49 protein-coding genes are annotated in these 44464 nt (G+C 64.1%); 34 read left to right on the plus strand and 15 right to left on the minus strand.

Annotated features, from left to right (window positions below):
• The first annotated feature begins 179 nt into the window (after nucleotides 1–179).
• Both ACUIAH_RS08475 and ACUIAH_RS08480 read left to right on the plus strand, forming a co-directional pair.
• A complete protein-coding gene (locus ACUIAH_RS08475; protein ID WP_445341596.1) occupies nucleotides 180–791 on the plus strand; it encodes a hypothetical protein in 612 nt (203 codons plus the stop codon).
• Nucleotides 788–2011 (plus strand): hypothetical protein, encoded by a 1224-nt coding sequence (locus ACUIAH_RS08480; protein ID WP_445341597.1) that lies wholly within the window; start codon nucleotides 788–790, stop codon nucleotides 2009–2011. Before ACUIAH_RS08475 ends, ACUIAH_RS08480 begins: the two co-directional genes overlap by 4 nt.
• Nucleotides 2012–2407: 396 nt before the next feature.
• Here the strand turns inward: ACUIAH_RS08480 and ACUIAH_RS08485 are convergent, their stop codons facing one another.
• The 3 genes from ACUIAH_RS08485 to ACUIAH_RS08495 form a co-directional block, all read right to left on the minus strand.
• On the minus strand, nucleotides 2408–6349 hold the full coding sequence (locus ACUIAH_RS08485) for an LPXTG cell wall anchor domain-containing protein (protein ID WP_445341598.1): 3942 nt from the start codon (nucleotides 6347–6349) through the stop codon (nucleotides 2408–2410).
• Nucleotides 6346–6720, minus strand: a complete 375-nt coding sequence (locus ACUIAH_RS08490; RefSeq protein WP_445341600.1) for a hypothetical protein — start codon at nucleotides 6718–6720, stop codon at nucleotides 6346–6348. Before ACUIAH_RS08490 ends, ACUIAH_RS08485 begins: the two co-directional genes overlap by 4 nt.
• 116 nt (nucleotides 6721–6836) lie before the next feature.
• Nucleotides 6837–7892: a hypothetical protein gene (locus ACUIAH_RS08495; RefSeq protein WP_445341601.1), complete on the minus strand. Its 1056-nt coding sequence runs from the start codon at nucleotides 7890–7892 to the stop codon at nucleotides 6837–6839.
• A gap of 430 nt (nucleotides 7893–8322) precedes the next feature.
• Here ACUIAH_RS08495 and ACUIAH_RS08500 point away from each other — a divergent pair, with 430 nt between their 5' ends.
• From ACUIAH_RS08500 to ACUIAH_RS08525, 6 genes are all read left to right on the plus strand, one after another.
• Complete coding sequence (locus ACUIAH_RS08500) at nucleotides 8323–8688, plus strand: hypothetical protein (protein WP_445341602.1); 366 nt, start codon at nucleotides 8323–8325, stop codon at nucleotides 8686–8688.
• 132 nt (nucleotides 8689–8820) lie between these two features.
• Nucleotides 8821–9753 carry a replication protein RepA gene (locus ACUIAH_RS08505; protein ID WP_445341603.1) on the plus strand — a complete coding sequence of 311 codons (933 nt, stop codon included), beginning with the start codon at nucleotides 8821–8823 and terminating at the stop codon, nucleotides 9751–9753.
• Nucleotides 9754–10383: 630 nt separating this feature from the next.
• Complete coding sequence (locus ACUIAH_RS08510; protein ID WP_445341604.1) at nucleotides 10384–10992, plus strand: ParA family protein; 609 nt, start codon at nucleotides 10384–10386, stop codon at nucleotides 10990–10992.
• A gap of 85 nt (nucleotides 10993–11077) precedes the next feature.
• A complete protein-coding gene (locus ACUIAH_RS08515) occupies nucleotides 11078–11293 on the plus strand; it encodes a hypothetical protein (protein ID WP_445341605.1) in 216 nt (71 codons plus the stop codon).
• Between the two features lie 409 nt (nucleotides 11294–11702).
• Nucleotides 11703–11972 carry a hypothetical protein gene (locus ACUIAH_RS08520; RefSeq protein ID WP_445341606.1) on the plus strand — a complete coding sequence of 90 codons (270 nt, stop codon included), beginning with the start codon at nucleotides 11703–11705 and terminating at the stop codon, nucleotides 11970–11972.
• 92 nt (nucleotides 11973–12064) lie between these two features.
• Nucleotides 12065–12394: a hypothetical protein gene (locus ACUIAH_RS08525; RefSeq protein ID WP_445341607.1), complete on the plus strand. Its 330-nt coding sequence runs from the start codon at nucleotides 12065–12067 to the stop codon at nucleotides 12392–12394.
• Nucleotides 12395–12571: 177 nt separating this feature from the next.
• Here ACUIAH_RS08525 and ACUIAH_RS08530 read toward each other — a convergent pair whose 3' ends face one another.
• The gene (locus tag ACUIAH_RS08530; protein WP_445341608.1) at nucleotides 12572–12850 is read right to left on the minus strand and encodes a hypothetical protein; all 279 of its coding nucleotides are present in this window, start codon (nucleotides 12848–12850) and stop codon (nucleotides 12572–12574) included.
• 194 nt (nucleotides 12851–13044) lie between these two features.
• Between ACUIAH_RS08530 and ACUIAH_RS08535 the strand changes: the two genes are divergently transcribed.
• The 3 genes from ACUIAH_RS08535 (at nucleotide 13045) to ACUIAH_RS08545 (ending at nucleotide 15010) form a co-directional block, all read left to right on the plus strand.
• The gene (locus tag ACUIAH_RS08535; protein ID WP_445341609.1) at nucleotides 13045–13281 is read left to right on the plus strand and encodes a hypothetical protein; all 237 of its coding nucleotides are present in this window, start codon (nucleotides 13045–13047) and stop codon (nucleotides 13279–13281) included.
• Between the two features lie 308 nt (nucleotides 13282–13589).
• On the plus strand, nucleotides 13590–14429 hold the full coding sequence (locus tag ACUIAH_RS08540; protein WP_445341610.1) for a hypothetical protein: 840 nt from the start codon (nucleotides 13590–13592) through the stop codon (nucleotides 14427–14429).
• Complete coding sequence (locus tag ACUIAH_RS08545) at nucleotides 14423–15010, plus strand: recombinase family protein (protein WP_445341611.1); 588 nt, start codon at nucleotides 14423–14425, stop codon at nucleotides 15008–15010. The genes ACUIAH_RS08540 and ACUIAH_RS08545 overlap by 7 nt, the downstream gene beginning before the upstream one ends.
• A gap of 50 nt (nucleotides 15011–15060) precedes the next feature.
• Here ACUIAH_RS08545 and ACUIAH_RS08550 read toward each other — a convergent pair whose 3' ends face one another.
• Entirely contained in the window at nucleotides 15061–15600 is a 540-nt protein-coding gene (locus ACUIAH_RS08550) for a hypothetical protein (RefSeq protein WP_445341612.1), read from the minus strand.
• 134 nt (nucleotides 15601–15734) lie between these two features.
• Between ACUIAH_RS08550 and ACUIAH_RS08555 the strand changes: the two genes are divergently transcribed.
• The 6 genes from ACUIAH_RS08555 to ACUIAH_RS08580 all read left to right on the plus strand — a co-directional run bounded on the left by ACUIAH_RS08555 (nucleotide 15735) and on the right by ACUIAH_RS08580 (nucleotide 20921).
• Complete coding sequence (locus ACUIAH_RS08555; RefSeq protein ID WP_445341613.1) at nucleotides 15735–16154, plus strand: hypothetical protein; 420 nt, start codon at nucleotides 15735–15737, stop codon at nucleotides 16152–16154.
• Nucleotides 16151–18466 (plus strand): type I-E CRISPR-associated protein Cse1/CasA, encoded by a 2316-nt coding sequence (locus tag ACUIAH_RS08560; protein WP_445341614.1) that lies wholly within the window; start codon nucleotides 16151–16153, stop codon nucleotides 18464–18466. The genes ACUIAH_RS08555 and ACUIAH_RS08560 overlap by 4 nt, the downstream gene beginning before the upstream one ends.
• Nucleotides 18463–19293: a hypothetical protein gene (locus ACUIAH_RS08565; RefSeq protein WP_445341615.1), complete on the plus strand. Its 831-nt coding sequence runs from the start codon at nucleotides 18463–18465 to the stop codon at nucleotides 19291–19293. Before ACUIAH_RS08560 ends, ACUIAH_RS08565 begins: the two co-directional genes overlap by 4 nt.
• A gap of 136 nt (nucleotides 19294–19429) precedes the next feature.
• The gene (locus tag ACUIAH_RS08570) at nucleotides 19430–19813 is read left to right on the plus strand and encodes a hypothetical protein (RefSeq protein ID WP_445341616.1); all 384 of its coding nucleotides are present in this window, start codon (nucleotides 19430–19432) and stop codon (nucleotides 19811–19813) included.
• 5 nt (nucleotides 19814–19818) lie between these two features.
• On the plus strand, nucleotides 19819–20412 hold the full coding sequence (locus tag ACUIAH_RS08575) for a hypothetical protein (RefSeq protein WP_445341617.1): 594 nt from the start codon (nucleotides 19819–19821) through the stop codon (nucleotides 20410–20412).
• Entirely contained in the window at nucleotides 20409–20921 is a 513-nt protein-coding gene (locus tag ACUIAH_RS08580; protein ID WP_445341618.1) for a helix-turn-helix domain-containing protein, read from the plus strand. Before ACUIAH_RS08575 ends, ACUIAH_RS08580 begins: the two co-directional genes overlap by 4 nt.
• Nucleotides 20922–20936: 15 nt before the next feature.
• Here the strand turns inward: ACUIAH_RS08580 and ACUIAH_RS08585 are convergent, their stop codons facing one another.
• Nucleotides 20937–21233 (minus strand): hypothetical protein, encoded by a 297-nt coding sequence (locus ACUIAH_RS08585; RefSeq protein ID WP_445341619.1) that lies wholly within the window; start codon nucleotides 21231–21233, stop codon nucleotides 20937–20939.
• 488 nt (nucleotides 21234–21721) lie between these two features.
• On the opposite strand from ACUIAH_RS08585, the gene ACUIAH_RS08590 reads away from it, so the two are divergent.
• Together ACUIAH_RS08590 and ACUIAH_RS08595 are read left to right on the plus strand one after the other, a co-directional pair.
• Entirely contained in the window at nucleotides 21722–21997 is a 276-nt protein-coding gene (locus tag ACUIAH_RS08590; RefSeq protein ID WP_445341620.1) for a hypothetical protein, read from the plus strand.
• Between the two features lie 51 nt (nucleotides 21998–22048).
• A complete protein-coding gene (locus tag ACUIAH_RS08595) occupies nucleotides 22049–22417 on the plus strand; it encodes a ribbon-helix-helix protein, CopG family (RefSeq protein WP_445341621.1) in 369 nt (122 codons plus the stop codon).
• A 70-nt stretch (nucleotides 22418–22487) separates the two neighbouring features.
• Here the strand turns inward: ACUIAH_RS08595 and ACUIAH_RS08600 are convergent, their stop codons facing one another.
• Complete coding sequence (locus tag ACUIAH_RS08600; RefSeq protein WP_445341622.1) at nucleotides 22488–22931, minus strand: hypothetical protein; 444 nt, start codon at nucleotides 22929–22931, stop codon at nucleotides 22488–22490.
• Nucleotides 22932–23319: 388 nt separating this feature from the next.
• Between ACUIAH_RS08600 and ACUIAH_RS08605 the strand changes: the two genes are divergently transcribed.
• From ACUIAH_RS08605 to ACUIAH_RS08645, 9 genes are all read left to right on the plus strand, one after another.
• On the plus strand, nucleotides 23320–24774 hold the full coding sequence (locus tag ACUIAH_RS08605) for a ParB/RepB/Spo0J family partition protein (protein ID WP_445341623.1): 1455 nt from the start codon (nucleotides 23320–23322) through the stop codon (nucleotides 24772–24774).
• 463 nt (nucleotides 24775–25237) lie between these two features.
• Nucleotides 25238–26179, plus strand: a complete 942-nt coding sequence (locus tag ACUIAH_RS08610) for a hypothetical protein (protein WP_445341624.1) — start codon at nucleotides 25238–25240, stop codon at nucleotides 26177–26179.
• Between the two features lie 2 nt (nucleotides 26180–26181).
• Nucleotides 26182–26757: a class II glutamine amidotransferase gene (locus tag ACUIAH_RS08615; RefSeq protein WP_445341625.1), complete on the plus strand. Its 576-nt coding sequence runs from the start codon at nucleotides 26182–26184 to the stop codon at nucleotides 26755–26757.
• A 423-nt stretch (nucleotides 26758–27180) separates the two neighbouring features.
• Complete coding sequence (locus tag ACUIAH_RS08620) at nucleotides 27181–27705, plus strand: hypothetical protein (RefSeq protein WP_445341626.1); 525 nt, start codon at nucleotides 27181–27183, stop codon at nucleotides 27703–27705.
• A 64-nt stretch (nucleotides 27706–27769) separates the two neighbouring features.
• A complete protein-coding gene (locus ACUIAH_RS08625) occupies nucleotides 27770–28117 on the plus strand; it encodes a hypothetical protein (protein WP_445341627.1) in 348 nt (115 codons plus the stop codon).
• Between the two features lie 456 nt (nucleotides 28118–28573).
• On the plus strand, nucleotides 28574–29161 hold the full coding sequence (locus ACUIAH_RS08630; RefSeq protein WP_445341628.1) for a single-stranded DNA-binding protein: 588 nt from the start codon (nucleotides 28574–28576) through the stop codon (nucleotides 29159–29161).
• Nucleotides 29162–29271: 110 nt separating this feature from the next.
• Nucleotides 29272–29487 carry a helix-turn-helix transcriptional regulator gene (locus ACUIAH_RS08635; protein WP_313842335.1) on the plus strand — a complete coding sequence of 72 codons (216 nt, stop codon included), beginning with the start codon at nucleotides 29272–29274 and terminating at the stop codon, nucleotides 29485–29487.
• A 67-nt stretch (nucleotides 29488–29554) separates the two neighbouring features.
• Nucleotides 29555–29728, plus strand: coding sequence for a hypothetical protein (locus ACUIAH_RS08640; protein WP_445341629.1), 174 nt, complete (start codon nucleotides 29555–29557; stop codon nucleotides 29726–29728).
• A 15-nt stretch (nucleotides 29729–29743) separates the two neighbouring features.
• Entirely contained in the window at nucleotides 29744–30082 is a 339-nt protein-coding gene (locus tag ACUIAH_RS08645; protein WP_445341630.1) for a hypothetical protein, read from the plus strand.
• Nucleotides 30083–30221: 139 nt separating this feature from the next.
• Here the strand turns inward: ACUIAH_RS08645 and ACUIAH_RS08650 are convergent, their stop codons facing one another.
• Nucleotides 30222–30518, minus strand: coding sequence for a hypothetical protein (locus ACUIAH_RS08650; RefSeq protein WP_445341631.1), 297 nt, complete (start codon nucleotides 30516–30518; stop codon nucleotides 30222–30224).
• A gap of 246 nt (nucleotides 30519–30764) precedes the next feature.
• Here ACUIAH_RS08650 and mobC point away from each other — a divergent pair, with 246 nt between their 5' ends.
• The 4 genes from mobC (at nucleotide 30765) to ACUIAH_RS08670 (ending at nucleotide 35104) form a co-directional block, all read left to right on the plus strand.
• Nucleotides 30765–31181 (plus strand): plasmid mobilization relaxosome protein MobC, encoded by a 417-nt coding sequence (mobC, locus tag ACUIAH_RS08655; protein ID WP_445341632.1) that lies wholly within the window; start codon nucleotides 30765–30767, stop codon nucleotides 31179–31181.
• Nucleotides 31178–32836, plus strand: coding sequence for a relaxase/mobilization nuclease domain-containing protein (locus ACUIAH_RS08660; protein WP_445341633.1), 1659 nt, complete (start codon nucleotides 31178–31180; stop codon nucleotides 32834–32836). The genes mobC and ACUIAH_RS08660 overlap by 4 nt, the downstream gene beginning before the upstream one ends.
• A gap of 176 nt (nucleotides 32837–33012) precedes the next feature.
• Nucleotides 33013–34257: a hypothetical protein gene (locus ACUIAH_RS08665; protein WP_445341634.1), complete on the plus strand. Its 1245-nt coding sequence runs from the start codon at nucleotides 33013–33015 to the stop codon at nucleotides 34255–34257.
• A gap of 10 nt (nucleotides 34258–34267) precedes the next feature.
• Nucleotides 34268–35104, plus strand: coding sequence for a hypothetical protein (locus ACUIAH_RS08670; RefSeq protein ID WP_445341635.1), 837 nt, complete (start codon nucleotides 34268–34270; stop codon nucleotides 35102–35104).
• A 73-nt stretch (nucleotides 35105–35177) separates the two neighbouring features.
• Here ACUIAH_RS08670 and ACUIAH_RS08675 read toward each other — a convergent pair whose 3' ends face one another.
• From ACUIAH_RS08675 to ACUIAH_RS08705, 7 genes are all read right to left on the minus strand, one after another.
• A complete protein-coding gene (locus ACUIAH_RS08675; protein WP_445341636.1) occupies nucleotides 35178–35657 on the minus strand; it encodes a DUF4913 domain-containing protein in 480 nt (159 codons plus the stop codon).
• A complete protein-coding gene (locus tag ACUIAH_RS08680) occupies nucleotides 35650–37377 on the minus strand; it encodes a type IV secretory system conjugative DNA transfer family protein (RefSeq protein ID WP_445341637.1) in 1728 nt (575 codons plus the stop codon). The genes ACUIAH_RS08675 and ACUIAH_RS08680 overlap by 8 nt, the downstream gene beginning before the upstream one ends.
• The gene (locus ACUIAH_RS08685; protein ID WP_445341638.1) at nucleotides 37361–38842 is read right to left on the minus strand and encodes an ATPase; all 1482 of its coding nucleotides are present in this window, start codon (nucleotides 38840–38842) and stop codon (nucleotides 37361–37363) included. Before ACUIAH_RS08685 ends, ACUIAH_RS08680 begins: the two co-directional genes overlap by 17 nt.
• An 8-nt stretch (nucleotides 38843–38850) precedes the next feature.
• Nucleotides 38851–40383, minus strand: a complete 1533-nt coding sequence (locus tag ACUIAH_RS08690) for an SCO6880 family protein (protein WP_445341639.1) — start codon at nucleotides 40381–40383, stop codon at nucleotides 38851–38853.
• 18 nt (nucleotides 40384–40401) lie between these two features.
• The gene (locus tag ACUIAH_RS08695; protein WP_445341640.1) at nucleotides 40402–41985 is read right to left on the minus strand and encodes a hypothetical protein; all 1584 of its coding nucleotides are present in this window, start codon (nucleotides 41983–41985) and stop codon (nucleotides 40402–40404) included.
• Nucleotide 41986: 1 nt separating this feature from the next.
• Nucleotides 41987–42631: a hypothetical protein gene (locus ACUIAH_RS08700; RefSeq protein ID WP_445341641.1), complete on the minus strand. Its 645-nt coding sequence runs from the start codon at nucleotides 42629–42631 to the stop codon at nucleotides 41987–41989.
• A gap of 68 nt (nucleotides 42632–42699) precedes the next feature.
• Nucleotides 42700–43044 (minus strand): hypothetical protein, encoded by a 345-nt coding sequence (locus tag ACUIAH_RS08705; RefSeq protein WP_445341642.1) that lies wholly within the window; start codon nucleotides 43042–43044, stop codon nucleotides 42700–42702.
• A gap of 314 nt (nucleotides 43045–43358) precedes the next feature.
• Here ACUIAH_RS08705 and ACUIAH_RS08710 point away from each other — a divergent pair, with 314 nt between their 5' ends.
• Both ACUIAH_RS08710 and ACUIAH_RS08715 read left to right on the plus strand, forming a co-directional pair.
• Nucleotides 43359–43571 carry a helix-turn-helix domain-containing protein gene (locus tag ACUIAH_RS08710; protein WP_313842320.1) on the plus strand — a complete coding sequence of 71 codons (213 nt, stop codon included), beginning with the start codon at nucleotides 43359–43361 and terminating at the stop codon, nucleotides 43569–43571.
• 22 nt (nucleotides 43572–43593) lie between these two features.
• A partial coding sequence (locus tag ACUIAH_RS08715; protein ID WP_445341643.1) for a lytic transglycosylase domain-containing protein occupies nucleotides 43594–44464 on the plus strand: 871 nt, incomplete at its 3' end.

A 44464-nucleotide genomic window follows, 5' to 3' on the forward strand; every position in this document is an offset into this window, starting at 1 on the left:
GCTCCGACGGGTACTGCGGGCATGTGGCCATCGTCGAACAGATCAACCAGGACGGCAGCATCATGATTTCCGAATCAGGAGCAAGCCTGCCCGCCCCCATCGTGACAACCTATTCGGCAGCCCAGCTCCAGGCCAACGCCGCCGGCATAACCTACATCTACTGACGAAAGACGAACACCATGCAATCACGCAAGCTAATCGCCATAGCAGCGCTGACGGTCATGCTCACAGGCTGCGGGTCCGGCAGGCCGGCAACCCCGCCGGCCCGGACATCGGAAGCCCCCACCGCCCCCACAACGCGACCGGCGCCCCAGGGACAGCCCTGGGCAGATAAAGTCCCCTGGCTGTCAACACTGCCCGACCCCGCCAAAGTCGACAAAACCGACGCGATGGCCGTGGCCAAGGCCTACACCGTCACCAAATACACATGGGACAGCACCATCGACCGCACGGAGGACTATGCGCTCAAACGCGCAGGAATCTACGGATCAGCCGCCTTCAAGCAGTCCCTCGAACCCATAGACCCCGACCAGGCCAAAGGGCAGGCGCTCATAGCCAACGAGAAACCCTACAAAACCTGGACAAGCGCCAGCATCACCTTCACCGGGCGAGAAGGCAAACCCGACCAGCCCGGAACCGACATCATCACGCTCAACTGGCGCATGGCGCTGCACCGCAGAATCGGCAGGGACCGGACGCCGGTCACCGGCACCGACGACATGAAACTCATACAAGGGCCAGGAGGCGAATGGCAGGTGGAAGGATCCATCACCAGGGAGCCGGAGTCATGAGAAAGAACACGGAAGAACGCTTCATCCCGGCCGAAGTGACCATGTCCGGCCGACAGGCCACCCTGGCCATCGACGGAAACCGTCTGAGCATATCAGCAGGAGAAACCCCGGAGGAAAGCCAGGAGGCCATAAGAAAAAGGCTGGTCCTGACCGCCAAGCTCAGGCGCACGACCATCAAGGCCACCATCACGGATCCCGACGGGGGCCGGGCCATCCTCGTATACCCCGACGGAGCAATCGAAGACGCCGAGGAACAGGACGACGGCCGGGAAAACAGCCCGGCGTCCCTGCCCCCGGAAATGCAGGCCGAACCGGACGGCAAGAGGAACACGGACACCGGCCGGACCATCCGGAAAGCCGGTGCCGCGCTGCTCACGGTCGCCATCCTGGCCGGCGCGGGCATAGGCATTCACCGCATGATCGAAAGAGGGCAGGAAACCGCCAGAACGCAGGCCTACCAGACCTGCATGCAAGCCAGAAAAGACACTGCACAAACGTTCGGCCGGACCCTGAGAACGGAATACGCATCAGCACTGGGCGTGACCGCCGAACAGGTCAAAGACCCGTCCACCGTCCGGGCCCTGCACCGTCTCATGGAGTCCATAGACGGCAGGACCCCGCTGAAAAACTGCAACCCCCAGGACACGGAAGCCGGACTCGGCCAGGCTACAGCCAGCATGCGCCGATCCATAGGCGACCGGGAAAAGCTCTATGCGTCTGTGGCGAAGTCGGCCAAGGCGGTTTTGGCTTCCCGGGATGCGAAGGTCCTGGATGATGCGAAGGCGGCTTTGGACGGGAAGAAGGGCGAAGCGTCGAAGCTGCTGGCCGATTCTGACGGGAAGGTGGCCGACAACGCCACCCGTGACGGCCTGCAGAAGGCCATCGACCAGGCCGGCCGGGTCAGGTCCGGCAAGGCGAAGGCCTACCAGGATGCGGCGGACGCCCTGCAGGCGGCCATCGATCAGGTGAACGCCTCCGTGCAGGCCAAGAGCCAGGCCGACCAGCAGGCCGCAGCACAAGCAGCACAAGCCCAGCAGGCCCAAGCGGCCCAGCAGCCGGCGCAACGGCAAGGCACCGCCCAACGCCAGCCAAACGCCGGCCAGCCACACGTCTCCGGCAGGCCGGCCTCGCCGCCGACCAGCCGCCCGGCAGCCCCGCAGGGCGGATGGAGCGTGCCCCCGGCCACCAGCGACGACAACTCGCTGCCCGACCACCTGTAATAACGCCATGACACCCACAAAGTAATAAGCCGGGGCGGTAAGGGGAAACCGCCCCGGCTTTGCCGCCACGATGAACCGTGACGCTGAAACGGCTGAGGAATCAAGAAGGGGGAACAATCGGTTCCTCTGCCGCACATCCCGCCGCGTCTGCCAGAACACCGACGGGAAGAATCATTGCCGATCCTTTGCAGGACCGGAGTATTGACGATGCAGCCGGCGGCGGGAAGGCAGCCCGCCCGCCACTGCATCCGAATCATCCCATGTCAGGGACGACCACCCAGCCAGGCCGAGAAAACAGAGGCAACCAAAGAGGCAGACGGCCGCCAAAGAAGCCCGGCAGGGAAGCATTGCAAGGAAGGGGCCGCACCCCTTTGCATGGGTGCGGCTCATATACCGTCAGCGGGGCTGCTCGTCACGCGGGTCGTCAGGCTCCGGCGCTCCGGCCTGGGCCATGACCTGCTCGCTGAACGCCAGGGCAGCCTCATGGTTCTCCGCATGCCGGCGGCGCATCCACCGCCCGCCCTGGAAGGACACGAAGCCCCCCAGGATCAGAAGCCCGGCAGCCAGAAGCACCACGGCGACCTGGGAGCCGGTCACAGGCAGGGCCGGTCTGATGCCGTTCCAGTCGTCCGTGTTGGACTCCACCGTGGTGTCCCCGCACAGGGCCACCCCGTCGACCATGACCGCATCCTTGGGCGTCTCCCGGCCGGGCTTGGCGTCGGGATCCTTCGGGTCGAAGGGCTTGTCGTCGCCGGGGACCACGCAGGGCGCCAGCGGCCGGCCGGTGACCTTGGCCCGGTTGGTGTGGTGCTCCGTGACGCCCTTGAGGGTGCCATGCACATCCACATGCTTGCCGGGCTTGAGCTGGTAGTCGGCCCAGCCGTCCGGGTACTTCCAGTCCACGACCTGGCCGTCGCCGGCCACGGTCCTGTCCTCCAGCTTCAGGTCCCGGCCCAGGAACACGTAGCCCCGGCCCGTGCCCGGATCGGTGCCCGAATCGTTGTAGATGCGCACCGTGATATCGGTGTCGCCCTCCACCGTCAGGGCCTCCTTGGGGTCGTTGCGATCCCCCTGGGGCAGGCCGCTCCTGGTGTCGAACTTGACGATCCTCAGCCTGGGGGTCATGTCCGGGGTGCGGGTCCACACCACGTTCGAGGGGTTCACCTTGTCGTTGTAGTACTCGGTGAAACGGTTCTCGTGGCGCTTGGTGACAGCCAGACGCTTGCACTGGATGTAGGCGCGCCAGCCGGCCTCACGGTCGCCGGACGCGGACACCAGCGCCAGGTAGGCGGGCGTGGCCTGGATGGTCACCTTGCCCGACCGGTCCTGCTCCAGGGTGAACAGCTTGCCCAGCTTCGAGGAATCGAACCCGGAGCCGGCGATCCGGTCGCCCTTGCCGGCCAGCACCTTCCCGTCCTTGTACAGGTCGCGGGTGGCGTACACGGCCCACTGGCCCGTGTACTGGTCGATCTTCGGGTCCAGCTGGTCCTCGATCAACCACCGGTCGGCCTGGGCGTATGCCCGGTTGGCCGGCAGAATGCTGCTGTCAAGCTGGTAGAGGAAGAGCCGGTCCTTGTACACGCTCTTGCCGTTCGTGCTCTCCCCGTTGACCTTGACCACCACATCCTTGCTCGGGTTGAGCGGCTTGAGCGGGTTGCTCACCTGGTTGGTGTCCTTGCGCAGGTCGTTGATGATCTGCGTGGCCTTGTTCTTCACCACGTAGCCGTCCTTGACCTTGATCACCTTGTAGGGCAGCACCAGATCATAGGAGCGGCCCAGCAGGCCCTGGTCGATGGCGGGCTCGCGCAGCGGGTCGTGGCCCTTGGCGGCGGCGTAGGCGGCCAGGTCGGCAGGCTGCGGGTCGCCCTTGAGGGTCTCCCCGGTCGCCGGCACCCTGGTGTCCACGGTCCTGGCGAACGCGTAGACCACGCCGTCCCTGACCTGAATGTTGAACGCCTTGGTGTAGTCCTTGCCGTCCGACCCCTGCACCTCGATCCGCGAGGGGTCGATGGACAGGTACTCGTCGTCGAAATCGTCCACCAGGCCCAGCCGCCACACGGCGTACGCCTGGTTGGTCTGCCTGGCGTCCAGGGTGACCCGGTAGTAGCCGGTGTCGCCCAGCAGGAGGGTCTTCCCGTCGATGCTGACGCTCTGGTCCTTCGAGCTGACGTCCTTCTTGAGGGGGTTGAAGTCCGGCGGGGTGTTGAACACCTCATTGCTGGGGGTCAGGCTGTTGTTCAGGGTCAGCATCCACTGGTTGTTCACCTTGTGCCCGGCAGGGGCCTTCCCGTCGACGGTGCCCTCGAACCGCAGCTGGATGCGCGGGTTCCGGGCCGCCCGCCACTGGCCGATCAGGTCGGCGTCGGTGAAGACGACCTGCACCAGGTGATGCCCGTCGTCCCACTTCGTGGTGTACCGGCTCTTGGGGATCACCCGGCCCGTGTTCAGATCCATCAGCTCCAGGGTCTGCTTGTCCACGTTCAGCCACTGGTCATAGGTGTCGGTGAAAATCACCCGCTCCCCCTGGTAGGCCAGCAGGTCAGGCAGCTGGGGCTGGGTGGTCAGCTGGTATTCGACCTTCTGGCCGGGGTAGACGACCTTGCCGTCCACGCTGTCCTGGTCGCCGCCCTGGCTGGCCTCGGACACCACGTCCTTCTTCACCGGCGGCACGTACCCGCAGATCTTCGGCTCGTTGGTGGCCACCTTATGGGTGTTGACCTGCTCGTAGGCGCTGTTGGTCAGGTCCGCGCCGGCCGCACCGGGCTCCTTGCAGAAGGTCAGCTCGTCGCCGGGCTTCTTGCCGAAGTCCTTGCGCACCTGGGCCGCACCCTTGCCACGGACGAAGCTGATCGACCCGGGAACAAGCATCGTCACCTGCAGGGGGTCCGCCATGCCCTTCAGACCACGCAGATAAGCCGGCTTGGCCTTGGCCACGGCATGCGTGCCTTTCATGGTGATGTCGAACTGGCCGGTCACATCCTTGCCACGGTTGGCGATGTCGCTGACCGAGGAAGCACGGTCAGTGCCGGCCTTGGCCTGGTAGACGCGGATCTTCGACACGTCGTCCGCCTTGAAGATGTAGGACGCGCGTGACCAGTCGTCCCCGATCTCGAACCGGGCGGGCGCCTCAATCAGATCGGCCGCCACCGTGGCGTTCACCACTGACGCCACCTTGTCGCCATCAAGGAACTTCGCGTTATCCGCGCCGGACGTGTTCGTGCGGGACGGGTCGATGACCGCCGCCCACTTGCCCGTCGCCTGGTCCTGCTTGATCCAGGACTTGTCAGGCTGGGGGCGCCACGTCGGGAACTCCTTGGCCCCCGTGTCCACGGCCGGCCGCTTGTTCCAACCCACCGTCGCATGATCACGAATCTTGCTGAAATCAGGCTTCGACACCCGCACGTCAAACGAAAGCTGATACTGGTGCTCCAGCGGCATCTCCCCCTTGTCGGGGTTCCGGTCCGCCGTCAGCAGGCCTGTGGCCTGATCCCAGACAACTTTGAACTCTCCGGCCACATCCCGGCCGTCGGTCAGATCCCGCAGCTTGATGTTCTCAACCGAATACGAGACACCATACGGTTCAATACGCTCACGGAAATGCAGCTCATAGCCGCCACGGCCCGTGCCGGTCGTGATCGTCGTGCGATTGACCATCCGGTCGGCCGAAGTGCCCTTCTGGATCTTCTTCACCGGAGCGGGCGGGGGGACTGACGAGACGCTGAACACCTCACGCGGGTCACGGTCCGGGGTATCCACCGCCCCATCCATGCGACCCTGCTTCGACACCTGCACATCGAACCAATACTGGCCCTCCTGCCAATGAGCCAGCCCGAAATCGGCCGGGGTGAACCCGACCCGCGTATCGCCCTGGTTGGGCAGGGTGACGTTCTTCACCGCCTGCTTCGCGCCCACATACCCGTCAGGCTGGCCATCATAATGCATGACCACCGTTGCATTCACGTTCTCCCGGATCGGGGAGCCCGAAGCATCCGTGTGGATCACATCCTGGACCTCATTGGTCGCACCAACCACCATGGCCGCCGGCGACTGCTGATCCGTGGACACCTGGAGACGATAATTCGCAGGCTTCGGCTCATACTGATTCAGAGCAATAACCACCATGCTCGTCGAATCACGAGTGTACTGATCAACAAGCGAATTAATCGTCGTATCGGGCTGATCCTCGAAAGGTAAATCAGTGTTATACGGTACGCCACGGTTGCTGTATATGCCCTTGGCAGGGCCTTCAGCCCATGCTTGCAGCCAGTCGTTTTTCAGATGGTGGGCTTCGCCGCTGAACTGCTTGTTGTGTCCGGTCATGACGCCCACGCCGGTCACGCGGCATTGGGCCTGGCCGTACTGGTCGGGGTGCGCCTCGTGGCCTCGGTCAAAGCCTTCTGCGCGTGGCCCACGCCGCCGGGCAGCATGGACACCCCCATCGTCGAAAAAGCACCGTAGATGCTGTTGAAATCGGTCGAGGAACCGAATGCGCCGTCATTGGCATCCTTATAGGCCCAACTCACTTGCGTGGCCATGACTCCGCCGCCGCCGCCGTCCGAACTGCCGGCGCCGCCGCCGGCGAACGCCGGAGGGAGGCCGATCATCAGCGTGGCTCCAGCGGCGGCTATGGCCACCGCCTTGCCCGCCCATCCGGATCCCAGGCGCAGGAGCCGGCGCGCCCAGCGTCCGATCTTTCCTGGTGTCATCATTTATGTTTCCCTTCCACTATCATGAAGGGGACGGCCAATATGGCCGCCCACAAGTAAGCCAGCGGGATAGGAGACCTACCAAGCAACCGGTCCCGCTGGCAAATTCTTTTAATTATTCAGCCGATGCCACATACGCCAGCTGAATTACAGGCTTCCCCATACGGCTTTTGAGTTTGCAGCCACTGGTTCCAATCAAAGCCTCCACTGCTGCTGTTGCCGCCTTGTGGTGCGGATGGTGCTGCCGGCGCGGGTGCTGGCGCGTAGCCGCCGCCTCCTCTGTTGACGGACGGCCGATAGGTGGGCGTGTAGCCGCCTCGGCTGTTGTTGGAGGATGCGGCCTGCTGGGCCGCCTGAGCCTGCTGGGCGGCCTGGGCTTGTGCTGCTTGTGCTGCGGCCTGCTGGTCGGCCTGGCTCTTGGCCTGCACGGAGGCGTTCACCTGATCGATGGCCGCCTGCAGGGCGTCCACCGCATCCTGGTAGGCCTTCGCCTTGCCGGACCTGACCCGGCCGGCCTGGTCGATGGCCTTCTGCAGGCCGTCACGGGTGGCGTTGTCGGCCACCTTCCCGTCAGAATCGGCCAGCAGCTTCGACGCTTCGCCCTTCTTCCCGTCCAGAGCAGTCTTCGCATCATCCAGGACCTTCGCATCCCGGGAAGCCAAAACCGCCTTGGCCGACTTCGCCACAACAGCGAATCTGCCGTCGATCCTCCTGGCCTTGCCGGCCTCCGCATTCAGATCAGCAGTGGACATGGAAGCCTTGCACTGCACGGTCTGCCGTTTGAAGCCCTCAGCGTCCTTCACGCTGCGAGCCATGGCCAGCACGGTCTTCGCATCCTTGACCTGGTCCGCCTTGATGCCGGCCGCCTCGCGGTATCGCGCCATACGGCCCGAACCGGTCTTCGCCTGCACGGCCTTCACCGCCCGGCTGCAGGAGTCCAGCGCCGCATCATGCCGGCGGGACTCAAACACGCGCCAGCCCACAAGGCCAGCCACAGCCACGACAACCACCACGACAGCGGCAATCACCGGAACCAGCCACTTCGGACGCTGCTTCCCGTCCGAAGGGTCTCCCCCATCCTCCGGCACAATTGCCGGCGGGAGCGAATCCTCGTCCTCCACGGGATCGGACACGCTCTGCAGGTCCATGGTCCCCTCGTTATCATGGTCCTCCATGAAATTTCCCTCTTCTCTATACCCCTATCGAACATTTGGAGGCGGTGGTAGATTAAACAGGTGTGCAGTGCCACCTTTCTTACCTTTGGTTATGCGGCTAGTCCTGGGAAGCATCCTTGGCGAATGATGCTTCCCGTCTGGACTTGCTGCGCTGCACACCCCTCCCGGTTATGCCGGGAGGGTTTCCTCTACCACCATCTGAATGACTCTGGATAACTACTGCAATCGGCTTTCCTCCTTACACAACGCAACCGGCCATTGAAGCGCTGATACCCGAAAGTGTATCATTTTTTCGACTCCATTTTGTACTATAATGCAAAATTATATGTTATTTTGCATTATAATAAGAACCAGGTTGAGGGCGACCCTGCGTAGAATTGTCTGGATGAAACCGAACGCAAAACAGGCCTGGGGTCATTCCGATAAGCTCATGGTGCAGACCATCCGTAAGTGGATAGACGAGACTGGCAATCGGATCACCACGGACGATATAGCGGCGGTTATCGACTCTTCGTACAGCAGGACGCATAATGTGCTCCACATGCGCAACAGTCCATTCACGCTGAGCCAGTTCATCAGAATCTGCGGCCTGTTCGGCAAGAACCCATCAACGGAGACCTTCAAGATCATCAAACAGTCGAAAGAGGCCGACGGTATGGAGGCAGCCATGTCCGACGAGGAATACGATGCGTTGGGCACATTCATGGATGAAATGACCACAGCGGCAGAAACCTATATGAACACCATCAAGTCAATTAACGCCAGCTCTCCCCGCAAGCCACAAAGCCGTGATTAGCGGAAGCCTCAGACTCCACCTTTTTTGACAAAAGCCGCCACTGCATAGGTATACTGAATTCGGTAAGAAAAATCCCCGCCTGCCGGAAACAGAACGGGGAACAAAAATACGCATTAGAGAGTATACCTCCTCATGGAAGAATTCGCCAATCAGAATCCGCAGCCCATAGACGGGCCGCAATGGAAACAGCTCAACGCCCAGAGCCGGATGTACATCATGCCCGACTTCTGCCGGTTCTCACTCCCCTACCGGGAGCCGAAGACGGCCGAGCCCTGGATACGGGTCAACGGCACACTCACCTACCAGGTCACCCCGCAGCAATACGCATTGGACGGGAAACTGCTCACGCTGTGGCCATACGGCAAATACGCCCGCCTGCTGCTGATCTACATCACCACCCAAGTCAAACGCAATCCGGACAACCCTACCAGGACCATCTACCTGCCCGACAACCTGGGCGACCTCATGAAGCAACTGCACATCATGCGCAGTCCCACCGGGGGCGATTACAAGGCGTTCAGACGCCAGCTCGATGCCGTCAGCGCCATGCAAATCAAAATCACCGAGGACCTGAGCACCAGGGACCGGTTCGCACGCCACACGGAATCGCTGACCATCTCGAAGGAAAGCTACATCTCCTGGAGCAGGAAACCCGGCGACGAATCGCACGCCAACGGCTACCTCCAGCTGACCGGCGAAACCTGGGAGCAGATGCGGCACGGCATCCCCCTGGACGACGACATGCTCGAAGTCCTGGTCCAGATGAACCCGGCAAGCCGCGGCCAGATCATCGACATCTACATGTGGCTGTCCAGGCGCCTGTACGCGCTCAACCACTCAAACGCCATGCAGACGGGCATCATCACCTGGGACAGCCTCAGCAGGCAGTTCGGCAGCACCTACAAGAACCGCAAGGAATTCACCAGATACTTCAAGAACAGCCTCAAGAAAATCTCCCAGCCATGGCCTGGAGGCCTGCACTACAAGGTCGTCAAAGGCGAAGGCATCATCCTGCAAAGATCCAATCTCAGCGTCAAACCCAAGCCACGCAAGACCGGCAACTGATCAGACCAGGGCCGGGACCCAAGGCCCATCGCCTACAGCCGCGACAGGCAGCCGCCGCCATCCTCCAGCCAAAGGAGCCTGGAGGATGCGAACCACCCAAAATGCATCGAAGTTATCCACATTCACCGATACAAAAGCCCTCCGGCAACGTAGTTGTTCTACACCAGACCAACGTAGTTGTTCTACACCGGCAACGTAGTTGTTCTACACCGGCAACGTAGTTGTTCTACACCGGCAACGTAGTTGTTCTACACCACAAAACCTGAAAACCCTTGCGGCAGTAGGGCTGAGCAAAACACCTAGTAGCTATAGTGGCTATAGACTCTAGATAACTCCTATATCGCAAATGCAGCATCAAAGTTATCCACAATCCAGAAGGCACGGCCACTGCACCATCTACAGCGCACCACCCCTTTGCTCATGCACAACGAAGATCATCAACGGGGATGCCAGAGGATCCATGAGAAGGGGAAGCGAGCAACCGGTCGGCATATTCCTCTCGGTGCGCTACGTTTTAGAAACGACCATACAAGTAATGCCGGAGACACATGCCTACTGCATAGTTGCATAACTACATAATGCTGTATATAATTAATTATGTAACTATTCTATTTCCGATTGGAGCAAGGTATGAAACGCATTGCTTTCGTAAACACCAAAGGCGGCGTGGGAAAGACGACCGCAACCATTCTCACCGGCCTCTCTCTGGCCAAAAGAGGGTTCAATGTCCTGGTGAAAGACGCCGACCCAAGCGGAGGCAGCTGGGAATGGCAGAAGAAGGCACGCGGCAAGGGCACCCCCCTGCCCTTCCGGGTGGAGACGGCCGCCATCGGGGAAATCGAGGAACTTGGGGAGGAGGAAGTCACAGCGGGATACGACTACATCCTGATCGACACTCCCCCGGTGATGCAGAACACCCTGGGCGACGCCGTCGAAAACGTCTCAGACGTGATCGTGATAGTAACCCGGCCTGGACACCTGGACAGCAAAAGAACCAGGGAGACGTTCAAGAGCTTCGCCAAGGCGCGCGCCGTGCTCATCAACTGCGCGAACATCAGACAGAAAACCACAAAGGAGACCATCAGCGAGATCGAAGCGATGGGTTTTCCCCGGTTCGACACCCTCATACCAGAACGCGAGTCCACGCACCGAGCAGGAGCAGGAAGCAACCAGGTACCTTCGGACAGTGGGTTCATCGAGTTCACAGGCGAGCTGATCCAGGCCGTGGAAGCAGCATAACCACTTAACTACATAAGTACATAAGTACATAGTTGCATATCCATGCACATCAATAACCATATCTATATTCAGTTCAGGAGACGCGATGGTCAAGCTGGCTACAGGCGGAAAGCAACAGAGAATCGGAGACACCAATTACCAGGGCAAGAAGGAGAAGAGGGAGCCAACCGTCACCACGACCCTGCTGATCCCGAAGAGCATACACAAGGCGCTGAAATTGCAGTCTATCGAGACGGGGGAGAGCATGAGCAAAATAGTCTCGCGCCTCGTCAGGGAAAGCCTGGAGAAACAGACTAAATAAGAACATAGCTACATAATTACATTTAGCGATAACTATGCAGTTAAATAGTCATGTAGTTATTTATGGCAGGGTACCGCATGGCGTCCATATAAGCAGACAAGGGATAAGGGATACGGCAAAGCCGGCAGAAGAACAGGACAATGCGCATTGGCGCAGAGACTTTCAGGAATTTCACTGACCAGGAGAACGCGACTTAAGGTGGAATTCACCGGCTTTCCCAAACAGCACGGCAACCGAGAGTCCGGGCTTTAGCAATCCGGAGGAAAGAGAGCAGGAAAGAATATTCTGCTGTGGAGTGAATTAGCGGAGTATTTTGACGGAGTAATTATAATAATCTCTTGAAACGGTAAAAACGATGGAGATAGAGGATGCATCATGAGCCAGCAATATGAACCGATTAGGAGCAACAATGAGCAGTGGGGCATTGGTAAAGATCGATCAATCTGCACGCAAGCATGGCCTGAAGGATGAGGAGATCAGATACGCCGTCCATCACCCCTTCGGCTTCCAACAAACTCTGGGCAATCCCGGACAGCCGACAATCGCTTTCGTCGGACCCAGGCATGAAGGGGGCTCGCGCCATAACGCCATCGAGGTGATCGTGGCCATGCGTGCGGACGGCTTTCTGCATGCATTCCACGCCATGCCCGTCACCGACAGGTGGAGGCATTTGCTGTAACGCAGATGACGGCGGATTGCTGAAGGACCCACCATCCCGGACCGTTTGGCCTGGGATGGCGGTCTCCCGATAAATAAGAAAGGAAAACGCAGGTGAGCTATACAAGCGAAGAGCTTGATGCAATGGCTGACCGGGGCGAGCTGAAGCCCGCGCCGGGGACTGCGGTGTACAGGGACCCCGGTGCCCCAGCCCTGACGGATAAGGATTTGATGGGCATCTTCGCAGGCCGGCCCCGCGAAGAGGAGCGTCGACCCGCCAACGTGGAACTGCGCGTGAAGGTCACGCCGGCCATGAAGGAAGCCCTGAAATACATCGCCCAGGAGGAGAACCTACATAACTCCTCGGCGCTGGTTCGCTCCGTCCTGGCGGACTTCATCCAGGAACGGGCAGGAAAGGGCAGAAGATTAGCGGATTCCCGATGAAGGGATTGACCTGCTTCCGGATGCCATTGTCCTAAAGCATAAGAAACCGGCCGCGACCCGGAAAAGGGCCGCGGCCTTTTCCTGATCAACGGCGGGGGAACGGTCGGGTCTGCAAGCGTGGTCCATGCTCCGGCCCCGCTGGCAGCCGGAGCCGGGATCGCAAGTGGCGACGCCTGTCTAGGGGATCAGGCCGATGTACATGACCTTGGCGGTACCGTCGGCCATCTCCCTCCAGACTATGCCGTACGACTTCTTGTCTGCTCCGGGCAAATCGACCCGCACCCAGTGCGCGAGCCCCTTCTCGGTCTGCTGCTCATGGGCCCATTTGATGGGCCCTTCATCGAGAAGCTCCAGGACGCGGTACATCTCCTGGGCGAGGTAATAGTCATTGGCGTAGTAGTACTCGTACTGTTTCTGTGCTCTTTGTGTGGCGCGCACCCTCGTTAATGTGATCATACTGTACATTATACCACTTTGTCACACTAGAGCACTTGTAACATCAACATATTGTAACATCTAATTAAGTGTAACCATAATGAATATATTGCTTGTGTGTCATAGAGCAAATTGTTACAATGAGTAATAGCACGATGCCGACACATGGCAACACCGTGCAGAGCGAATGATGAAAAACACACGAGGAGATTGTGATGACTGCGACTATGCAAGAGCCGGTTCTGGTGAGTACGGATGCGCGCAACCGGATCTCTCTTGGGAAGCACGGGAAGGGCCTGTACCGGGTGATGGAGACCAGCTACGGATACACCGTGGAGAGGGTGGAGGTAGTCAGCGAACGAGATAAACGGCTGGCAAATAACAAAGAGTTCTGGGGGAAGGCCACCGAGGACTGGGATGCCGAGGCCGAGCCCATGCGGCTCCAACATTAGGCATAAAGCATCACGCATCAACGGTCTGTATATTCTTCGGAACAAACAAGGACTGAAACCATAAGACAGAGGCGACACAGCATAAAAGCAGGATCAAATTCCGACAATCGATAGCAATGGCTGGAATTTGCCGACCCCGACCTTGACCATAAGGCCGGGGTCGTTTCGTAAACGACCGTTTAATATACATTCGGCTTGTCCTGCATATCCGAAGATTCAATGATGCGTATTTGTCGTTTTACTTGTTCTTTAATCTATGTACGATAATCGTATGGGAAGATAAACCGATTCGAGGGCAGGGCGTGAACATGAAGCAACTAAGCAAGGATGTGCGCGTGCTTAAGCGGAACAAAGATCATAAAAATTCGTTTAGTAAGGGAAGGCCATCATATCAAACGCGCAAACGATGGGGATTATCCGTGCTTATGGCGTCGATGGTCTTGTGCTTCGTCGGTGCCGTCCATCTATTGTCAATGGCCTTTGGGAATGCTGATTCGGCCTATTCAGAACTTTGGGGTCTATTTTCTTTTTTGGTTTTATTTTCCGGGATTATATTTTATTGCATTAGTGTATTAGGACACTCACCCTCACCGCGTGAGCGGCGTGAAGGCAAGATACTAGCTTATCTGTCTGTTCACGCGGCATACTACAGCTGTATGTCTGTTTTCCTTTTGCAATTTACTCCTAATCTCACCCCCGCAAATGGGGTGCCGACACTGCCATACGTCTGTTTCGGGCTTCTTCTCCTGGTTGAAATTACGGCATTGTTTCTCTATATCCACGACGCTTATAGCGGTCTGGAGCGAGGGCGGCCGAGCAGATGGTGGATCCGCACCACGCCTTATCCCGTCATAGGCATTATCTTCCTGCTGTTCGTCAACCTGTGGAACGAAGGATTCTTCGGGAAGGCGGATCTTTCGCTGATCTTCTCTGTGGCTATTTCCGTGCTGGTGGTCAACTATCTGGTGCAGATCATCAACGAGCGCATCGTTCCCAGGGAAGGCCCGTACAAGAAGACTTATATGGCGGTCTATAACCGTTCGCTCCATGCCCGTCCGGCCTATCACCGTCAGTTTCCGAGGAGGGCGCATGCGCGGCGGCCGAAGCCGTCGTCGCCGTCGGCCGGCCGGGGGGAGGGCGCATGCTGATCGGCTATGCGAGGGTGAGCACGCTTGAACAGAACGAGGATCTGCAGACCGACGCGCTGAGGAAAGCTGGATGCGAGAGGATCTACGTCGATCATTCCTCCGGGGCCAAGGCCAGCCGCCCCCAATTGGATCGGATGCTGGAGGCGCTGCGCGAGGGCGACACGGTGGTGGTATGGAAGCTGGACAGGCTGGGCCGCAGCGTGCAGAACCTGGCCGGCCTGATGGACCGGTTCCGGAAACAGGGGGTGGGGTTCCGCAGCCTGACCGAGAACATGGACACCAGCACGTCCGGCGGGGTGATGGTCTTCAACATGTTCGCCGTCATGGCGCAGTTCGAACGGGACCTGATCCGGGAACGCACCATGGCCGGCCTGAAAGCGGCCAGGGCGCGCGGCAGGAAAGGCGGCCGCCCCTACAAGCTCTCCGACAAGGACGTCGCCATGGTGCGCCAGCTGTACGACTCCAGGACCGTGACCGTCAAGGAGATAGCCGCCAGGTTCAACGTCAGCCGAAGCACCATCTACAAGGTCTTAGACCGCCAGAAGGACCAGAACCAACATCATAGCGTACCGTTTGCATAACGCCCTGACTACGACCAGCAAACCATACCGTTTAATTAGAGGCCGCAGGATCAATGATATGAAAGAATGATTAGAACGAGCAATTCAAGGGAAATCGCATAGATTGCGTACATAAAGTAAACAGCAAATGAGGCATAAAAATTCGACTTTCTCAACCTCTCTATTTGAGCGCTTAGGGTTTTAATGAGGCAGGTCGTTTTCTCTTCCGTGGATTGTTCCTGTCCTAATTTCGTAATATCCAGAAGCCTCTGGTCCCTCAACGAAGACTTGACTGAAAAGAAGATGAGCACAAATACGGCAGCAATCACAGCGACAAACAAAAGGATAACGGACCATCTGAGATAGAACCTGGCAGCTCCTATAAGATCTTGCCAAGTGGACTTCGATAAGAAGGTGGTGAAGCCGGATATAGCGCAGAGACCCAGCAGGCGCGCGGCAAGATCCATCAGTTTGTCGTGCTTACCTTGGAGGTCGTCGCACCTCAGCTGAGTCTGTTCAAGGGTCCATTGAAGTTGTTGTCTATGTTCATCGTCTGTATCGTCATTCGGTGCTTTGCCGCTTGGAATGCCGACGGTCTGCTGATCCGTCATGGATGCCTCCTTCTCCCACTTTCACCGAACATTATCGGTCGTCCCATGGCCAGGAATTCATAAAACATGTACCACTTCTCCCGCTCAATGTGGTATAATGATATTGTAATCAGTTGGACCGAGGATTGGAGTCGATGATGACGGCAGCAGGCAGGATGATAGGGCAGGTGGCCGAGGACCTGGCGGACAGGCATGATCTGGCGCCGGTTTCGGCATTGCGCCTGGCCAGGGTCTTCCAGGAGCAGGCGGCCCGGGCCGACGGCGTGGAGGCGGACGAAGCGCATGTGACGGACAGCCAGGAACGGGCCATCGAACGCATGGCGGGCGATCCGGACATCATCGCCCTCGACGCCGACGAGGCATCTGTCAACGGCGAGCTCAGGCCCCTGCGCAGGATCCAAGCCGGCAAGGAGGAGATCATCGCCGACGGTGAGCTGAGGGCGGCCATGGTTCACGCCGCCGACGACGGCATGAGCGTGGGCCGGCTGGCGGAACTGGCCGGCGTGGACCGCAGCGACGTGCTGGCCATGCTGGGGGAGGGGCAGGCACGGTGACCGGTGGATACAATCTGATCGACCAGCCCTGGATAGGGGTCGCTGACGCTGACGGGAAGCATCATGAGTGGGGGATCCGCAAGGTGCTCCATGAGGCCGGCGGCATCCGGGGACTGGACGAGGGCGAGGCAGCCTACCGGGTGCCCGTCCTGCGCCTGCTCACGGCCATCGCCTACCGTATCCTTCCAGGCCCGGAAACCGGCCAGGACCCGGTAAAGCAGTGGCGCGGGCTGTATGGTCGGGACGGCTTCGACCCTGACCTGGTGGACGCCTACCTGGACCGGTGGCATGACCGATTCGATCTGTTCGGCCGGGACCGGCCGTTCCTCCAGTATCCGGGGCTGGCCACCAGGAAAGGCCCCCGGCCCCTGGTGCTGGCCGACCCGGTGGCGCGGGGCATCGGGCCGGGGCAGGTCTTCGTCCCGGAGGAAGGCGTGGATCCGGCCAGGGCGGCGCTCATGCTCCTGTCGATCCAGGCCTGGGACACGGCCGGCATCAAGCCCGCCGCCGACGGTTCGCCCAGCGCCAGAAGCGGACGCGAATACCCGCCCCACGGCCTGCCGGGCCAGGGGATGTGCGGCCTGCTGGACATGGCCTGGATGGAGGGCCCCGACCTGTACCACACGCTCCTGCTGGGATGGGCGCCCCCATGCCGGAGGAAGGGCGACCGGGCAGCCTGGGAACGTCCCCTGCCCCCGTCGCCGGGACCCGTCCTGGGCCGCAGGCCCGAAGGGCCGGCCGACTGCCTGACCTGGACCGGGCGGCGCATACTCCTCCAAGGCGGCCCCGACGGGGTGGACGGCGCCATCGTCGCCTACGGGGACATCGTCGACCCGACCACCCTGCACGGCATCGAGCCCATGGCCCGTTGGGCGGCCCGCACACGCAAAGGATCCGCACCCAGGCCTGCCGGCATCCCCTCCGGGCCGAAACCGACCCTGGCCCACGCCATCACCGGCATCATCCCCTCCAGTGCCGAAAAACCCGACGTGTGCCCTGCCGGCATCACATGGGACGCGCAGGCCCTGGACACGGCCGGCGCCGACCTGGGGCTCTCCCTGCACACGATGGCCGTCTCCTACGGCCGCCAGGCCAGCGGCATCACTGACATCGCAGCACGCACGACACCCATCATCCCGGACTGGCTGACCCCCCTGGGCGGCAGGATCCTGGCCGACACGGCCCGCGCCCTGACGGACATGGACGACGCATGGGTCGATTACCGGATCCGCATGATGCGCGCCGCCGGAGCCCGGCCGGAGGGAGGAGGCCCGGACCGTCTGAACGCCGTAAAGGCCGCCGCCCGTGACGAGGGAGCCCTGGACATGCAGAACGCCATGAGCCTGCTGCTCCAGGGCCGCGCCGACCCGGTGGGCATCCTGGAATACATGGCCAGGCGCATCAAGAGCCGCCTGGTTCCCGACCAGCCCAGCAATTTCCTGCCTCGAGGCGGACAAAGCCCGGCCCAGGCCCTGGACATCCTGCACGGAAGGCTGTCCCAGGCCATCCTGGGGCCGGGGCTGTCCCGGCTCACGGACGTCGCCCAGGCCATCGAAGCCGGCAATCGGAAACTGAACGACACGGCCGAGGAAGCCATGAACCACGGCTGGACCCCCGCAAGCCTGGCCCGCGCCTACGGCATGAGCGAGGCCGCTCTCAAACGGCTCCGTGACGGCGCCAAGACTGCCGACGGGCCCGAAACGGCCGACCCCAGGCCGGCCATGCTCGACGCCAGGGCCTGCATCCAGACCCTGTCCGGACTGCTGATCAGCCTGTGCCGGGCCGGAGAGCACGAAGGGGCATCCAGGGAGCGTCTCGAAACCGCCTCCGGGCTCAGCCACATGACCCTGCACCGCCGTTTGGCCCGGCCGGCCGAAGGAGCCGACGATGCCTGGCGGGTCTGGAAGCCCGAAGACCAGGGGGCCGAGGGCCTGGCACCGCACGCCGCCGCCCTGGCCGCCTCGGCCATGGCAGCAGGCGAGGACGAGCAGCGCCTGCAACGCCTGCTGAGGACATGGGAACGCCAGCCCAGGATCCTCCGGGACGGCGCCACCGGCCTGCGCATCCTGCCCCAGACCGAATGGCGCCTACAACCCAGGACGCGAAGCCAGAAACGCGACCAAGGACAGGCCCTGCACGGCCGCCAAGGCCGCCCCAAACGGCTCGATGCCGACGACGACAAAAAGATCGCCAGCCTCTACGACCAGGGCAAGGCCACCGTCCACGAGCTCGCCGCCCGGTACCACGTATCCGCCAGCACTATCTACGGCAGCCTCAGACGGACCAGAGGCCCCAGAAGCCAGCAGTCATGAGCCGCAGAAGAAGCACTCCGAAGCTCACACCCATCTGGCTGCCCTACATCAGGGATAAGCTGGCCGACTGGAAGAACGACCTGGGCCGGAGAACAGCCATCGCCGAGGGCCTGCCCCCGGACGACTCATGGCGGATCGGTGAGCCCTTGCGGTCCTCGCCCATCTGGTGGGTGAGCCGGGACATGGCTACCCTGGCCGCCGACACCGCCGAGGCCGGCGACCTTCCCGACGTGCAGCCGCCCAGCGGCACGGGGTTCATGGTCTTCCAGGACGGCCTGCCCTTCCGGTTGCAGGATTATCCGGACGGCCGGTCCTGCAGCGTCGACGCCATCTCATGGACCAGATACGCCATCGGCCAGGGCACCACCCTGATCACCGAGGTGTTCAGCAGGGAGCCGGCCTATGTCAGTGAGTGCGATCCGAGGCTGCCCATCGGATATGTGACTTTCGCCCATGGCAGCAGGCCGGACATCCTGGAGGACGTGCTCAAAGCCGCCTGGGCGCTCAGCCAGCAGCCCTCAATCAGCGAGACCCGCGCCCCCAGGGTCACGCCTCTGGACCGGGTGCCCGCCAGGTACGAGCGGACGGAGATCCCCCAGGTGAAGATGGTGCTCCTGCGGGAGAATATGCACCGGCCAGGAGACCAGCCCGAGCCGGGCGAGAAGACCCGCGAGTACACGCACCGGTGGATTGTGCGCGGCTTCTGGCGCGAACAGCCCTACGGCAAAGGCCATGCCCTGCGCCGCCGGCAGTGGATCCCGCCCTTTGTCAAAGGCCCCGCCGACAAGCCCCTCATCCGCAAGAAGACGGTGCATATCCTGCGCTAGAAGATGCGACACGCCCAAGAATGTTTCATCTTGATACATAGTGTATTAGTGTGACACACTATAGGTGTCGGTTAAAGAGAAGCCTCCCTACGGAGCAGCCACTCCAGGGGGCGTACGATCTGCTAAGGCGATCATTATGCACGAAGACTGCACCAGGCCCAACAAGCCTTCCGTCAACCAGGTCTTAGACGATGTGGACAAGGACAAGAAGGACGGCATCAAGGTAGGCACCGTCGCCCGCCGTATCGCCCGGAAGTGCAACGACACCCAGAAGGACTATGGCGTCTACTTTGACAAGGATGGCCGCTTCATCGCAGCTAAGCCCTTTACCGCAACACTTTCCTGCGGGGTTGATGCCTATGCTCCCGGCCATGTCTTCTATGTGCAGGGGCGTAAGGACCACAGCCAGCCTGGGCGTATGACCCAGCGCGAGGCGCAGATCATCGTCAACGCCACTCTCCGTTACGGGTACGGCACCACCGGGGCTCTTTTCTACCTGTCCCTGATGAGCGAGGACTGACGGGCATGACAGACCACGCGGACTTTGCCTGCTGGGTGCGGGATATGGTCACCCAGCTGTTGGCGGATCTGGCTGCACGAGCCCCGAAAGAGGATACGGGCATCTACCTGGAGCCGGCGGACCTGGGCCGGTGCCGCACCCAGTACGATGCGAGGACCCCATTCTGGATGTACAAGGGCGACCCCAAGTGGATGGACCGGGAGCCCGACCTGCTCGAGGCGCGCATCCAGGCGGTTCGGGAGGGCCTGTGCATGCTCACTTACCATGTGGGCCAGCGGGACATGAACCTGGCTCTTCTGCAGGCCGTGGAGGAGGGCGGGCCCCTTATGGACCCCCAGGTGCAGCGGATGGAGCAGGAGGAAAGTCGGCAGACCGGCGAGCAGGTCACCATCAGCGTCCTGCTGTTCGGCCAGCTCATGGACAACGGAGCGATGCACGCGGCCGGCAGGATAGCCGGCATGCTCAAAGACAAGCGGATGGCCGTGGACTATGCGACATTCATCACCGACCTGGCCGACTGGAGGCAAGGAGGCCGGCGCAGCCTGGACATGCTGGACCGGTGGGGCCTGGAGCTGCGGGAAGAAGGACTGGAACAATGAGTGACCACACGTACATGGAACACGACCCAAAAACCCTTGATGAGGTCAGGGGGATGCTCCTGGACTCTTCGGAGGACATCGACAAGGCCAAGCTAAGGCGCGACGAGCTGATCGTCAAGGCCTTCGACCTGGGGGCATCCTACACGGAGGTCATGGTGTGCACCGGGCTGAGCAGGCCCACGGTCTACCGGATCCGCCGGCGTGCCGAGCAGGAGGGTCCTGCAAAGGAAGAAGGTTGGGACTTCACCATCCCCGGCTACTACAACAAGACCGATGTCCCCCAGTCGATTCTTGAGGAAACCCTCCAGGACGGTTTCTTCGGCCTGCTGGATGACGCGGCAGAGGACGACGACCATCACGATCGGGACTTCTCCTCGCCGGACCTGAACGACCGGCAGAAAGCCATCAGGGACGCCGTCCATAACCTGGCCGCCAGGGCAGCCGTCACCAAGTCCGATTTCGTGGCGTCCACAGCGCTGGGCATCACCCTCACCAGGCACAAGCAATAACGAGACTGTATCCGGTCACCAGTGGCGGACCCTGGACTGGAGTCTGGCGTAGATGGCCCGCCGGCTGGCATACCATTCCCTGGTCTGCCGGTCCTGCTCGCGGGTGACCCAGGCCAGGTGCCCCATGGACCGGCCTATGTCGATCAGATGCTCCTGCCGGCGCTGTTCGATCAGGGCATGCAGGTAGCGGCCCCTGGGGGAGTCCTCATCGATCAGGGTCACCCGCTGGCCCGCCAGCAGCTGTCCTATGACGCTGCCGGCCACCTGCTCCGCCCTGGCCCTGTCCTCCGGAGACACATCCTCGCCTGCCATGGCCCTCATAGTAAAGACACATAGGGGTGTATGCCCATGGGAAAAGAGCCAGGCGTACGGCAGAGTCGGGCATGAAAGGCGGGGCAGGGCGTGACGGCGGGGCTCCCGCCCCGAGCCCCGGCGACCTGGATCAGGTCGATCATCGGCTGCCGCGCATCCTATGGGGCGCAAAAGACGCGCCCCCTAGGAAGCTTGCCAAATAACGGCCTGACAGCTTTGGGCGTGCATAAGGCGGGGGCCTGCCGGAGCAGGGAGGGAAAGGCGGGGCCGGGCGTGCGCGAGGACAGGCTGCCGGAGCTGCGAAAGGGCATATCAGGGTTTTCCGCTAAAGGATCCGAAGCCGGAGAATCATCGAGGAGGATGACCACCACAGCAGGGCCGCGGCCGGAAGATCCAGGGAAAGGCCAGAAAAAAAGAGTGTAGTCCTTGACTGTGGGTCGTCAGTGTGGTACCATATAGACAGGAGATGGGAGAGGGAAGGATATCGAATGCTCAAGATGACCAGAAGCGCCGGCAAGCACGGTGTGACCTATCAGGAAATCGCCTATGCTGTCCTGCATCATGCAGGCAAGGAGGGGATTCAGGATCGGAATGGGCTGGATGCCGTGGTGTTCGTCGGACCCAGGCATCTCGGGGCGCTCGAAGAGGACTACATCGAGGTCATGGTCAAGGAAGCAGAACCCGGAGAATTCGTCGCCTTCCATGCCATGACCGTCACCGACGTGTGGCGCTATCTGATCGAGCAGCACAAGCGCGACCGGTAGATTGCCAAGCAGATAATATAAATAATAAAACCGAGGATCTAGGGGATCATCATGCGGGCATATGAATACGAGCCGAAGACGGAGGAAGAGCGTCGGCAGATGGAAGAGGTGGCTGCCAAGGCCGAACGCGGGGAGCATCTGGATGTCGTACCGGGCTCCGTACGGCACATGGACCCGAACCGCGAGGTGGACGAGGACCAGTTCTTCAGGGACCTTCATGCGGAATTCGAGCAGATGCGCCTGCGCCGGGCCGAGGCCACCCAGACGGCCCGGAAGACATGGAAGATCCGCGTGCCCAAGGACCTGGACGACAAGGCCAGCCAGCTGGCCAAGCAGGAGGGCACGAACAAATCCGCCATCATCCGCAAGGCCGTCGCCTGGTATGTTCAGGGCACGGGCAAGCAGCAGGCAGTAGCCTGACGGCCGGCGCAGAAGGACGCAAGGGCGCCCCAGGAATCCATGAAGACCGGAATTCCTGGGGCGCCCTTTTTCATGCCTCGGGCAGGGGCTGCGCATAGGTGATCCCGCAGGGCATGCCCAGGACGGCCAGCCGGTCCTGGGCCATCCTGGTGGCAAGATTCTCCACCTCCATGCACCCGTCACGGCCCGAGCTCAGATAATCCGCCCGGTTGCGCCAGTAGGGAAGCAGGAGCATGACCGGGCTGCGGCCCTCCTCCTCGGCCGCCTTCGCGGCCTCGCCGGCGACGCCGACCAGCCTGGCGGCCATCTTGTCGGCCTGGCGCCACATGCCCTCCAACAGATCCCAGGCCTTCCTGGAGGGGAGGGCGAACTCATGCGGATCCTCCCAGGTGAGGACCGTCAGCTTGGTCACGCCCACCTGGCCGGCCACCCACTGCTGGCTGACCCCCAACTTGTCCCTGAGCATCCTGAAATCGGCTCCCGTGCGGCTCTCCATCGGTTTTCTAGCGGTCATGATCCCTCCCTGGACTATATCAATGGTATGCCTACAACTATACCACCGGTATGCCCCTGTCCGGAAGGATCCGCTGCCGGCGGATCAGAGGCGCCGGGAGACGGACGCCGGCCTACGGCCGGCCGGCGGGAAGCCTGGCGGCCGTGTCCGGACGGACACAGCCGCAACCTGCTCGCCTGACCCCATCATCCTGCCACCGCTCGGGCTGCGCGCCATCCGGAGCGTCCCGGTCACCGCCGGGCCTGCGGGCCGCATGGCCGAAAAGCATGCCATGCCCCCTGCGGCCTGCCGGGTCCCGATCCGCACGCGGAACGGCGCTCCGCCCTCCCGGCGGCCTGATGCCGGTGTCAGGCGGGAGAGGCCCGCCGGACAGACAAGGAGCCACATCATGAGCACCGCAACCGCAACCCCCACCGCGACCAAGACACAAGGGGCCGCCATGCCCGCAGAAGGCCAGCCCGTCCTCCTGCAGGTCAAGGCCGCCAACCTCAACCCCAACCCCGACAACCCCCGCAAGGACCTCGGGGACCTGACCGAGCTGTCGGCCTCCATCGCCGCCCAGGGGGTTCAACAGCCGCTGGTGGTCACCTCCGCCGACAAGCAGGGCCGCCACACGATAATCATGGGCCACCGGCGCTACGCCGCCGCCATCAAGGCCGGACTGGACACCCTGCCCTGCATCGTGCGCAAGGCCGGCCAGCAGGAGCAGGCCGAGCTCATGCTGGTGGAGAACACCCAGCGCGCAGGCCTGACCCCCATCGAGGAGGCCAAGGGGTACGCCCGCCTGCTCGAACTGGGGGAGAGCGAGGACCAGATGGCCAAGGCCACCGGCCGGAGCCGCACCACCGTGCGCAGGCGGCTCAGGGCCGCCAGCCTCGACCCGACCCTTCTGCCCGACCGGCAGGTCAGCTTCGACCAGCTCGACCGCATAGCCGGCTTCGACGGGCGGCCCGACCTGCAGAAGAAGCTCATGAAGGCCGCCGGCACCAACAACTGGGCGGCCCAGCTGGCCAAGTGCGAGAAGAGCATCGAGGACGAGAAGTGGCTGGAGGAGGCCCGCACCGTGGTCGAATCCCTCGGGCTGGACACCATCGACGAGATGGACGACCTCTACGACCGCCCGGAGGGGTACCGCCGGGTCGAGACCATCAGCACCGGCCATGACATCGCCGCCGCCATGTCCGAGATGGATATAGCCACGCGGCAGAGCCTGACCACCGCCGACATCATCAACAACGGAAAATACGACTGGAACCGCGGCGTAGCCCTCCTGCACCGGTACACCCCGAAGGAGCTGGACGAGCGGAAACGCGAGCAGGAGCAGGCCGACAAGGAGGAAGCCCTCCGGCAGGCCCAGCGGGAGCAGGCCGAGCGGGACGAACGGGAGCGGAACGCCAAGCTGTACGCCTTCGCGCAGATGACCGAAAAGCTGGTGCTCGACCACATCGAGCACATCACCAAGCGCGCCACCCCCCTGAAGAACAGCGCCACCATCCTGGCCGACGCGCTCATGCACGACCGGGCCTGCAAAGCCGACCTCACGAGCGTGAAGCCCGGGCCCGCCTACGACGACGTATGGGGGCAAGGCACCGACCTGCTCAGCCCCGACGACAAGCACCGCCAACAGGCCGCCATCTGGCTGCTCCTGAGCGCCGGCCAGCTCACCCAGAAGCCCTACGACTGGACCGACGAGCATGTCGGCCTGCGCATGCTCCGGCAGTACTACGGCATCCTCGCCCAGACCGGATACAAGCCCAGCGACGACGAGAAAGCCGCCCTGGAGGGCGCCTACCTGCCCAAGGACGAGCAGGAGGAGCCCGACCAAGAGCAGGAGCAGGACTAAAAGCCCTGCGCGCCCCCGGCAAGGCTCCAGCCGGGGGCGCACACCCAACCAAGAGGAGCCTGACCCATCCCTTCGGGGCCGGCCCCAGGCGACGGCTCCCGGCCCCCTTTGATGGGGGCCACTCGCCGCCGCCCCGCCCGCAGATGATCGGGCGGAGCACAGGAGACGGACGCCGGCCATGGGCCGGCCGGCTGGTTCCCGCCGCCCTGCGCCCGTCCCGGGCTCAGTGCTTATCGACGTCTCCCGCCTGACCACCTCCAGCATGGCATGGGTCGCTCCGGTCACGGCCCCCGGGCGTCCCGATCCTCGCCGGGCCTGCGGCCCGCATGGCCGAACAGCATGCCATGCGGGCCTCCGGCCTGCCGAGTCCCGGTCCACACGGGGGGCCGCTCCCTCCGCTCAGCCCGTGCCTGGTGGAGGTTGTCAGGCGGGAGGTGCCCGCCACACACAGCAAGGAGCAGACATGACCACCACCAACAACCCAAGCGACGAACCCTGTCCGGAAGCCACCCACTGCGGATACTGCATGTCGCCCACCCGGCCTCTGGTCGGCCGGTGCCACCGGTGCCACACCCCCCTATGCCGCCTGTGCGCCGTCCATTGCGTCGGATGCGGGGAGACCTTCTGCCTCCAATGCTCCACACGGTGCGAGTCATGCGCAGACCCCCTGTGCGATGACTGCGCGGACTGCCCCCCATACGCGGAGGGCCAATGGTGCCCGGCCTGCTACGCCCACGAGACGGACAGCCTCGCCCCCGAATACCAAGACCCCTACCAGAACATCCCCGGCGACGAGCACCTGACCATCGGCCTTGAAATCGAGGTCGACGGCCCGCACGACCACGAAGCCATCACCCGCAACGACCTGATAGCCGGATGGTGCGCGGACGGAAGCCTTGACCGGGACGGGTGGGAATACCAGACCCAGCCGCTGGACACCGACCCGCAGACCCTCTCAAGGCTCCACCGCCTGATAGCCGGAATCAGGCCCCTGAAAAGCCAGGAGCACGCAGGCGGCCACATCCACATCAGCCGCGCCAGCGGCCAGTACGCCGCCGATTGGGCGTGCGCCCTGGACGGGCTGGACGCGAACCGGGCCGCATGGCTGAACATGCGGCACGCTGACCCCGAGCAGAACCGGTGGTGCCGCTACACCGACTACTACCACGGCAAAGAAGTGGCCGTCAACGACGACCACGACGACACCATCGAGCTCAGGACGTTCGGCCCGTGGAACGCCGACACCGCCGAACAGCTCCTCCCGGCCATCAAGTGGATAAAGACCATGTGGCGGCTGTTCCAACGCCACCCCAACGGCCTGAGCGAGGAGGACATCGAGGCCGCAAGCCGCACCGCCTGGGCCGACGCGGTGCCCGCATCGGCCCGCGAAAAGGCGGTGGTCTGAGCATGTGTGTCATCTGCACCGCCGGGGCCGGCGCCATGCCGAGCAGCCTCCAGCTCGCCCAGATGAGCGACGCCAACCCCGACGGGGCGGGCGTCGCCTGGTTCGACGGCCGCAAGCTCCACAGGTACCGCAATCCGGACAACGACAAGACCCTGGGCTTCATCATCCGCAACCGGGCCGCCCTGGCCCGCATGCCCGTGCTCATGCACTTCCGGCTGGCCACCAACGGCCCCGTCTCCGAGCACAACACGCACCCGTTCGCATGGAGCCGCGACGGCCGGCACGGGTACATGGCCCACAACGGCATAAGCCGCCGCTACAGCCACGGCCCCCACCAATGCGACAGCCGCAACGCCATCGCCGCATGGGAGCAGGGGGCCGACCTCAGCCAAGGCACGGAAGGCTGTTTCGCCTCCATCGACCAAACCGGCCGCCTCGACTGGCTCACCCCCGGCACCCCCATCCCCGGCGAGCAGGGCACCATCACCGTCAGCAACACCATATGGATGGCCGCCGGGCTTGACTACGGCTACCAGCCCTACCCCTACTGGGGCGAGGACGAGGACGCCATCCGGTAAGCCTGCCCCTGCCGGCCAAGGGCCGGCAGGCCCGGAACCGGCCCCAGGCGACGGCTCCCGGCCCCCTTTGTTGGGGGCCACTCGCCGCCGCCCCGCCCGCAGATGATCGGGCGGAGCACAGGAGACGGACGCCGGCCTGCGGCCGGCCGGCTGGTTCCCGCCGCCCTGCGCCCGTCCCGGGCTCAGTGCTCGTCGACGTCTCCCGCCTGACCACCTCCAGCATGGCATGGGTCGCTCCGGTCACGGCCCCCGGGCGTCCCGATCCTCGCCGGGCCTGCGGCCCGCATGGCACGAACAGCATGCCATGCGGGCCTCCGGCCTGCCGAGTCCCGGTCCACACGGGGGGCCGCTCCCTCCGCTCAGCCCGTGCCTGGTGGAGGTTGTCAGGCGGGAGGTGCCCGCCACACACAGCAAGGAGCAGACATGACCAACACCAACACCACCGACAGCACCATAAGCGGCGCCACCGAGGCCCTCGCCGCATGGCGGCACACCCTCGACACCAGCGAACCCCTGACCGACAGCCAGGCCCTACGGCTCAACCAGGCCAGCAACGCAGGCGACGCCCAGCGCGACATGATCGTCTTCATCACCGCCATGCCCAGCCTGACCGAGCAGGACGTCACCGTATGGCTGACCAACCCCGACGCCACAAGCCCCATGGGCCAGCGGCTCCTCGACGGCATCAGCGGCCCGGGGCGCCCCATCCCCTCCAGCCGGATAGACCAGGCCGTCAGCCAGCTCGACCGCATAGCCGACGCCCAGCCCGACCAGCAGGCCGAGCCATACGCCCTCCAAGCCTCCCTGTACTGGCTGGACGGGCGTTACACGGCAGCCCTGGAAAGAGCCCTGACCGCCCTGCAGAAAGACCCCGACAGCCGGCTCGGCAGCCTCATGCGCCTCTGCGTCGTCACCGGCACCGCCAGCCCATGGAGCACACAAGCCTGACCCGCCAACGCCTGCCGGCCATCCGGCCGGCAGGCCCCCCAACACACACGGAAAGGAACACACCATGACCACCACACTGCGCAACCCCGACGGCACCCCCATCGCCACCGGCGCGGGAACCCTCGCCCTCGACAGCTACGCCGACGGCTCGCCCGCACTGCTCGCCATCCCCGCCGACAGCCAGGCCGCACCCCAGCCCATCAGCGTCAACCTCGCCGGCTGGTTCGGCCTCACCCCCGACGACAAGACCTGGATCCCCGAAAGCCAGGAACAAGCCATCGCACCCCTAGTCGCCGCCGGCCAGCTCACCCCCGAGGACGCCATCCCCACAGCCCGATACGGCATCCAAGGCCGATGCGCCGCCAGCCTCTACACCATCAGCCCAGCCCTGCTCGACCAGGCCCACGCCTAGCCCGCAGGACAGCCCCGGCCCGGGGCCGCGAAAGCCGACTGCTCCCGGCCCCCGCAGGGGGCCACTCACAGCCGGCCCGGGGCCGGAGCGTCCCGGTCCACGCCGGGCTACGCCCTTGCGGCCCACCAGCATGCCACAAGGGCTGCGCCTGCCGCGTCCCGATCCGCACGCGGACCCCGGGGTGAAGCCCAGGCCGAGCACACGCCGCGCCCGTGCAAGGCCGCACCGCCCACCGCATGCGCCTGGTCCGAAACATGTCACCGGGGAGGGGAGGGGGAGCCTCCGGGCCGCTTCCGGCAGGCCGTCAACACTCGCGCCCTGCCCCTGGAAAAAACGTTGAGATTCCGCCGATTCCGGCTTGACAACCACACTCATTGTGGTACCATTATAAGTGTGGTCAGGGGAACGGTTCCCCCCGGGTTGCCAAGGCCCGGAACACAGAAAAAGGTAAGAAAAATGTCTACGATAATCAGCACCATGGTCAGCTTCAGCGGCTTCCTCAGCGACATCAGATACACCGAAGCCACCGGCGACCGGAAGGCCCGGCTGTCCATCAGGGTCTACGACCGGCACAGCTGGAAGGACGCCCAGGGCAACCGCCAGCAGGCCGCCGACTACGACTCCATCACTGTCGTCTACTGGGGCCGCACCGCCCAGGCCATCCACCAGCTCCTCGCCAGCCAGAAGCTCGTTGAAAGGGATCCCGTAGTCGGCACCGGCTACCTCGACGACGACCCCGACGCCTGGATAGGCCGCGACGACCAGCAGCCCCACGCCCGCATCCGGGTGGACGGCCGGAGCCTGTGCCCCGACCCTCTGCGGCAGAGCTTCATCGACCAGGCCCGCGAACGCAAGCAGGCACCCGCCTACAGCCAGCAGCCGGCTCCCCAGCAGCAGGCTCAGGCCGCCCAGCAGGCACCCCAGCAGCAGGCTCCCCAGGAACCCTGGCCCACGACGCCCCGCCCAGGCACGCAGGCCCCCGCCCAGCCCCAGCAGCCGGCAGCCACCGGCCCCGCCGGAGCCCAGCCCGACTGGATGCGATAAACAAAAAAGGCCGCGCGTGCCAGCGCGCGGCCACCGTCGGGGCATTTGGAAAGGCCACCCAGCCGCATCCAAGGAGCCGACATGGCCAATCATACATGGAGGCAACCCACGTGAGCACGAGAAACCCATCAGGGACCGGCCGCAGGCTGGCGTCCAGACGCGCCGCCGCAGGCCTGACCCAACGACAGCTGGCCAGCCGGTCAGGGCTGAGCGAAACCGTCATCAGCGACCTGGAGACCGGCCGCCGCGACATCAGCCACTGCCGGATCAGCACGGTCCTGAAAATCACCCAGGAGCTGGACTGCGCCATCGAGGACCTGCTCTAAGCAGACGCGGGGCGTGCCAGCGCCCCACACCACAAACAGCCACCCAGCCGCCAGAAAAGAGCAAGACATGAACCACAAGACAACCGCACGCAGAATCGTCCGCAGCGCCCCCAACGGGGCAGGACCCCACGCCGACCTGCTCCGCAGGCCGGCCCCCCGAGCACTCATCGCCGACAGGGTGCAGAGCATCGCCCTCATAGGGCTGTGCGTGCTCCTCTGCCGCGTCTCATACCAGATCTGAAAGGACCGGGACCCCATGCACACCATCACCGTGGAAATCAGCAAGGCCATCGACCAGCTGGGCGCCCACGGCTGGCAGAAGGTGAGCGTCATCCGGCGCAGCTCCACAGTCAACGCGGACGACCCCGACCAGATGCAGGCCCTGCGCAACCTCTGCCAGCAGATGGACCAGCGCACGGCCGAAGACCCGGCCCGCATCGCCCGCACCGTCAACAGCAACGGCGTCGTCTATGAATTCGGCGCCTACCACGCCACCGACATCGCCAGCATCATGAGCCAGGCCGGCATCCACGACTGGGAGCGGGAATCCATCCCCGATGTGTCCGGGGTCGCGATACGCATGAGCCTCGACTGAAACGGGCCACAAAAAAGGGCCGGACGGTGGCACGCCCGGCCCCCAGCATTAGAGCCACACACCATTTTAGCCGCCCCGCCCGGAACGGCAATAGCCCCCTGCGACAGACCACGCCGCAGGGGGCTATTGCCGTATCGGATCAGATGCCAGGCCGGACCTGGGCCGGCTCAGCAGCGGCGGAGGACCGGCTGCGCTCCTCCTCCGAAGCCTTGAGAAACCTCTTGAGCGTGGAGCCGTCCAGGCCGAACAGACGCTGGATCTGCGTCTCGGTCATCTGCTGGTCGGACTTCAGCCGCTCGATCAGCCGGCCGGCCGCAGCCGAATGCTCGGCCACGGCCGCCGCCTCCTTGGAAAGGGCGTTGAAGTCCTTCCTCAAGTTGTCCAGTTCCTTACGCTTGCCCTCGATGTACCGATCAGTGGCGGATTGACCAGACATGATTCTCCTTACCCTTGTGATGAATGCGGTCACGGCAATTCTAACGCAGCAGGCCCCGCCGCATCCTCGATGCAGCAGCCCGGCGCAGCCGGGTCCGGAGGAAACGGAGTCTCCGACGGAGCAAGCTATAGAAAATGTGTACACATTTTCGCTTGATTGCCCGCAGGCGTGCAATAATGGGACGCAGGGCGCCCGTCCCCCGAAACGGCATCGGGGGTCGCTGCGCTGGCAGGAAAGGAGAGGCCCATGGCCGAGGAAACCCCGAACCGCGACCTTCGCGGCCTCGACTTCCATCTGCGTCTGAACGCCGACGAGAAGCGCCGGCTGATCGCCCGCGCCCAGGAGTGGAACGCCAGCAGAGGCAGGGGCGGCGAAGAGCCGGGATCAGTCAGCATCTCCCGCTACGCCCGCGAAGTGCTTCTGGCCCCGAAAAGCGAAGAGCAGAGCGTGACCCGCGAGGAACTGCTCGACTGGAAGGACAAGGCCGTCCGGCTCACCATGCAGATAGCCAAGATCGGGGTGAACGTCAACCAGGTGGCGCGCGTGGCCAACGCCAAGGGGATCGTGCTCGACAAGCCCCTGCTCAGGCTTGTGGAGGAAATGAAGCCGCTGATGGCGGAGGCGGACATCCTGATCCAGTCGATGATGGAGCGGAACCTGTGATACCGAACATCACCAGGGGCAGCAGGATGCGGGGCCTGATCACCTATCTGGCCGGGCCCGGACGGCACAACGAGCACGCCGACCAGCATGTGGTAGCCGGCGACGAGTGGACGGAGCTGAGGTTCATGGACGCCGGCCTCGACCGTCCTACGGTCGCGCAGCTTGCCGAGCATCTGGACGCCGCCGTGACCACATCGGGAAGGCCGATGAAAGGCGGCCATGTCTGGCATTGCTCGCTGGCCATCAGCAAGCAGGACGGCACCCTGAGCGACGACGAATGGAACCGGATAGCGCACGAATTCATCCGCAAGATGGGGTTCGACGATGCGGAAGGCACCAAGGCGCCCTGCATGTGGACCGCCATCCGCCACGGTCTGAGCGGGCAGGAGGGCAACGGCAACGACCACATCCACATCGCCGTGAACCTGATACGCGCCGACGGGACCAAGGCCTGGATCCACAACGACTACCGCCGCGCCCAGCAGGCCTGCCGCGAACTGGAGAAAAGCCACGGGCTCGAAGAGCTCGGCAACGACAGGACCAGGGCGGCGACCAGAGGATGGCAGCCAGGCGAGCGTGAAGCGCAGGCCCGCCGCAGGGCAAGAGCCAAACTGCACTACGAGTCCCCCTCGATCAGCTGGGGAAGCCTGCCGGTGGAGGAGCGCAAGCGGCTGATCGCGGCCCAGCTTCAGGCCGACCAGCCCCGCCACCGGCTGGCCAGGCAGATCCGCGCCGCCGCCGCCAGAAGCAGGACGGAGGCCGAATTCGTCCGCCGGCTCCGCAGCCAAGGCGTGCTGATCCGCCCACGCTACGCCCAGGGGACCAGAAGGGTCGTGACCGGATACTCCGTGGCCGAACGACCGGTGTGGGGCGAGAGCCCGGTATGGTACGGCGGCGGCACCATCGCACGCGACCTGCGCCTGCCCAGGCTCCGGCTCGGATGGGCGGACAGCCTGGCCGCCTCAGCCGAGGCTGCGGACGAATGGAACGCCGCCCTGCGCAACCGCCGAGCCGTGCATCCACGCCAGGGCGAACAGGCCCCGATGCCGAAGACGGTGGCCCGGGAGATGGCCAGGCTCAACGACCGGCTGCGCGCAGTGGACCCGGCAGACCGGGCGACCTGGGCGCATGTGGCGCACGAAACCGCCGGCGCGCTCTCCTCATGGTCCAGGTCCATCGAACCGGTCCCGGGGCCGATAGCCGAAGCCGCCAGGGAAGTCTCGCGCAGCGCCCAGACCTACGCCAAGCCCGCACGCCCACCGCACCAGGTGCGCAGCACCATGGTGGACGCCGCCCTCGCCTTCGCGGCCAGCCTCGACAGCGACAACCCCCGGATGATGCAGGCCGTCATGTACCGGCAGCTCTTCAAGACCGTCGCCGCCATCCAGCAGGCCATGCAGGCCAGGAACGACGCATACCTGGCCAGAATCACCCTGGAGCAGGAACGCGGCAACCTCATGGCCGTGGCCCGCACCCTGCCCGCCGTGCCCGCACCGGCCAGGAGGCGGGCCCAGCCGCGCGACCCGGTGACCGCCCTGGTCCAGGCCGGCCGGCCGACGCCCGTGGCCGACGCCGTAGAGCAGGAGATCAACAAGCACTTGAACCGCCCGAGGACGACCAGGGCGGCCGGACACATCCAGGGAAAGGAGCACTGAACCGAGCAAGACACGAGCCCATTCGCCAAAACATGGGGCTCACAACAGAAAGGTAAGACATCATGGCCGAAGACAGCCAGAAGAACCTCACATACAATCAGAGCCAAGAGCGTCTCTTAGACCAGACATGGGCAGCCATGAGGAATGACCCCAGGCTTCAGGGGATGATGGAAGGCATGGCGCAAAGCATGCTGAGCATGCCGGACAACCCGGAAAGAAAAGAGATCATCCGAGGCCTGGCCCAGTCGCTGGCAAGGGAAGGCACCAGGCTCCGCCTGGAACAGCAGCCGGACGGCGGGCCGCAGCCCAGCCAGCTCAACGACGACTGCGTGGGCGCACTCAGGGAGCAGGCGGAAAGCTTCATCGAGCTCCGTGTCGACACCCTGAAGCATGCCCGCGAAGCCGGCGCGAAAATAGCGCAAAGCATGCTGGAGACGCCTGGCCTGGAACAGAGCGCCATAGACGAGCAGCTGGGCAAGATAGCCGTAAGCGAGCTCTACAGAAGGGAGGCCTCCACGGCCGCGACGCTCGGCATCGAGGACGTGCTCGCCTGGAGGAGCCAACACGGCCGGCTGTACGTGCCCGTCGACGCGCCCCAGGACCTGACCCCGGTGATCCGGTCGGCCGCCTCGCAGATCGTCGCCGGCAGCAGGGAGCGTATCGACGAGATCAAAAACGACATGGCGCGCGACCTCAAAGCCAACCCGAGGAACACCCTCCTGGCCGAGTACGCCATGAAGAGCGACGACTTTGAAATCTCCCTGAAAACAGCAGTCCGCAGGGGGGCCGAGGCGGAGTTCTACTACGACGAGAAGAACCCCACCCCGCAGAGCGTGAGAAGCGGGCTCGACTTCCAGATAGGCCTGGCCGCCGAAAAGTACGTCGGCCCGGACGGGCCGGAGCCCCATGGCCGCCCATTCACCATTGCGGAAATCGAATCGGCAGCCCAGCAGGCGATCGACGCCAACCCCGACATCGTGGACCAAGCCATCAGTCAAGGAATCGATGATGCCCTGGAGGAAAAAGAACAGTGGAGGCGGTCCCTGTGGGAAGACGCCGAGCAGATCGAAGAGCTGCCCGAAGGGTGGCTCAGAAGCAGCACCGGCACAGGCTACGCCATCCTGAGCCCGGACGGCGGCATCGAGTACGAGTACCAGCACGGGCACGGGAGCTCTGAACCCCGATGCCGGTGGAACGAATCAGCCTGGACGCCGGCCGACAAGGAACCAGACCCCGTGCAGCAGATCAAGAGCAGGCTGCAGAGCGAGCAGGCAGCCGCCAAGGAGCCGGAGCAGGACAAGGTGAGCGCCCTGGTCCAGGTGACGCACACGACCAGCCAGCAGCACGCCGACCAGAAGCTGCAAGCCAGGCAGCAGATAACACGACAGACGCAAAGCCTGGACCAGGCCCTGGGCCGGTGAGGAGCGAACAATGAAGCCAGAAGACGCCACCAGCGACCAGGAAGTATTCCAGGAGCTCGGCACACCCGCACGCGCCATGGGCACAGCGGCCATGCTGGCCGCCGAGCAGAAAGCCTACCGGAGCAGGGCGCAAAGCCAGGACAGCGCGGCCGCCGACCGCCGCCAGGCGCAGGAGATGCGCAGCAGGCAGACCGCCGAACGGTCCATGGCGAAGGCCGAACTGGAAAGCGTATTCCAGGACGGCTGGATAGACCATGCCAACGCTGCGGAAATCAGCCGATGCGCCGCCCTGGCCGGCACCTACGCAGGGCAGGACGAACGGATCGACCAGGCCGCCAGGTCCATAAGCCAGCAGGTCAACGATCGGTACGGCATCGATGTGAGCCTGTATCCGGACGAGGCAAGCCTGAAAAGAGCCATGGAGGCCGCCGAGAAGGATCTCTCCGCTGCCAAGCTGCTCGAAGGCTCCCGCCAGTCCGCGCTCGACGAGCAGGCCAACAGCCTGCACAAGGCTGACATGGCGGACGCCGCGCTGAACCAGGACCCAGGCCGCGAAGAGGAGCATGAGCTCCGCGAGGAGCGGGAGAAGGACCTCGAGCAGGCAGGCGCAGCCGGAGAGGAGGCCGACGAGCTGGAGGATGCGGCCGAAAGGCTCCAGGACGCCGGCATGGACGAGGATCTTGTCCAGGACACCCTGCGGGTCGAAGCCACGCACACCGTTGACGCCAACACGGCCGTCGAAACCAGCAAGGAGCGGCAATCATCCGGACAGGGGCGCTCCAGAAACCGCTCCCGCCGCCGCGCCAGGACCCGGACCCGGACCCGCAGCCGTGGCGTGAGCCGGTAACCCCCGGCGCCCAGGCAAAAAACTGGCCAGCCCCATCATGGGGCTGGCCATTTTTTCTGCACGTATCAGGCGCTCAGGCCAGGGAATCGTCGTCAGGGACGCGGAACGGGCCCCCGGTCCTCTCATCGATGAACTGGCCGTCAGGCGGCCGGTTGCATCCCAGCGGCTGGCCGGGTGCGGTCTTCTCGTCGCTGGTGCGGAACGGCCCCTCCGGGCTCATGATCCTGTCCATCGCCGGGTCGCAGTAGTCACGCCACCATATGGCCATCATCGACCCGGTATCGACCCTGGCCATCTCCCACACCCGCCACAGCTCAGTGAGCCTGGAAACGACCTCGGGGCAGCGGAACCAGTCCGAATCCCACCGGAAGGACACGTTCGGGCCGGTCGGCCGCTTGTACATGTGCCTGAGCCAGCGGTAGACGAAATCCCACACGTTGGCGAAGAACACCGTGCCACCCGCGTCCCCGCCGGCCCCGGGCTGCTGACCGGGATCCTGGATGATGCCCTCCAGCTCCTCGCTGAGGGATCCCTCCGCCTCATGCTCAGGCATGGGCGCGCCTCCTTTCAGCCTCGCCTATGGAACTGCGGACCAGACCGGCGTCAGGTCTGGCCATCCACGGCTCGGTCCGGGCGAGCACCGGCCGGCTGCCTGACGCCAGCAGCAGCTCCCTGCCTCGCGGCAAGGCGGCAAGCTCGTCAAGGGAGAGGATGGTGTCCCGGTTCACCGACACGTTCGAGTCGACGTCGCTTCTGCGGAAGGACACCTGACGTGTCCGGTAGTCGTACTCCCCGAGAAGCTTGGACAGGTGGTCAAGGAAATCCGGCTCCCTGATGCCCCCAAGGTAGGAGATCACGTTCGATGCGCTCCACAGCTTCTCCATGCCGTCCGACGTCCAGGCCCCCACGCCCTGGGACCAGGATTGCAGGAACGTCATGAACAGGATCCCGCGGCTGCCGAAATGGCTGTACAGGTCGGGCAGCTCACGCCAGCGGCACACATTGGCCGCCTCGTCCAGGATGCCCAGCATGGGCTTCGCCAGCCGGCCTCCCTCCTGCAGGTCGGCCGCCTCCTCGGCAGCCTCGCTCACCGCCGCAGTCAGGGCCAGCACATAGCCGCCCGCCGTGCCGGCGCCCTCACGGCTCATGGAGCACAGCGTCTGGTCGGAGAGGACGAACTGCTCGGGCACGAACTCGTCCAGATGCCGGTCCTTGGGCGGGGTCACCCATCTGGTGGCCTCCCGGTTGGTCAGCACCCGCGCCATCGTCATAGCCGAGCCGTACACGCCCTGCTGCTGCTTGTCGGGCGCGTTCATGATCGACTCAAGCTCGTCAGCGTTCAGCGGGTACCCGCAGCGGGAGAGGATGGCCTGCGGATCCGGGTTCACCGGGTTCATCAGCCACCGCCACACGTCCGTGATGGCCCGCCCGTCGAGGGCGGCCGCCAGCAGCAGGTCCGTGAGCAGCGTTTCGGCCGTGGAGTCGAAATACGCATCCTTCTTCGCGTTCGGATCCGTGACCGACGAGCTGAAATAGCCGGCGAGCTTCCTCGCCCTGGTGTCGTCGGTCACATACGACAGCGGGTTCCACCACCAGTCCTGCCGCTCATGCACGATCTGCTGCGGGTCGAACACGTACACCCGGCCCTTCCTCGACCTGGGGCCCCTGACGGCATCCACGATGTCCCTCTTGTTGGATGTGGTCAGCACAGGGCCCGGGGCGTCCATGATGGCCGGGATGGCCAGGCTGGTGGTCTTGCCCGTCCTGGGCCCCGCCAGCACCAGCATCATGTCCTCATAGGTCATGTAGTAGTGCCCCTTGCCATGCAGGAAGGCCCCCACCTTGATGCCGGGCAGGGGGCTGTCCACATGCAGGCGCTGCGCCGAAGCCTCGGCATGCTCCACGGTCATCGTGTCCACGTCGCGCCCACGGCCCAGATAAGGGGCCGCATGATCGACCCTGGACGAGTGGGCCGTAGCCCGCCGGTAGACCAGGAACACCGCCAAGGCGGCCAGGGCCACGGCCAGGATCTCCGCCGCAAGGCCCACCCAGCCGAACAGGCCCGGCCAGGGGATCTCCTTCTTGGCCAGGCCCGACACCACCTGCATCACGCCCAGGCCGGATGGCGCGGAGCCGTCCCTGAGCAGGCATCCCAGCCACCATGCTCCATAGGCCCCGAAGACGACCACGGAAACGACGCCTACGATGATGGCCGCCACGATGGTCTCCGGGCTCCACCCGGACGGCTGCCTGAGCCTATTGTTCCTGGCCATGCGAGCCCGCCTCCTGCCCGTGCCACAGCTTGTTGGTGTCGTTGACACGCTTCTCGGCCTCCGTAAGGTCCAGATGGAACGGGATGCCCGGCTGGCCGCCCACCTTGACCAGGAACTTCCCCCGGCCCGGCGGCTCCGTGTTCCGGTGCTGCTTGGCGTCCCAGGAGGCGGGATCCTGCCACGACATGAGCAGGTTCTCCTCCATGTCGCTGAGCGTGATGGCCGAGTTCAGGAGCGGCATCTCCTTCTTCGGCAGGCCCCCGCACAGGACCATGCCGCTGCGCTCCACGAACCCCTTGGCCTTCTCCCGGTCCTCCGGCGCGGGCAGGCTCATAAGGTCGCTCATGGTGTGGCTGATCAGCGCCTGGCCGATGCCCCACTGGCGGTTGAGCCTGGTCGTCTGGTCTACCCTCTCGACCATGCCCGAACCGGAGCGCAGCGCGCTCCACAGCTCGTCCAGGACCAGGAAGAATATGTGCAGATTGCCCAATCCGGCCTCATAGAGGATATGGCTGACGTCCACCGTGCAGAACCCGGCGTCCCAGCAGGCCATGAGGGCGGCCGCCCTCACATCCTGGTCGGCCTCGTTGATGGATGAAATGTCGAAGTCCACCGGCCTTGACGGGTCCAGCTGCTCGCTGGTCTGATGGCTGAAAAGGTCGCCCATCACCCCCGAGCCGGACAGCTCGATCAGCGAGGATTCCAGATTCTCGGTGATGTCCCGGTACCTGGTGACGTCGCCCCGGTCGAGCGCCACCTGCCTGACAGGCTCGGGGGCCTCCCTGATGACCTGGAGCAGGTCGGACAGGACCGGCGGCTTCGTGCCGAACTTGTCGTCAAGCACGCGGATGGCCCGCTCCAGGATGGTCCGCTCGCGCTCGGTGGGAGGAGACTGCCTGGAAATGGTGATCAGGGCCTTGACCATGTTGTTGCGCCGGGTCTGGATGATCGTATGCACCGCATCCCGGGAATCGCCGCTCAGCCGGGCCATGGACGCCAGGGCCCCTCCGGGGTCGAGCACGTTGATGGAACCGTAGCCCGGGCCTATCTTGATGATCTGCCCGCCCAGGGCGCGCACAATGTCGTCGTGCTCGCCCTTCACGTCCCCCAGGAACATCGTGTTGATGCCCATGAACTTGTATCCCAGGCACCAGCGGCGCAGCACCGTGCTCTTGCCCAGGCCGGGCTTGCCCAGCACGAAGACGCTGGGATTGCTTATCAGCTTCGCCCTGGTGAACCAGCTGATGGGGTCGCAGCACAGGGATGCGCCCGTCCGCAGATGCCTGCCCATGGGCACCCCGACCATCGGCGCGCCCGCTCCCAGGCTGAACGGCCACAGGCCGCAGGTCTGCAGGGTGCTTCCCCTCCACTCCTGCGGATGCTGGATCAGCGTGCTGCGGCCCCCTCCAGGTCCGTAGAACCCTCTGTACGTCGGCCGGGCCCAGGCCCATTCCTCGTTCTTCATCATCGCTCCTACAGCTTCTCCGACACCTCGGCCGGAATGACCGTGTACCTCCTGGTATCGAGCCCCAGCGGAAGGCAGGCGGCAAACGCGCTGTCCTGGGACCCGTACACCTTGCGAAGCCTGAGACGCGCCGTAGCCGCCAGGGACTCCACGGCGGCCGTCGCATCATGCAGATCAGCGTCCTTGGCCATCGTCGCGGTGCAGAAGGCCGAGAAGTTCTCCAGCCCCGCCCCGTTGGCCTCCTCCTCGGCCGTCTGCGTGGCTGCCCGCATCCTGCGCATCGCCCGCGCCGTCGGCTTGCTTTTATTGAGCGTCATCTGATACTGGGCGGTAATCACGTCGCTGTCCACCAGATCGCCCGTCTTCTCAGGCGGGACAGGGCGGAACAGCCAGGTCACCCGCTTGCTGGAAAGGTTGGCCTGCGGGGACAGGAACCGACGCAGGATGCTCGACTGCACCGCCCCCCTGGGCGCCTGGGTCAGCTCCCAGGTCACCGACACGTCGCCGTCATGCCGGTAGGAGTCCCAGGACGCCTCGGCCGCCATCGGCCCGCACTGGCTCCAGTCCATCGTCACATCCTGGCCAAGCGCGTCAGCCTCTTCAAACAGATCCTTGGCCTGCGAGTCGTAGGCGATCCTCACGTACCGGCACAGCTCCTGAGCCGACATGGGGTGGCACGCCCCAGCACCGGTCTCCTGGACCTTCTGCACCAGATACGGCAGCCTCGGGCCGAACTCCTGCAGGAACTCCTGCAGCCGCTTCTTTTTGGTCGAGACCCCCTTCCTCTTGCCGCGGTCGGCCGAGAACGTGAAGAACAGGTAGGCCTGCACGTCCGTGCTCCCCCTCGGATACGTCCTGACGATCTCCTGCAGCACGCTCATAGAGAACTCGTCCTCCTCCTCGCGCGGGCCGCGCAGGCGGTCGACCTCCTGCTTGAGCTGCAGCGGGTTCTCGGGGCGGGTCTCGATGGTGACACCGAAGTGCTGCAACCCCTGCTCGTCGGCCATGTCCGCCTTGAACACGCCCCACATGGCCACCCATCTGTCGATCTGGTCCCGGTCCACCAGGTCCTCGCCCGAAGGGGAGGAATTGACGACAACCGTATAGGTGTCCTGCCTGGGGCAGAACAGCACGCCGAACGGCACCCCCGTCGCATCAGTGCCTTCAGCAAGCTCGACCTGGCCAAGAATCCCGGGGAGCATGACGGACCCCGGCCTGCCATACCCCAACGTTCCCGCTCTCCACACGTTTTCCTTCTTTCTACGCGACCGCCACCAGCCGACCCTGACAATGATCTTGTCGGCGGCGCTCTTGCCGTGCTGGTCACGATGGGTGACCAGCCACAGCAGCATCACGCCGGCAAGGGTCACGCACGCCGCCGCAATCCATTCGGTTTTGATGACCAGCAGGACCAGGACGATGCAGACCATGAAGATGATGCCGGTCCCCAAGGGCCCCAGACCAGGCAGGATGCCCTTCTCCTCCGGCTTCATCCAGTTGCCGTACGTGCGTGGCTTCGGCTCTGTTTCCTCAGCGCTCATATCCTCTCCTCCCGCGGATCAGCCGGCCATGCCGGAAGGGCTCTGGCCCCCCTGAACGTACCCGCCGCCTGACGCATCATCCGGAGGCTGCGAAGAACCGGAAGGCCCGGAAGGCCCGGAAGGCCCGGAAGGCCCCGAGCCCGCCTGGGAGCCCGAAACGCCGTCGGACGACGGTCCGGACACCGGTTTCGCCCCATCAGGGGCGGAAGAGCCCGAGCCGGCATCCCCTATGCCCTCGTCCATGGCCTGCTTGCCCTTCTCCACGGCCTTGGCTCCTGCCGCAACGGCAAGGCCGGCCCCGCCGGACGCCGCCCCTGCAGCGGCGCCGCCACCGGACGCCCCGCCGGCTCCAGCCGCAGACGATGATCCGGAAGGCGCCCCAGAACCCGAAGCGCCGCCACCGCCGCCTCCGGAACCGGAGGCCAGGAGCATCGCCCCGGTCGGCGCCGCAGCAGCCAGAGCGCCGCCTCCGCCGCTCCCGGACGTCAAGGCCCCGACCGCAGGCACGCAGGCCTTCATCAGCGCCGGCAGGGCCAGCAGGCACATGAGCATGAAGGCGAAGCCGACAAGCACGTTCACCAGCGACCCCTTCTCGGCGCCGCCGAACGCGCCTCCGCCCACCATCCAGAAACAGGTGGCGTAGATGATGGAGGCCACCGGCTTATACAGGAGGAAAGCGGCCAGCCAGCCTATGTTCTTGTTCGCCCAGTTCTTGCCCGATTCGGTGTTCACGGCGGAGGCGGCAAGCGGGAGCATGCCGGTGAGCACCACCAGCATCCCCGACCTGCAAATCATCACGATCACCTGGAACACCGCCGCCAGCATGCACAGCAGCCCCACAATGAGCACAAGAATCGGCCCTCCCGGTATTGTGGCGCTGAAAACCATGGTCCTGGTCATGGCCGCCCCGAAATCCCCGTCGGCGGCCTCGCCCAGAATCCAATCGCTGAAACTGTCCCCCATGGTGATGCACAGCTGGATGAACGGCGTGCCGGCGCCGGCCACCACCACCAGCGTCAGAATGGATCTGAGGGTGTCCTGGCCGGGCCGCGCGTCCGCCTGCCACATCATCTTGACGACGCCCACAATGACGGAAACCGTGGCCAGGACCAGCATGTACACCCAAAGATGGGACTGGATCTTGGCCGCCGTGCCCCCGCCCTGCACCGGCCCCGGGCCGACGACGGCCCCGACGATGCCGGCGGCGGCCCCGATGAACACCGTGCCGAACAGGACCAGCATGATCCGGCTGGTGAACCGTATCGTCTCGCCCCGCCCGGCCAGGACCGCGAACCGGACAAGGATCATGACCAGCGCGATGCCGGCCACGGCGAACCCGACCCACTTGACCCAGGACATGATCGTCGTCAGCCCGCTCATGTCCGAAGGGGCTACGGCCTTCTCGCCGCCGCCCGACAGGTCGGGAGAGGGCACCTTCATCCAGATGGTCGCCACATCCTTGACCACCGATGCCACGGCATCATTGACCAGGGAGGCGATGATCGAGAAGATGCCGGACACCAGCTTGCCTATGCCGGCGGATACGAGCTCGGCGGGATTATGGTCCGACAGCCAGGAGCCTATGTTGTCCAGCCAGTCCAAGCTAACTTTCCTTCCAGTCGAGATAGCCGCTCAGCGTGGGCAGCGTGGTGGCCGTGACCGGAGGATCCTGCTCGCATTGCAGCTTCCAGTCGCCACGGTCCCAGACGAGCCGGTAGACGATGCTGACGGCCGACCCGTGCCCCTCCGAGCTGCCGTCGTAGCCCAGATCGACCACCGCCTTGCCGTCGTGCATGTCGAGCAGGCGGACGCCGGCCATCGTGGCCCTCACGCCCTCCATCGACTTGATGGACGGGGCGCCTGACTCTGCCAGCTTGGCCTTCAGCCGGCCGTACTGGCTGCCATGGCCGAAGAACCCCAGGACGACGGACTTGTCGGACATCAAGGCCGGATCGCTCCACATGGCGGCGATGTTCGCGGCTGCGAAAACGGCGCCCTGCGGGCTGTAGGCGAAGCATTCCCTCACGCCCTTGGACGTGGTTCTTCCCGGGCCGTACTCCTTGGAGGAAGGCCAAGGCCACAGGCTGGTGGACTCATGATGCCATTCATCGACTTCCGGAGCCGAGGACAGGGACTGCTCCCCGGACCCAGGCAATCCGCATGCGCTGTCGGCCGGCACAGCAGCACCGGACGCTCCGGAGGGCGCAGGAGCCGAGGCCGGCGGCGACGGCTCGGAGGATGCGCGCACACCGCAGCCGGCCGCCGCCCACAGCAAGAGGGCGACGGCCAGCACGGCTGCCGGTTTGCGGCGGCGTCTCATGATACGAGCGCGCCTATGAGTCCGAAGGAAGCACTGATAAACACCACTATCAGCAGGATCTTGACGATATCGGACATGCCCTGGCCTCCGTCGCCCCTACGGGACTGGATGCCATTGATGGCAAGAGCCGCAACCAAAGCGACGCAGCATACGATGATGCCGATCCACTTGACCCAGGACATAACGGTGGTGATGCCGCTGGTCCCCGGCGGCTGCGCGGGGGCGGGGTTGGGCACATCGGCCAGATTCACGTCCGCCTGCGAGGCAAGCTGCCTGACGGCATCCGCCGCCCTGGCGGTGGCCCAGGCCGAAGCCCGGCCGATCGGAACTGCTATCTGCATTCTTTGTTCTCCTATTCCTTCGCTGCGTCAAGCCAAGGCCTTGATGGCCCCAACCTGGCCAATGAGGATCCGCATCAACTCTGGCGACGCCGCATCCCCAAATCTCGATGACCCCATCTCAGGGGCCGGCTGCATGGAAGTCCCGCGATCCCCGCACGGGCGGCCGCCGTCTGTGGGATCCGTCTGCACCGCAGGTGAAAAACCGGGATTCCTCTTTTGCAAAGCCCTGGCCTCCCTCCGCCCATTTATCATTATAATGCAAAATAACGCACAATATTGCATTATAATGCAAAGAGAATCGTCCTCGAGGTGACATGAATATCCGAAAAGCCCTGGAAAACTACCCTGACATGCTGCAGATGAAGCATCTGGAGCACATACTCGGGCTCAAGGCGAGCACCCTCTACATATGGCTGCGCCAGGGAAGGATCAGAGGGTTCAAGCTCGGCCAGGAATGGCGGGTGGCGAAGGAAGAGCTGATCGCCTATCTGGAAGACTGCCAGAACCGGACCCCGCAGCATGGATGACGACAAGCCCGTAGGAAGCGGAATGGCCAAACAGGGCGGGGCCGTCGCCCTGGTCGTATTCATCATCTTGTCCCTGGTCTTCCTGCCGCTGCTCATCATCCTCCTGGCCGCCTCGTCACAGGAAGACAGCGGCGGCGTGGACAACGTGCCCGCCGAATACCGGGAGGATGTGCTCAAGGCCGGCGCAATATGCCAGGTGATCACCCCGCCGGTCATAGCGGCGCAGATAGAGGCCGAATCCGGATGGAACCCGAGGGCAGGCAGCGGCGCCGGAGCCCAGGGGATAGCCCAGTTCATGCCCGCGACCTGGGCCAGCGTCGGCCTCGACGGGGACGGGGACGGCAAGGCTGATGTGTGGAACGCCCACGACGCCATATGGACGCAGGGCCACTACATGTGCAACCTGGTGTCCCAAGTCGAATCAGCGAAGAAGTCGGGGCGCATCCAGGGCGACACCCTGCAGCTGGCCCTCGCCGCATACAACGCAGGAATGGGAGCCGTGCTCTCATACGGGGGCATCCCCCCATACTCGGAGACCCAGGCCTACGTCAAACGCATCATGGGCCTGGTACCCAAATACACGCCGAAAGGCGGCACAGGCAAGGGCGGCGCAGCCGGATCGCTGCAACCCTCGCTGAAAATGCAGGCCGACGGCAGACACGTAGACATCGCAGCCATGGGCATCAGCCTCACCTACTACGGCGGGCCGTCCGGGTACGCCCCCAGGCAATGCACCTGGTGGGCCGCCGTCCGGCGAGCCAGCATCAACCGCCCGGTCGACTCGCACATGGGCAACGGCGGGTTCTGGGGAGACTCCGCACGCCGGCTCGGCTACCAGTACGGCAAGGAGCCGCGCCTGGGCGCAGCCATGAGCATCGCGCCAGGCGTCCTGG

It is taken from the genome of Bifidobacterium sp. ESL0820 (assembly GCF_052606235.1).

Excerpts from the sequence above, each read along its gene's own strand:
- ACUIAH_RS08600 (WP_445341622.1), bottom strand. The coding sequence starts at position 22,931 with ATGACCGCTAGAAAACCGATGGAGAGCCGCACGGGAGCCGATTTCAGG.
- ACUIAH_RS08545 (WP_445341611.1), top strand. The coding sequence starts at position 14,423 with ATGCTGATCGGCTATGCGAGGGTGAGCACGCTTGAACAGAACGAGGAT.
- ACUIAH_RS08670 (WP_445341635.1), top strand. The coding sequence starts at position 34,268 with ATGAAGCCAGAAGACGCCACCAGCGACCAGGAAGTATTCCAGGAGCTC.
- ACUIAH_RS08615 (WP_445341625.1), top strand. The coding sequence starts at position 26,182 with ATGTGTGTCATCTGCACCGCCGGGGCCGGCGCCATGCCGAGCAGCCTC.
- ACUIAH_RS08595 (WP_445341621.1), top strand. The coding sequence starts at position 22,049 with ATGCGGGCATATGAATACGAGCCGAAGACGGAGGAAGAGCGTCGGCAG.
- ACUIAH_RS08500 (WP_445341602.1), top strand. The coding sequence starts at position 8,323 with ATGGTGCAGACCATCCGTAAGTGGATAGACGAGACTGGCAATCGGATC.
- ACUIAH_RS08650 (WP_445341631.1), bottom strand. The coding sequence starts at position 30,518 with ATGTCTGGTCAATCCGCCACTGATCGGTACATCGAGGGCAAGCGTAAG.
- ACUIAH_RS08550 (WP_445341612.1), bottom strand. The coding sequence starts at position 15,600 with ATGACGGATCAGCAGACCGTCGGCATTCCAAGCGGCAAAGCACCGAAT.
- ACUIAH_RS08540 (WP_445341610.1), top strand. The coding sequence starts at position 13,590 with ATGAAGCAACTAAGCAAGGATGTGCGCGTGCTTAAGCGGAACAAAGAT.
- ACUIAH_RS08680 (WP_445341637.1), bottom strand. The coding sequence starts at position 37,377 with ATGGCCAGGAACAATAGGCTCAGGCAGCCGTCCGGGTGGAGCCCGGAG.
- ACUIAH_RS08490 (WP_445341600.1), bottom strand. The coding sequence starts at position 6,720 with ATGATGACACCAGGAAAGATCGGACGCTGGGCGCGCCGGCTCCTGCGC.
- ACUIAH_RS08705 (WP_445341642.1), bottom strand. The coding sequence starts at position 43,044 with ATGCAGATAGCAGTTCCGATCGGCCGGGCTTCGGCCTGGGCCACCGCC.
- ACUIAH_RS08570 (WP_445341616.1), top strand. The coding sequence starts at position 19,430 with ATGCACGAAGACTGCACCAGGCCCAACAAGCCTTCCGTCAACCAGGTC.
- ACUIAH_RS08510 (WP_445341604.1), top strand. The coding sequence starts at position 10,384 with ATGAAACGCATTGCTTTCGTAAACACCAAAGGCGGCGTGGGAAAGACG.
- ACUIAH_RS08610 (WP_445341624.1), top strand. The coding sequence starts at position 25,238 with ATGACCACCACCAACAACCCAAGCGACGAACCCTGTCCGGAAGCCACC.
- ACUIAH_RS08520 (WP_445341606.1), top strand. The coding sequence starts at position 11,703 with ATGAGCAGTGGGGCATTGGTAAAGATCGATCAATCTGCACGCAAGCAT.
- ACUIAH_RS08590 (WP_445341620.1), top strand. The coding sequence starts at position 21,722 with ATGCTCAAGATGACCAGAAGCGCCGGCAAGCACGGTGTGACCTATCAG.
- ACUIAH_RS08535 (WP_445341609.1), top strand. The coding sequence starts at position 13,045 with ATGACTGCGACTATGCAAGAGCCGGTTCTGGTGAGTACGGATGCGCGC.
- ACUIAH_RS08585 (WP_445341619.1), bottom strand. The coding sequence starts at position 21,233 with ATGGCAGGCGAGGATGTGTCTCCGGAGGACAGGGCCAGGGCGGAGCAG.
- ACUIAH_RS08665 (WP_445341634.1), top strand. The coding sequence starts at position 33,013 with ATGGCGCAAAGCATGCTGAGCATGCCGGACAACCCGGAAAGAAAAGAG.
- ACUIAH_RS08475 (WP_445341596.1), top strand. The coding sequence starts at position 180 with ATGCAATCACGCAAGCTAATCGCCATAGCAGCGCTGACGGTCATGCTC.
- ACUIAH_RS08565 (WP_445341615.1), top strand. The coding sequence starts at position 18,463 with ATGAGCCGCAGAAGAAGCACTCCGAAGCTCACACCCATCTGGCTGCCC.
- ACUIAH_RS08645 (WP_445341630.1), top strand. The coding sequence starts at position 29,744 with ATGCACACCATCACCGTGGAAATCAGCAAGGCCATCGACCAGCTGGGC.
- ACUIAH_RS08620 (WP_445341626.1), top strand. The coding sequence starts at position 27,181 with ATGACCAACACCAACACCACCGACAGCACCATAAGCGGCGCCACCGAG.
- ACUIAH_RS08530 (WP_445341608.1), bottom strand. The coding sequence starts at position 12,850 with ATGATCACATTAACGAGGGTGCGCGCCACACAAAGAGCACAGAAACAG.
- ACUIAH_RS08625 (WP_445341627.1), top strand. The coding sequence starts at position 27,770 with ATGACCACCACACTGCGCAACCCCGACGGCACCCCCATCGCCACCGGC.
- ACUIAH_RS08640 (WP_445341629.1), top strand. The coding sequence starts at position 29,555 with ATGAACCACAAGACAACCGCACGCAGAATCGTCCGCAGCGCCCCCAAC.
- ACUIAH_RS08605 (WP_445341623.1), top strand. The coding sequence starts at position 23,320 with ATGAGCACCGCAACCGCAACCCCCACCGCGACCAAGACACAAGGGGCC.
- ACUIAH_RS08515 (WP_445341605.1), top strand. The coding sequence starts at position 11,078 with ATGGTCAAGCTGGCTACAGGCGGAAAGCAACAGAGAATCGGAGACACC.
- ACUIAH_RS08575 (WP_445341617.1), top strand. The coding sequence starts at position 19,819 with ATGACAGACCACGCGGACTTTGCCTGCTGGGTGCGGGATATGGTCACC.
- mobC (WP_445341632.1), top strand. The coding sequence starts at position 30,765 with ATGGCCGAGGAAACCCCGAACCGCGACCTTCGCGGCCTCGACTTCCAT.
- ACUIAH_RS08495 (WP_445341601.1), bottom strand. The coding sequence starts at position 7,892 with ATGGAGGACCATGATAACGAGGGGACCATGGACCTGCAGAGCGTGTCC.
- ACUIAH_RS08710 (WP_313842320.1), top strand. The coding sequence starts at position 43,359 with ATGAATATCCGAAAAGCCCTGGAAAACTACCCTGACATGCTGCAGATG.
- ACUIAH_RS08690 (WP_445341639.1), bottom strand. The coding sequence starts at position 40,383 with ATGAGCGCTGAGGAAACAGAGCCGAAGCCACGCACGTACGGCAACTGG.
- ACUIAH_RS08580 (WP_445341618.1), top strand. The coding sequence starts at position 20,409 with ATGAGTGACCACACGTACATGGAACACGACCCAAAAACCCTTGATGAG.
- ACUIAH_RS08675 (WP_445341636.1), bottom strand. The coding sequence starts at position 35,657 with ATGCCTGAGCATGAGGCGGAGGGATCCCTCAGCGAGGAGCTGGAGGGC.
- ACUIAH_RS08505 (WP_445341603.1), top strand. The coding sequence starts at position 8,821 with ATGGAAGAATTCGCCAATCAGAATCCGCAGCCCATAGACGGGCCGCAA.
- ACUIAH_RS08555 (WP_445341613.1), top strand. The coding sequence starts at position 15,735 with ATGATGACGGCAGCAGGCAGGATGATAGGGCAGGTGGCCGAGGACCTG.
- ACUIAH_RS08630 (WP_445341628.1), top strand. The coding sequence starts at position 28,574 with ATGTCTACGATAATCAGCACCATGGTCAGCTTCAGCGGCTTCCTCAGC.
- ACUIAH_RS08685 (WP_445341638.1), bottom strand. The coding sequence starts at position 38,842 with ATGAAGAACGAGGAATGGGCCTGGGCCCGGCCGACGTACAGAGGGTTC.
- ACUIAH_RS08480 (WP_445341597.1), top strand. The coding sequence starts at position 788 with ATGAGAAAGAACACGGAAGAACGCTTCATCCCGGCCGAAGTGACCATG.